Annotated in this window: 57 protein-coding genes, 1 tRNA gene and 1 other RNA gene (1 of these 59 cut by a window edge); 42 read left to right on the top strand and 17 right to left on the bottom strand. The window is 62.3% G+C overall.

The window, feature by feature from the left end:
• Window positions 1-451 precede the first annotated feature (451 nt).
• The gene (locus DEVEQU_RS14495) at window positions 452-2269 is read right to left on the bottom strand and encodes an aminopeptidase P family protein (protein WP_126151319.1); all 1818 of its coding nucleotides are present in this window, start codon (window positions 2267-2269) and stop codon (window positions 452-454) included.
• A 110-nt stretch (window positions 2270-2379) separates the two neighbouring features.
• On the opposite strand from DEVEQU_RS14495, the gene DEVEQU_RS20235 reads away from it, so the two are divergent.
• A complete protein-coding gene (locus tag DEVEQU_RS20235) occupies window positions 2380-2514 on the top strand; it encodes a hypothetical protein (protein ID WP_268907406.1) in 135 nt (44 codons plus the stop codon).
• A gap of 118 nt (window positions 2515-2632) precedes the next feature.
• Window positions 2633-2764 (top strand): hypothetical protein, encoded by a 132-nt coding sequence (locus DEVEQU_RS20240; RefSeq protein ID WP_268907407.1) that lies wholly within the window; start codon window positions 2633-2635, stop codon window positions 2762-2764.
• Window positions 2765-2934: 170 nt separating this feature from the next.
• Here the strand turns inward: DEVEQU_RS20240 and DEVEQU_RS14500 are convergent, their stop codons facing one another.
• Window positions 2935-3804, bottom strand: coding sequence for a 50S ribosomal protein L11 methyltransferase (locus tag DEVEQU_RS14500; RefSeq protein ID WP_164550421.1), 870 nt, complete (start codon window positions 3802-3804; stop codon window positions 2935-2937).
• A gap of 132 nt (window positions 3805-3936) precedes the next feature.
• A complete protein-coding gene (locus DEVEQU_RS14505; RefSeq protein WP_126151321.1) occupies window positions 3937-6270 on the bottom strand; it encodes an ATP-dependent helicase in 2334 nt (777 codons plus the stop codon).
• A gap of 201 nt (window positions 6271-6471) precedes the next feature.
• Here DEVEQU_RS14505 and DEVEQU_RS14510 point away from each other — a divergent pair, with 201 nt between their 5' ends.
• Both DEVEQU_RS14510 and DEVEQU_RS14515 read left to right on the top strand, forming a co-directional pair.
• Window positions 6472-8631 carry an esterase-like activity of phytase family protein gene (locus DEVEQU_RS14510; protein WP_126151322.1) on the top strand — a complete coding sequence of 720 codons (2160 nt, stop codon included), beginning with the start codon at window positions 6472-6474 and terminating at the stop codon, window positions 8629-8631.
• Between the two features lie 141 nt (window positions 8632-8772).
• Window positions 8773-12402, top strand: a complete 3630-nt coding sequence (locus tag DEVEQU_RS14515; protein WP_164550422.1) for an AsmA family protein — start codon at window positions 8773-8775, stop codon at window positions 12400-12402.
• Here DEVEQU_RS14515 and DEVEQU_RS14520 read toward each other — a convergent pair.
• The 3 genes from DEVEQU_RS14520 to ssrA form a co-directional block, all read right to left on the bottom strand.
• Entirely contained in the window at window positions 12399-12617 is a 219-nt protein-coding gene (locus tag DEVEQU_RS14520; RefSeq protein WP_126151324.1) for a ribbon-helix-helix domain-containing protein, read from the bottom strand. The genes DEVEQU_RS14515 and DEVEQU_RS14520 overlap by 4 nt on opposite strands.
• Window positions 12618-12634: 17 nt before the next feature.
• Window positions 12635-13123, bottom strand: coding sequence for an SspB family protein (locus tag DEVEQU_RS14525; RefSeq protein ID WP_126151325.1), 489 nt, complete (start codon window positions 13121-13123; stop codon window positions 12635-12637).
• Window positions 13124-13248: 125 nt separating this feature from the next.
• Window positions 13249-13605: a transfer-messenger RNA gene (gene ssrA / locus DEVEQU_RS14530) on the bottom strand.
• 148 nt (window positions 13606-13753) lie between these two features.
• On the opposite strand from ssrA, the gene DEVEQU_RS14535 reads away from it, so the two are divergent.
• Both DEVEQU_RS14535 and DEVEQU_RS14540 read left to right on the top strand, forming a co-directional pair.
• Window positions 13754-14212, top strand: a complete 459-nt coding sequence (locus DEVEQU_RS14535; protein ID WP_206437857.1) for a thermonuclease family protein — start codon at window positions 13754-13756, stop codon at window positions 14210-14212.
• A 48-nt stretch (window positions 14213-14260) separates the two neighbouring features.
• Window positions 14261-14812, top strand: coding sequence for a YkgJ family cysteine cluster protein (locus tag DEVEQU_RS14540; RefSeq protein ID WP_126151326.1), 552 nt, complete (start codon window positions 14261-14263; stop codon window positions 14810-14812).
• A 2-nt stretch (window positions 14813-14814) separates the two neighbouring features.
• Here the strand turns inward: DEVEQU_RS14540 and DEVEQU_RS14545 are convergent, their stop codons facing one another.
• On the bottom strand, window positions 14815-15054 hold the full coding sequence (locus DEVEQU_RS14545) for a YdeI/OmpD-associated family protein (RefSeq protein WP_126151327.1): 240 nt from the start codon (window positions 15052-15054) through the stop codon (window positions 14815-14817).
• A gap of 154 nt (window positions 15055-15208) precedes the next feature.
• Here DEVEQU_RS14545 and DEVEQU_RS14550 point away from each other — a divergent pair, with 154 nt between their 5' ends.
• The 8 genes from DEVEQU_RS14550 to hflC all read left to right on the top strand — a co-directional run bounded on the left by DEVEQU_RS14550 (window position 15209) and on the right by hflC (window position 21374).
• Window positions 15209-15793, top strand: a complete 585-nt coding sequence (locus DEVEQU_RS14550; protein WP_126151328.1) for a DUF1003 domain-containing protein — start codon at window positions 15209-15211, stop codon at window positions 15791-15793.
• 11 nt (window positions 15794-15804) lie between these two features.
• Window positions 15805-16599 (top strand): thymidylate synthase, encoded by a 795-nt coding sequence (locus tag DEVEQU_RS14555; RefSeq protein ID WP_126151376.1) that lies wholly within the window; start codon window positions 15805-15807, stop codon window positions 16597-16599.
• Window positions 16596-16925 (top strand): nucleoside triphosphate pyrophosphohydrolase family protein, encoded by a 330-nt coding sequence (locus DEVEQU_RS14560; RefSeq protein ID WP_126151329.1) that lies wholly within the window; start codon window positions 16596-16598, stop codon window positions 16923-16925. The genes DEVEQU_RS14555 and DEVEQU_RS14560 overlap by 4 nt, the downstream gene beginning before the upstream one ends.
• 78 nt (window positions 16926-17003) lie before the next feature.
• Window positions 17004-18059 carry a DUF4424 domain-containing protein gene (locus DEVEQU_RS14565; protein ID WP_126151330.1) on the top strand — a complete coding sequence of 352 codons (1056 nt, stop codon included), beginning with the start codon at window positions 17004-17006 and terminating at the stop codon, window positions 18057-18059.
• 35 nt (window positions 18060-18094) lie between these two features.
• Window positions 18095-18574, top strand: coding sequence for a GNAT family N-acetyltransferase (locus DEVEQU_RS14570; protein ID WP_126151331.1), 480 nt, complete (start codon window positions 18095-18097; stop codon window positions 18572-18574).
• Window positions 18571-19095: a dihydrofolate reductase gene (locus DEVEQU_RS14575; RefSeq protein WP_164550423.1), complete on the top strand. Its 525-nt coding sequence runs from the start codon at window positions 18571-18573 to the stop codon at window positions 19093-19095. Before DEVEQU_RS14570 ends, DEVEQU_RS14575 begins: the two co-directional genes overlap by 4 nt.
• A gap of 63 nt (window positions 19096-19158) precedes the next feature.
• On the top strand, window positions 19159-20259 hold the full coding sequence (hflK, locus tag DEVEQU_RS14580; protein WP_126151333.1) for an FtsH protease activity modulator HflK: 1101 nt from the start codon (window positions 19159-19161) through the stop codon (window positions 20257-20259).
• Window positions 20260-20261: 2 nt separating this feature from the next.
• Window positions 20262-21374: a protease modulator HflC gene (gene hflC / locus DEVEQU_RS14585; protein ID WP_126151334.1), complete on the top strand. Its 1113-nt coding sequence runs from the start codon at window positions 20262-20264 to the stop codon at window positions 21372-21374.
• Window positions 21375-21451: 77 nt separating this feature from the next.
• On the opposite strand, the gene serB is transcribed toward hflC, so the two are convergent.
• Window positions 21452-22324, bottom strand: coding sequence for a phosphoserine phosphatase SerB (gene serB, locus DEVEQU_RS14590; RefSeq protein WP_126151335.1), 873 nt, complete (start codon window positions 22322-22324; stop codon window positions 21452-21454).
• A gap of 27 nt (window positions 22325-22351) precedes the next feature.
• Between serB and miaA the strand changes: the two genes are divergently transcribed.
• The gene (miaA, locus tag DEVEQU_RS14595; RefSeq protein WP_126151336.1) at window positions 22352-23233 is read left to right on the top strand and encodes a tRNA (adenosine(37)-N6)-dimethylallyltransferase MiaA; all 882 of its coding nucleotides are present in this window, start codon (window positions 22352-22354) and stop codon (window positions 23231-23233) included.
• Here the strand turns inward: miaA and DEVEQU_RS14600 are convergent.
• Window positions 23230-24654, bottom strand: a complete 1425-nt coding sequence (locus tag DEVEQU_RS14600) for an MATE family efflux transporter (RefSeq protein ID WP_126151337.1) — start codon at window positions 24652-24654, stop codon at window positions 23230-23232. The two genes, miaA and DEVEQU_RS14600, sit on opposite strands and share 4 nt — an antisense overlap.
• A gap of 68 nt (window positions 24655-24722) precedes the next feature.
• On the opposite strand from DEVEQU_RS14600, the gene DEVEQU_RS14605 reads away from it, so the two are divergent.
• The 4 genes from DEVEQU_RS14605 to DEVEQU_RS14620 all read left to right on the top strand — a co-directional run bounded on the left by DEVEQU_RS14605 (window position 24723) and on the right by DEVEQU_RS14620 (window position 26534).
• Window positions 24723-25103 (top strand): DUF423 domain-containing protein, encoded by a 381-nt coding sequence (locus DEVEQU_RS14605; RefSeq protein ID WP_126151338.1) that lies wholly within the window; start codon window positions 24723-24725, stop codon window positions 25101-25103.
• A gap of 70 nt (window positions 25104-25173) precedes the next feature.
• Window positions 25174-25449, top strand: coding sequence for a glycine zipper domain-containing protein (locus DEVEQU_RS14610; RefSeq protein WP_126151339.1), 276 nt, complete (start codon window positions 25174-25176; stop codon window positions 25447-25449).
• Between the two features lie 294 nt (window positions 25450-25743).
• Entirely contained in the window at window positions 25744-25959 is a 216-nt protein-coding gene (locus DEVEQU_RS14615) for a cold-shock protein (RefSeq protein WP_126151340.1), read from the top strand.
• A gap of 113 nt (window positions 25960-26072) precedes the next feature.
• On the top strand, window positions 26073-26534 hold the full coding sequence (locus tag DEVEQU_RS14620; RefSeq protein WP_126151341.1) for an NUDIX hydrolase: 462 nt from the start codon (window positions 26073-26075) through the stop codon (window positions 26532-26534).
• On the opposite strand, the gene DEVEQU_RS14625 is transcribed toward DEVEQU_RS14620, so the two are convergent.
• On the bottom strand, window positions 26531-28030 hold the full coding sequence (locus tag DEVEQU_RS14625; RefSeq protein WP_126151342.1) for an inorganic phosphate transporter: 1500 nt from the start codon (window positions 28028-28030) through the stop codon (window positions 26531-26533). The genes DEVEQU_RS14620 and DEVEQU_RS14625 overlap by 4 nt on opposite strands.
• A gap of 412 nt (window positions 28031-28442) precedes the next feature.
• Here DEVEQU_RS14625 and DEVEQU_RS14630 point away from each other — a divergent pair, with 412 nt between their 5' ends.
• The 3 genes from DEVEQU_RS14630 to DEVEQU_RS14640 all read left to right on the top strand — a co-directional run bounded on the left by DEVEQU_RS14630 (window position 28443) and on the right by DEVEQU_RS14640 (window position 31623).
• Window positions 28443-30212: an acetolactate synthase 3 large subunit gene (locus DEVEQU_RS14630; protein WP_126151343.1), complete on the top strand. Its 1770-nt coding sequence runs from the start codon at window positions 28443-28445 to the stop codon at window positions 30210-30212.
• Between the two features lie 23 nt (window positions 30213-30235).
• On the top strand, window positions 30236-30790 hold the full coding sequence (ilvN, locus tag DEVEQU_RS14635) for an acetolactate synthase small subunit (RefSeq protein ID WP_126151344.1): 555 nt from the start codon (window positions 30236-30238) through the stop codon (window positions 30788-30790).
• 92 nt (window positions 30791-30882) lie between these two features.
• A complete protein-coding gene (locus DEVEQU_RS14640; protein WP_126151345.1) occupies window positions 30883-31623 on the top strand; it encodes a pyridoxine 5'-phosphate synthase in 741 nt (246 codons plus the stop codon).
• Here the strand turns inward: DEVEQU_RS14640 and DEVEQU_RS14645 are convergent.
• Entirely contained in the window at window positions 31620-31976 is a 357-nt protein-coding gene (locus DEVEQU_RS14645; protein WP_126151346.1) for a MerR family transcriptional regulator, read from the bottom strand. The genes DEVEQU_RS14640 and DEVEQU_RS14645 overlap by 4 nt on opposite strands.
• Window positions 31977-32047: 71 nt before the next feature.
• Here DEVEQU_RS14645 and DEVEQU_RS14650 point away from each other — a divergent pair, with 71 nt between their 5' ends.
• From DEVEQU_RS14650 to DEVEQU_RS14660, 3 genes are all read left to right on the top strand, one after another.
• Entirely contained in the window at window positions 32048-32497 is a 450-nt protein-coding gene (locus tag DEVEQU_RS14650; protein ID WP_206437858.1) for a hypothetical protein, read from the top strand.
• A gap of 178 nt (window positions 32498-32675) precedes the next feature.
• Window positions 32676-33266, top strand: coding sequence for an NADPH-dependent FMN reductase (locus tag DEVEQU_RS14655; protein ID WP_126151347.1), 591 nt, complete (start codon window positions 32676-32678; stop codon window positions 33264-33266).
• A 158-nt stretch (window positions 33267-33424) separates the two neighbouring features.
• Window positions 33425-35347 (top strand): potassium transporter Kup, encoded by a 1923-nt coding sequence (locus tag DEVEQU_RS14660; protein ID WP_126151348.1) that lies wholly within the window; start codon window positions 33425-33427, stop codon window positions 35345-35347.
• Between the two features lie 49 nt (window positions 35348-35396).
• On the opposite strand, the gene DEVEQU_RS14665 is transcribed toward DEVEQU_RS14660, so the two are convergent.
• Window positions 35397-36521 carry an NADH:flavin oxidoreductase/NADH oxidase gene (locus DEVEQU_RS14665; protein ID WP_126151349.1) on the bottom strand — a complete coding sequence of 375 codons (1125 nt, stop codon included), beginning with the start codon at window positions 36519-36521 and terminating at the stop codon, window positions 35397-35399.
• Between the two features lie 144 nt (window positions 36522-36665).
• On the opposite strand from DEVEQU_RS14665, the gene DEVEQU_RS14670 reads away from it, so the two are divergent.
• Window positions 36666-37550 (top strand): alpha/beta hydrolase family protein, encoded by an 885-nt coding sequence (locus DEVEQU_RS14670; RefSeq protein ID WP_126151350.1) that lies wholly within the window; start codon window positions 36666-36668, stop codon window positions 37548-37550.
• On the opposite strand, the gene DEVEQU_RS14675 is transcribed toward DEVEQU_RS14670, so the two are convergent.
• Window positions 37547-37750: a hypothetical protein gene (locus DEVEQU_RS14675; RefSeq protein WP_126151351.1), complete on the bottom strand. Its 204-nt coding sequence runs from the start codon at window positions 37748-37750 to the stop codon at window positions 37547-37549. The two genes, DEVEQU_RS14670 and DEVEQU_RS14675, sit on opposite strands and share 4 nt — an antisense overlap.
• 132 nt (window positions 37751-37882) lie before the next feature.
• Here DEVEQU_RS14675 and DEVEQU_RS14680 point away from each other — a divergent pair, with 132 nt between their 5' ends.
• On the top strand, window positions 37883-38968 hold the full coding sequence (locus DEVEQU_RS14680) for an HD-GYP domain-containing protein (protein ID WP_164550424.1): 1086 nt from the start codon (window positions 37883-37885) through the stop codon (window positions 38966-38968).
• A gap of 5 nt (window positions 38969-38973) precedes the next feature.
• Here DEVEQU_RS14680 and pepT read toward each other — a convergent pair whose 3' ends face one another.
• From pepT to DEVEQU_RS14695, 3 genes are all read right to left on the bottom strand, one after another.
• Window positions 38974-40206 carry a peptidase T gene (gene pepT / locus DEVEQU_RS14685; protein WP_126151353.1) on the bottom strand — a complete coding sequence of 411 codons (1233 nt, stop codon included), beginning with the start codon at window positions 40204-40206 and terminating at the stop codon, window positions 38974-38976.
• 128 nt (window positions 40207-40334) lie between these two features.
• The gene (locus DEVEQU_RS14690; RefSeq protein WP_126151354.1) at window positions 40335-41159 is read right to left on the bottom strand and encodes a metallophosphoesterase family protein; all 825 of its coding nucleotides are present in this window, start codon (window positions 41157-41159) and stop codon (window positions 40335-40337) included.
• Complete coding sequence (locus DEVEQU_RS14695) at window positions 41156-42082, bottom strand: diacylglycerol/lipid kinase family protein (protein ID WP_223214240.1); 927 nt, start codon at window positions 42080-42082, stop codon at window positions 41156-41158. The genes DEVEQU_RS14690 and DEVEQU_RS14695 overlap by 4 nt, the downstream gene beginning before the upstream one ends.
• A 210-nt stretch (window positions 42083-42292) precedes the next feature.
• On the opposite strand from DEVEQU_RS14695, the gene DEVEQU_RS14700 reads away from it, so the two are divergent.
• From DEVEQU_RS14700 to DEVEQU_RS14740, 10 genes are all read left to right on the top strand, one after another.
• Window positions 42293-42940 carry a TetR/AcrR family transcriptional regulator gene (locus DEVEQU_RS14700; protein ID WP_126151355.1) on the top strand — a complete coding sequence of 216 codons (648 nt, stop codon included), beginning with the start codon at window positions 42293-42295 and terminating at the stop codon, window positions 42938-42940.
• A gap of 27 nt (window positions 42941-42967) precedes the next feature.
• Window positions 42968-43990 carry a ketol-acid reductoisomerase gene (gene ilvC / locus DEVEQU_RS14705; protein WP_126151356.1) on the top strand — a complete coding sequence of 341 codons (1023 nt, stop codon included), beginning with the start codon at window positions 42968-42970 and terminating at the stop codon, window positions 43988-43990.
• Window positions 43991-44106: 116 nt separating this feature from the next.
• Window positions 44107-44574: a GFA family protein gene (locus DEVEQU_RS14710; RefSeq protein ID WP_126151357.1), complete on the top strand. Its 468-nt coding sequence runs from the start codon at window positions 44107-44109 to the stop codon at window positions 44572-44574.
• Window positions 44574-45071, top strand: a complete 498-nt coding sequence (locus DEVEQU_RS14715; RefSeq protein ID WP_126151358.1) for a heme-degrading domain-containing protein — start codon at window positions 44574-44576, stop codon at window positions 45069-45071. The genes DEVEQU_RS14710 and DEVEQU_RS14715 overlap by 1 nt, the downstream gene beginning before the upstream one ends.
• Window positions 45068-45952 (top strand): PhzF family phenazine biosynthesis protein, encoded by an 885-nt coding sequence (locus DEVEQU_RS14720; RefSeq protein ID WP_126151359.1) that lies wholly within the window; start codon window positions 45068-45070, stop codon window positions 45950-45952. Before DEVEQU_RS14715 ends, DEVEQU_RS14720 begins: the two co-directional genes overlap by 4 nt.
• Before the next feature lie 8 nt (window positions 45953-45960).
• Window positions 45961-46383 carry a hypothetical protein gene (locus tag DEVEQU_RS14725; protein ID WP_126151360.1) on the top strand — a complete coding sequence of 141 codons (423 nt, stop codon included), beginning with the start codon at window positions 45961-45963 and terminating at the stop codon, window positions 46381-46383.
• A 103-nt stretch (window positions 46384-46486) separates the two neighbouring features.
• Entirely contained in the window at window positions 46487-46609 is a 123-nt protein-coding gene (locus DEVEQU_RS20245) for a hypothetical protein (protein ID WP_268907409.1), read from the top strand.
• 115 nt (window positions 46610-46724) lie between these two features.
• Window positions 46725-48287 (top strand): 2-isopropylmalate synthase, encoded by a 1563-nt coding sequence (locus DEVEQU_RS14730; RefSeq protein ID WP_126151361.1) that lies wholly within the window; start codon window positions 46725-46727, stop codon window positions 48285-48287.
• A gap of 55 nt (window positions 48288-48342) precedes the next feature.
• Complete coding sequence (locus tag DEVEQU_RS14735) at window positions 48343-48792, top strand: GNAT family N-acetyltransferase (protein WP_126151362.1); 450 nt, start codon at window positions 48343-48345, stop codon at window positions 48790-48792.
• Between the two features lie 31 nt (window positions 48793-48823).
• Window positions 48824-49771: an endonuclease/exonuclease/phosphatase family protein gene (locus tag DEVEQU_RS14740; protein ID WP_126151363.1), complete on the top strand. Its 948-nt coding sequence runs from the start codon at window positions 48824-48826 to the stop codon at window positions 49769-49771.
• On the opposite strand, the gene DEVEQU_RS14745 is transcribed toward DEVEQU_RS14740, so the two are convergent.
• Window positions 49756-50868 carry a pyridoxal phosphate-dependent aminotransferase gene (locus DEVEQU_RS14745; protein ID WP_126151364.1) on the bottom strand — a complete coding sequence of 371 codons (1113 nt, stop codon included), beginning with the start codon at window positions 50866-50868 and terminating at the stop codon, window positions 49756-49758. The two genes, DEVEQU_RS14740 and DEVEQU_RS14745, sit on opposite strands and share 16 nt — an antisense overlap.
• Window positions 50869-51148: 280 nt before the next feature.
• On the opposite strand from DEVEQU_RS14745, the gene DEVEQU_RS14750 reads away from it, so the two are divergent.
• From DEVEQU_RS14750 to DEVEQU_RS14770, 5 genes are all read left to right on the top strand, one after another.
• Window positions 51149-51349 carry a hypothetical protein gene (locus DEVEQU_RS14750; RefSeq protein WP_126151365.1) on the top strand — a complete coding sequence of 67 codons (201 nt, stop codon included), beginning with the start codon at window positions 51149-51151 and terminating at the stop codon, window positions 51347-51349.
• Window positions 51350-51506: 157 nt separating this feature from the next.
• Window positions 51507-51582: transfer RNA gene (locus DEVEQU_RS14755), tRNA-Lys, on the top strand.
• 259 nt (window positions 51583-51841) lie between these two features.
• Window positions 51842-52786 (top strand): dioxygenase family protein, encoded by a 945-nt coding sequence (locus DEVEQU_RS14760; protein ID WP_206437860.1) that lies wholly within the window; start codon window positions 51842-51844, stop codon window positions 52784-52786.
• 179 nt (window positions 52787-52965) lie between these two features.
• The gene (locus tag DEVEQU_RS14765; RefSeq protein ID WP_126151366.1) at window positions 52966-53661 is read left to right on the top strand and encodes a YjbE family putative metal transport protein; all 696 of its coding nucleotides are present in this window, start codon (window positions 52966-52968) and stop codon (window positions 53659-53661) included.
• A gap of 111 nt (window positions 53662-53772) precedes the next feature.
• On the top strand, window positions 53773-53827 hold the start of the coding sequence (locus DEVEQU_RS14770) for a lipid II:glycine glycyltransferase FemX (RefSeq protein ID WP_126151367.1). The gene runs 1115 nt beyond the window's last position; 55 of the gene's 1170 nt are visible here — the first part of the coding sequence; the start codon lies at window positions 53773-53775; its stop codon lies beyond the right edge, outside the window.

A 53827-nucleotide genomic window follows, 5' to 3' on the forward strand; every position in this document is an offset into this window, starting at 1 on the left:
GTGCTGAACCCTCCAGGACTCCGTTCGTTGATGGGAGTTTGCTGAACCTGCAGCACCCCCACCTAACCTCCCCCTGTAGAAGGGGGAGGGAGAGCAGGAGCCGAAGCCTCGGTGCCTCCCGACCCGATCAAGGTGAACACTTACCCTCAAAGGGGAGGGCTATGGCATACGGACATATTGGCCACGGGCTGTCGTCCCCCACCCAAGCCTTTTCGCTTCAAATCTCTCCACTGGAGAGATTTGCCCTTCCGGACAGGTCAAAGCCCGCAAGGGGGAGGGAGTCCGGCCCGTGCTTTTGGCTAGGTTTTTCCTCAGACGCGATGCGGCTCCTCCCCCTTCTTCAGGGGGAGGTTGGGTGGGGGTGTGCAGAGTGCTCAAACCCATATGCGATAGCCCTCCCCTCAAAGGGGAGGTGGCGATGAAGCCGCATCAACCACGTGAAACGCTCTAATCAGATCGCCGCCGTTGCCTGCTGCAGCCAGGTCTTCACGTCGCCGCTGACGCGGGGGCCGATTTCGGCCCAGACCTGAGCGTGGAACTGGTTGAGCCAGTCCCGCTCGCCTGCGGTTAGCAGCGCCGTGTCGATCAGCCGCGTGTCGATGGGTGCCAGCGTGATGGTCTCGAATTCGAGATAGCCCGGAAAGGCCGGTGCTTCGCGCACCACCACCAGGTTTTCGATGCGGATGCCGTATTCGCCGGCCTTGTAGTAGCCCGGCTCGTTGGAAATGACATTGCCGGCTTCCAGTGGGCTGGTATAGCGCGGCGCAATGCCGATCGGGCCTTCATGCACGCCGAGATAGGCGCCCACACCATGGCCGGTGCCGTGGCTATAGCTGATACCGTCCTGCCAGAGGAACTGGCGCGCCAGGATATCGATCTGCGCTCCGGTGGTGCCCTTGGGGAAGCGCGCCTGGGAAATGGCGATCATGCCCTTGAGCACGCGGGTATAGCGATCCTTCTGCTCGGCTGTTGCCGGGCCGGTGGAGAGGGTGCGGGTAATGTCGGTCGTGCCCGATAGATATTGCGCGCCGCTGTCCACCAGCATGATTTCGCCGGGGTTGAGCCGGCGGTCGGTCTTTTCGGTGACGCGATAGTGGACGATGGCGCCATTGGGACCAGCGCCTGAAATGGTGTCGAAACTGGCATCGACGCAGGTTTCTTCCTCACGACGGAAGGCTTCGAGCGCGGTGACGATGCCGATTTCGGTGAGCTCGCCCTTAGGGGCCTCGGTGTCGAACCAGGCGAGGAATTTTGCCAGCGCCACGCCATCGAGCTTATGGGCTTCGCGCATGCCCGCCAGTTCCGCCTCGTTCTTGCGTGACTTGGGCAGCAGCACCGGGTCGCGCTGTTCGATCAGCCTGGCGCCGGCCTCGGCCAGGGCCTCCGCAATGGCAGAGGGTGCAGTATCGGGATCGATCTGGACGGCCTTGGCCCCGTTGCCGAGTGCAGTCAGGGCGGCAGGAAGATTAGCGACGTCGTCGATCTCGGCCACGCCGGAGAGCGCCTGGCGCAGCTCGGGCGTGATCTTGGCCGCCGCGAGATAAAGCGTCGGCAGGCCGGTGGCCGTGACCACGGCAAAGCTCAGCACGAAGGGCGTGTTGGGCACGTCATGGCCGCGCATATTGAGCAGCCAGCAGATCGACTCGGGCAAAGTGAGCACCGTGGCATCGGCACCAGTGGCACTCAGCCTACCCTGAATATCGGCGATCTTGTCGCTGGCGGTGCGGCCGGCGCGGTTGTGGCCGAGAAACTCGATGGCGCTGACCGGCGGGGCCGGGCGGTCGGTCCAGATCGAATCGATGAGATTGTCCACGGGCACCAGCGTGGCGTGGCCCTTGAGCTTGTCGGCCAGGTCGCGCAATCCGCCCGGCGTGTGCAGCCAGCGGTCATAGGCAACCCTGGCGCCTTTGGGCACGAAGGCGCGGATATCGACATTGGCGCCGTTGACTTCGTGCACGGTGAAAATCGACGTATCGGTCTGCGCCGGAGCCTGCAGGGTATAGCGGTTATCGACGATCAGGTCGGCGCGGTCGCGACCGACGACCGCCAGCCCCGCCGAGCCGGTAAAGCCGCTGATATAGGCCAGGCGCGCCTCGCTTGCCGGTACCGACTCGCCCCGATGCGCATCGGCCCGCGGCACCAGGAACGCGTCGACGCCGGCCTCGGCCATGGCAGTGCGCAGTGCGGCCACGCGAGGCGCGACATGGCTGGGGTCGGCCTTTTCGGTAAAGGTCTGGAACTTGGCGGGGGGGAAGGGGGAGGGCGTCATCGCGATATCCTGGCGCCGGAGTGCGCTCCGGTCATGGCTGGCTTGTGGCATTGGCGCTGGTAAAGGCGCCTTTCCAGCCTACCTTATTCGATAGAGATCAGGAGATGAAAATGGCCAAGCAGAACAATTTCTTCCAGCGCGCACTGAACGCTCTCGTCGAAGGACGCACCCGCCAGGCCGAGCGCTATATCGCCCAGTTCGAGCGCGACCAGTCGCGTGCGCATAACAAGGTGAACGCGCGTTAACCGCGCTCTGCAATCTGGTCATGGCTGGCTTGACGCCATGCCCCTAACGCCGGTTCGGCAAATCGCCTATATGGAGAGTGTCGGAAGGCAATAGACCTTCCGCCGCATGGAGTAGAAAATGACTGAGAGCAAGAACGACTTCCACAAGGCACTTGGGGGTCTCATTGATGCCCGCGGCCGGGAAGCCACTCGCCAGGTCAGCTATCGCATGCAGCACCAGCTGATCGGCGCGGTTACCAAGCGCCCCTAACAGGCTGCTGCACGTAAGTTGCTGACGATCCAAGCCCATCCCCGAAGCCCGCTTCGGGGATTTTGCTTTTTGTGGCTCTGCTTATTCCTCTCCCACTAGCGGACAGGTGGCCCGGCAAAGCCGGGTCGGTGAGGGGGTACCCGCCGCTTTGTAAGCGAGACTATTTCCCTTCAGCGCTTCTGCAGGATCAGCGTCGTCCAGTCCTTGCGCTTGAGGTGGTCGACCAGCGTGAATCCGGCGGCCTGGTAGGCGGCGATGACGCCGTCGGCCTGCGTATTGAGAATGCCCGACAGGATGGCCTTGCCGCTCGCTTGGGTGATTTCGCCCATGCCCGGCGCCAGCTCGGTCAGCGGACCGGCCAGGATATTGGCGACGACGAGGTCATAGGGCGCGCGCGCCTGGATCTCGGCATGGTCGAGGCCGGTGGCCTCGATGGTATCGATCTGTGCACCGACGCCATTGTCCCGGGCGTTTTCTATGGTGGTGGTCACCGCGATGGGGTCGATATCGGTGGCGAGGATTTTCGCGTCTACCCGCTTGGCCAGAGCAATGGCCAAGACGCCGGTGCCGGTGCCGACATCGATCATGCGGCTGGGCGTACGCTTGCGCAAAACCATCTCAATGGCTTCCAGACACCCGGTGGTGGTTTCGTGGTGGCCCGTGCCGAAAGCCTGCGCCGCCTCGATCCGCATCGGGGTCAGCCCTTCGGGCACATCTTCAGTGGAATGGCTGCCATAGACGTAGAAGCCGCCGGCAATAACCGGGGCGAGACCTTCAAGCGATTTTGCGACCCAGTTGATCTCGGGGTCGATGGCCTCGACGGTGAAGCTCACTTCGCCGCCCAGAACCTCGCGGGCGAGGGCATTGAACGCCTCGACATCGGGCGGACTGTCGCACGTGGCTTCGAACACCCACTCGCCGGTTTCTTCATTTTCATGCGCCGAAGCGGTCAGCGCCAGCTCGTCGCGCTCGGCCACGGCGTCGACCAGCGCATAGGCCTGTTCCTTGCTGAGGGAAACGGAAAGCTGGTCAACTGACATGGGGACACCTTGGCTGAATTGCGCTCTCATTGCTGCACCTGAGGTGGGCAAGTCAATGGCCGCTTCAGCCGATGGCCGCTTTCCCGTTCATCTTCCGTTCATAATGCGGTCAGCAAGCGGGCTGGCGCGGCCTCATCCTTTCTTGATGAAGCTCTCCAGCACCTTCTTGGTACCGGCCTTTTCGAAGTCGATGGTCAGCTTGTTGCCTTCGATGCTGATCACTTCGCCATAGCCGAATTTGAGGTGGAACACCCGCTCGCCGCGCGCGAAGCCGCTCGTCTGGCTGCCCAGATCGACGGAGCGGGCAACGAGTTCGCCCTCTATAGTGAGCGGCCCGCCGCCCTTGCGACTGGCCTGATTGGCCCGAGCCCGCTGCCAGCCCGGGGTCTCATAGACGCTCTCGAACGGGTCCGCCTTGTTGAACCGACTGGCCGCCCCGCCGCCATAACCATAGCCGCCATAGGCCGAGCCGCGGTCGGTGACCTCGACGGCATCGGGCGGTAACTCATCGACGAAACGGGAGGGAATGGCCGATTGCCAGAGGCCGTGAATGCGGCGGTTCTGGGCGGCGGAGATGCGCACGCGCTTGCGGCCACGGGTGATCCCGACATAGCCTAGACGCCGTTCTTCCTCGAGCCCGGCGCGTCCGCTTTCGTCCATCGAACGCTGGCTGGGGAAGGTGCCATCTTCCCAGCCGGGCAGAAAAACGGTGTTGAATTCCAACCCCTTGGCCGAGTGCAGGGTCATGATGGTGACCGCATCGGTGGCGTCGGCATTGTCGCGGTCCATCACCAGGGCGATGTGTTCGAGGAAGCCGCCAAGGGTCTCGAACTCTTCCATGGCGCGGCTGAGTTCCTTGAGGTTCTCCTTGCGGCCCTGGCTTTCCGCCGACTTGTCGGCGCTGAGCATGTCGGTATAGCCGCTTTCCTCAAGGATCTGTTCGACCAGTTCATATGGCTGCAGGCTTTCGCTGCGCCGCGCCCAGTCGTCGAACTGGCCCACCAGCGCGCGCAGGGTGGTGCGCTGCTTGGGCTTGAGTTCCTCGGTTTCGACCAGCAGGCGGGTGGCGTCGAGCAGCGGCAGGTTCATGCTGCGCGCCGTTTCCATCAGCATCTTGACGGTGGAATCGCCGAGGCCGCGCTTGGGCACGTTGACGATGCGCTCGAAGGCGAGATCGTCGGCCGGCTGTGCGACAAGGCGCAGATAGGCCAGGGCATCGCGGATTTCCTTGCGCTCATAAAAGCGCGGACCGCCGATGACGCGGTAATTGATCCCCAGGGTGATGAAGCGCTCTTCGAATTCGCGCATCTGGAAGGAGGCGCGCACCAGAATGGCCATGGAATTGAGTGGCTCGCCCTGGCGCTGATATTGCTCGATTTCCTCGCCGACCGTGCGGGCTTCTTCTTCGCTATCATAGACTTGGGTGAAGGAAAGCGGCTCGCCGCCCTCGGCAATGTCGGTGAACAGCGTCTTGCCCAACCGGCCTTCATTATAAGCGATGAGGGTCGAAGCGGCCTTCAGGATATTGGCAGTGGAGCGATAGTTGCGCTCCAGCTTGATTACCTTCGCACCGGGGAAATCGCTCTCGAAGCGCAGGATATTGTCCACCTCGGCGCCGCGCCAGCCATAGATGGACTGATCGTCGTCGCCCACGACGCAGATATTGGCTTCCGGGGCCGGTTTGCCCTGGGCGAGCAGGCGCAGCCAGAGATATTGGGCGGTGTTGCTGTCCTGATATTCGTCCACCAGCATGTATTTGAACTTGCGGTGATATTCGGCGAGCACTTCAGGATTTTCGCGAAACAGCCGAATGCATTCGAGCAAGAGGTCGCCGAAATCGGCAGCGTTGAGCGCCTTGAGGCGCGCCTGGTAATCGTAATAGAGCTTGCCGCCCTTGCCATTGGCATAATAGGCGCTGTCGGACGCTGGGACGTCCTTGGGCAACAGGCCTCGGTTCTTCCAGGCGTCGAGCATGCCCGCAAACTGGCGGGCCGGCCACCGCTTTTCGTCGATATTTTCCGCTTCCAGCAGCTGTTTGATGACGCGGATCTGGTCGTCGGTGTCGAGAATGGTGAATTGCGGCTTGAGATCGACCAGTTCGGCATGCTGGCGCAGGATGCGGGCCGAGATCGAGTGGAAGGTGCCCATCCAGGGCAGGCCATCGAGCGCCGGCACCAGTTCATGAATGCGTTTCTTCATCTCGGCGGCGGCCTTGTTGGTAAAGGTCACTGCGAGAATCTGGCTGCCCCAGGCGATGCGCTGGTTGAGAATATGGGCGATGCGGGTGGTGAGAACGCGGGTCTTGCCGGTGCCGGCGCCGGCCAGAACCAGCAGTGGCCCCTCGGTCGTCAGCACGGCATCGCGCTGCTCGGCATTGAGACCGGCGAGATAGTCCGGCTCGCGCCGGTTCAACTGACTGGTAATCGGGCCCGCGGCGGGGCGCGGCAGGGGAGCGGGGTCGGCCATGCGTGCTTAATTTCCTCGGGTCCGGCGGGCGGAGCTGTCGCACGAGACCTTGACGAATCTTGGTTTGTTCTGGTCGCCAATATAGGGAGCCGGGCGGCCGGTGTATAGAAGCGGGCGCTGTCACAGAGCCGTCACGCCAGTGTCACGCAAGTGTTTTGCCGCCGGCCTATGCGGTCCCCGACACCATTGGGGGATGTTTCCATGACCTTGCGTCTTCGTCTTGCCGCGCTCAGCGCTGCACTGCTTGTTTTCACGGCCGGCGTGCATGCCGCCGAAGTCTTCAACCGCGTCGCCAGCTTTCCGGTGGCGCTCAATGCGCCCGATGCGGCAGCGACCTCGTCCGAAATCATCGCCGCAACCGAAGACGGCATGACGCTTATCTATTCCGACAGCCCCGGCGGCGGCATCGGCTTTATCGACATCACCGAAGCCAGCGCCCCCAAGGCTGCTGGCTATTTGGCGCTCCAAGGAGAGCCGACTTCGGTCACCATCATCGGCGACAAGGCCTATGTCGGGGTGAACACCTCCGAGAGCTACACGGAACCATCAGGCAAGCTGGTGGTGGTGGATATCGCCAGCCAGGCTATCGATGCAGAATATGATCTTGGCGGTCAGCCGGATTCCGTGGCCCGCAACAAGACCGGCTCGCTGGTGGCGATCGCCATCGAAAACGAGCGCGATGAGGACGCCGGTGACGGTGGCCTGCCGCAAATGCCGGCCGGCTTGCTGGTAATTTTCGATGTAGCGGCGCAAAGCCTCAAGACGGTGGACGTCACCGGCCTTGCCGATGTGTTCGGCGAGGATCCGGAGCCAGAATTCGTCGCGTTCAACGACAATGACGAGATCGCCCTGACGCTGCAGGAGAACAATTACATCCTGATCGTCGATGGCAAGACCGCCGCGGTGACGGGCCATTTCTCCGCCGGGGTAACCTCGGTCGTCGATGTCGACACCAAGAAGGACGGCGCGCTGCGGTTTACCGGCAGCCAGGCCGATGTTCCGCGTGAGCCCGACTCGGTGAAATGGCTCGACAATGATCGTCTCGTGATCGCCAATGAGGGCGACTGGAAGGGCGGTTCGCGCGGCTTTTCCATCGTTTCGAAATCGGGCGAGGTCCTGTTCGACAGCGGCAACCAGCTTGACCACTATGCTGCGCGCATCGGCCACTATCCCGAGCACCGCAACAAGAAGGGCGTCGAGCCGGAAGGCCTCGAGGTCGCGACCTTTGGCGACACCCAGTACATTTTCGTCGCCGAAGAGCGGGCCTCGCTGATTGCCGTCTATAAGGATACCGGCGCCGAGCCCGAATTCGTCCAGGCGCTGCCCTCGGGTATTTCGCCTGAGGGCCTGGTGGCCATTCCGTCGCGCAATCTCCTCGCCACCGCCAACGAAGTCGATCTGCGCGAAGATGGCGGCATCGGCAGCCATGTCATGGTCTATGAACTGGCCGAAGGCGAAGCCAGCTATCCGCAGCTGATTTCCGATCTTGACGCGGACGGCCGCCCGATCGGCTGGGCCGCCATTTCCGGCGCCGTGGCCGATGCCGAAAAGCCTGGCATTCTCTACGCGGTCAGCGACAGTGTGTTCTATGCCGAGCCCGCCATCTACACGATCGATGCGACAACTCAGCCGGCGCGTATCACCAACAAGATCGTGATCAGCCGCAATGGCGATGCCGCCCAGAAGCTCGATCTGGAAGGCATTACGCTCGACGGCAAGGGTGGATTTTGGCTGGCTTCGGAAGGCAATTCCGACAAGCTGTTCCCGCATGCGCTGTTTCATGTCGATGCCGATGGCAAGATCGTTGCAGAAGTGCCGTTCCCGGCGGCGCTGCTGGCGGGCCAGACCCGTTTCGGCGCCGAAGGCATTGCCCGCACCGGCGAGGGAGACGATGAAACGCTTTGGGTCGCTGTGCAGCGCGAATGGGGCGACGATCCCAAGGGCCAGGTGAAGCTCCTCGCCTACAAGCCTGCGTCCAAGACCTGGGGTGCAGTGGCCTATCCGCTGGAAACCCCGGCTGAAGGCGCCTGGGTGGGCGTCAGCGAGATCACAGTACATGGCGACTACGCCTATATCGTCGAGCGTGATAACCAGATCGGCGAGCGGGCGCAGCTCAAGGCACTCTATCGCGTCAAGCTGGCAGACATGGTTCCGGCCGAGCTCGGCGGGGAACTGCCGGTGGTCAGCAAGGAGCTGGTGCACGATTTCATTCCGGACCTGGCCGCCAACAATGGTTATGTCCTCGACAAGGTCGAGAGCTTTGCCATCGATGCCGACGGCACGGGCTATGTCATCACCGACAATGACGGCGTCGATGACTCCTCGGGCGAAACCTTCTTCTGGACCATCGCGCTGAACTAAGGCGTTCTGCCCATGAACTGACAGACGGCTGGGCCCGAAAGGCCCAGCCGTTTTCATATGGTCAAATCGCGTGCATTCGTCTTGCGCGACAGCGGCAAGTGCCTACACTCACGGCGGTTTCAAGCGGACAACACGCCCACAGTGCTCAATCGAGTTTATATCGCGGTCGGCCTTCTCGCCATTCTGGTGCTGGCCAGTGCCTTCATCGCCCCTCGCTTCATCCAATGGAGCGACTATCGCGATCGCATGGAGGAACTTGCCAGCACGGTCTTGGGTGAAGACGTGACGATTCGTGGCGATATCGAGTTTTCACTTTTGCCCCAGCCGCGGCTGAGTTTTACCGATGTGGTGGTGGGTGTCGCCGAGGCGCCTTCTGCGACCGTGGCTGGGGTCGAAGCCGAATTTGCGTTGATGGATTTTCTGCGCGACAATTATCACGTCACCTCCCTGGTGCTCTACCAGCCGGTGGTGGAACTCGCCATCGACGAAAACGGACTCTTCGGCAGCGGCATCGATATGTCTGGCGCCGGGGCCGGTGTTGCCCTGGCGCATGCCCGTATCGAGCGCGGCAGCGTCAGGCTGTCGGACCTGCGCTCGGGCGAGCTTTATGCGGCATCGGGCATTGACGGCGATCTGCGGCTCTCGAGCTTTTCCGGGCCGTTCCAGTTTCAGGGCGCCATGGATTCCGGCGGCAGTCGCTACGAGGTGCGGTTCAATTCCGGGACGCTGGATGGTGATGGCAATACCAAGATTTCGGCCTATCTGCGGGACCTGGGTGGCGCTTTTTCCATCGGCGCCGATGGCATGTTCGCCGCCGGCGTGGCGCCTAAATTCGACGGGACACTGACTTATAAGCAGGCGCCGGAGCAGGCCGCTGGGGCGAGCGATATTCGCGGATCGCTGGTGCTCGAAAGCAAGGTGACGGCCTCCACCGATCGCGTGGTGCTGTCTGGTTATACGCTTCATCCCGACGAGAACCGGGCCGGTATGCGGCTGACCGGTTCGGCCAGCGTGCAGCTTGGCGAGCGGCGCAGTTTCGACGCGGTCGTCTCGGGCGGCGTGTTCTCGCTGCCACCGAGGGCGGCCACCGAAGTGCCGGCGCAACTGCCCTATGAGGTGGTGCGGCTTCTGGCGGAACTGCCGGCGCCGCTAATCCCGCCCATGGAAGGCACACTCGATATCGATCTGGCCGAGGTTGGGCTGCGCGGCTTTTCGCTGCGCGATCTCCGGCTCGATGCCACCAGCGACGGCAAGAGCTGGGATATTGCGCAGGCCGTCGCCCGGCTGCCGGGGGATGGCGAGCTGCGCTTTGCCGGCAAGCTTTCCGACGAGGATGGCGCGCCGGGTTTTCGGGGCACTGTCGCTCTGAGCGCAGCGCGCCTCGATGCGCTGGCGCAGCTCTGGCGCCGGCCACGTGAGGATAATCCGCTGTTCAACATGCCCGGTGGGCTGGAAGGAAGGGTCATCCTTGGCAGTGGCGCGCTGGGCCTGAGCAGCGGCGTCATGACGCTTGATGGCCAAAGTCATGGCTTCGAGCTGCGGCTGGGTTTTGGCGAGGAAAAGCGGCTCGATGCGGTGCTCAATCTCGATGATCTCGACATCAGGCACACTGCGGCCTTGCAGGCGCTGGCCCCCGACATCACCGCCGATGGCAGCTTCGCCCTGAGCTTTCCCGAGGGCAGTTTTCTCCTTACCGCGCAGACGCTTGACCTGATGGGGCTGCCGGCGACCGATGTGGTGGCCGAGGGTCAATGGTCGCCGACCGCTATTCGCCTGTCGCGTCTTGGCGCCGGCGATTGGGGTGGCGTGGGATTCAATGGCGCCGTGCGTGTCGCCGGAACGCTGGATGCGCCGCAAGTAACCGGGTCGGGCCAGCTGTCAGTGGCTGACGCTACCGCGACGGGTCTGGCCAAGCTCTATGAGTTGGCGGCGTTGCCGCAGGGGTGGCGGGGGGGGCTAGTGCGCGCCTGGCCGGCCAATCTGCGGGTGGCGCTGGAAGACAGTGAAACCGGCGCCGGTCAGGTGCTGACGCTGAATGGTAGCCTCGATGGCTCAAAATTCGACCTGCGCACCGAGATGACCGAGGGGCTGCTGGCGCTGGCGCGCGCCGACCTTCGGCTGGTCGCGTCGCTGGAGGCGGATGAAGGCGGTGATCTGGTCGAACAGCTGGGGCTGGGGCCGGTAGAACTGTTCACGGGTGAGGGGAGCGGGCTCGCCAGTTTGTTCCTCGAGGGCAATCTGTCCACGGGCCTGGACGGGCGCGTGGCGCTGGGGCAGGGGAGCGATATCCTCAGCTATTCCGGCCATATCGATATTGGCGAAGCAGGGGTATTGAGCGGTGAGGGCACGCTTGATGCGACGCTCGCTGAAGCCGGAGGTCTCGCGACACTCTTGGGCGCGCGTGGCGCCAGCCTGCCCGGCGTCGATGCCAATGCGACGCTGAGCTTCGAGGGCAGTCAGCGCATGACGCTCTCGGACATTACCGGCGTATCCGGCCGCCAGAGCTTTACCGGCCAGTTGAGCATGGCGCCTGTGGGCCAGGTGCCCAGCTTCACCGGCTCGCTGAATATGGAAAGCCTCGACGTGACAGCTCTTGCTGCCAGCATTTTCGGAGCGGAGGGCATGGTTCCCGGGGCGCAGGTGTGGCCCGAAGGGCCATTGGCGCTCAATCCGGGTCTACGGCCAACGCGCGGCGAAATTGCTGTGCGTGCCGATACGCTGTTATCAGGTGCGCAGACGCTGGCGGGTGCCACCAGCTTCGCCTATTCCTGGGACCAGCAGGCGATCGGGCTGGACCGGTTCGAGACCGAGATCGGCGGCGGCACGCTGTCGCTGGTGATCGGGCAATGCTGTGCCGGGGCGCTGTCGGACCGCGCGCTGGCCGGACGATTGAGCCTTGCCGGCGTCGAAATGGGCGCGCTGCTGCCAACGGCACCAGGCCTGTCAGGTCGTGTCGATGCGGGCCTGCAGTTCGAGGGCACTGGCGCCAGCCTGGCCGATGCCATGGCGGCGATGACGGGCGAGGGCAATTTTGCCATCGCCGATTTTGCGGCGCAGGGCCTTACGCCTGGCGTTTATCCGGCTACGGCGGCACTCACCGATGTGCTCAATACCGATGCCGAGGCGCTGCAGACACTGATCGGAATGTCGCTGTCGCAGGGTGATTTCACCGCCCAGGACGCGCGCGGGACCGTTGCCATTGCCGGTGGCGTGGTGCGAGTGGCCAATCTCATTGTGGATGGTGAAGGTGGTCGACTGGCAGGAAGCGTCAATCTCGATCTCAGCCGGCTTGCCATTGATGGCGCCTTCGTGCTGACGCCTCTCGGCTATGTCGATCCGACCGGGTTGATCGAGAACGACAATGCCCGCATCGTGGCCCGGCTTGCAGGAACGCTGATGGCGCCCTTGGCCAGCATCGACCTTACCGAAATGGTCGCCGCCATCCAGGTGCGGGCGAATGAGCTGGAAGTGGACCGACTTGAGGAATTGCGGCTCGCCGATGAAGAGCGCCAGCGCGCAGCGGCCGAAGAACGCAACCGGCTGATTGCCGAGCAGCGTCGACTGGCGGCCGAAGAAGCGGCCCGCAAGGCAGCGGAAGATGCCGCCCGCGCGCCGGCCGTTGAGCCGGAAACCCCAGAAGAAGCGGCTTCAGGCGGTAGCCTTCTGGTCGAGCCAAATCAGCCGCAGGGCCCGCTCAACCTCGGTTTCCAGCCGGGGGTGAGCGTCAATCAGCCTGTTGGCCCACCGGTCAACCAACCGTTCCAGTTCTAGATTTTGTCGCTGGTTCCGTCCCGGTACCAGGCGAGCACCGTCAGGCGTGCGGCCGAGGACAGATTGGGCACGGTGCGCGTTTCGTCGATCAGGCGCACGAGGCCTGCCATGCTTAATTCGCGCGCGGCGCAGATGGCTTCAAGGCCCGCCCAGAATTCGGGCTCGAGCGCCATGGAGGTTCGATGGCCGGCAATGGAGAAAGAGCGCTTTTCCATGGCCCTGCGGCCCTAAATCAGGGCTTCTTGCGGAAGGCGTCGAGACTGACGACCTTTTCGCCCGACGGCTCGGTCGCCGCTTCTCCAGCTTCGGCGGCCTCAGTTGCCGCATCGGCACGAGCCTCAGTGTCCTCGTCTTCGCGGGCAGCCGTGCTCGGGTCGAACTGCAGTCCGAACTGCACGGAAGGGTCGAAGAAACCTTTGATGGCAGCGAAGGGAATGACGAGGATTTCAGGCTGGCCGTCGAAGCTAAGGCCGACCTCGAACGTGCTTTCGGTGACCTTGAGGTCCCAGAACTGGTTCTGGATGACGATGGTCATTTCCTTGTCGTACTGGGTCAGCAATTTCTCGCTCAACCGCACGCCGGGGGCGCGGGTGGCGAAGGAAATGAAGAAATGATGGTCGCCGGGCAGGCCGGTGCGCGAGACTTCGGCCAGCACCTTGCGCACGACGCCGCGCAGGGCTTCCTGGGCGAGTATGTCGTATCGCATGTGATCTTCGGCCATCTTATCCTCGCTTTTGGTCTCGTCGGCTGGGACAGGGCAGTCCTAGAATCCCGAACGGCCCATATCAGCCCTACGTTCCCAAAGATTTCAAGGACAAAGGCGTGGCAAATTTGGGGAAGAGAGGAAGTGCAGGCTTCTGTTGCCAGGTGCCTGCGAACCCCGCCTGTCGCCCGGCTAGGGGCGGAGGACTTAAATTCCCAGTGCTAGCACCGCATTACGCAGCGAGAGCAACCGGAGCCTTATTGTTGTCATTAGCAACTATAAGTTTCGGACCGATAACGGTGGTACCTCACCGAGCAAAAGCACACTCTTTACGCCCTCGTCGATCCTATTTCGTCCCCATTGGCTACCCCGCGAGGGGTAGATGGTGGAGACGCCGGGTACCGCCCCCGGGTCCGATGGGTTTATTACAATGACCGTTTATCGCCATAGCCCTTACGGGCACCCCCTATATAGGTGACCCGAACGCCGGATGCAAACTCCTCGAAGCGATTCAGGAGTGGTTAAGGGCTAGTCCTCATCCTCCCCGCCACGGAGGGCAGGATGCGCGACCGTCGATTCCTTTATTCCAATCCCGGGCACCAACCCCTGCGTGGTCGCAGGCGACGCGGATTTTCCGGACTTGTTCCGATGGTGCTGGTGGCCGGCCTGGCGGGCGCCGTTGGCGGCTTGATGCTTGAACGGACCGGTGTCGGGGATTGGCTCATGGCACCAGCGGCGCCGCGGGTCACCGTTGAGCAGGCGGCACGACATTTCGCTCTGTGCTCCGGGGCGTCCCGCAACACCTGTGTGGTGGATGGCGATACGTTCTGGCTCGACGGCACAAAGATCCGCATCGCTGATATCAACACCCCGGAAACCGGCGCGCCGCAATGCGCGGCCGAGGCTGCGCTGGGTCGCAGGGCAACGGAGCGTTTGAGGGAATTGCTGAGTGAGGGGACCTTCTCGCTGGTCGGCATTGATCGCGACGAAGATCAGTATGGCCGCAAACTACGCATCGTCGAACGCAACGGCCGCTCGGTTGGGGCGGTGCTGGTGGCCGAGGGGTTGGCGCATGAATGGCGTGGACGGCGCGAAAGCTGGTGTTGAACCGGTGTTATGGCTTATCTCGGTCGGTGAGCTGTAAGGAGGCGCCGCGTGTCGCTGCCCGTCATCGAAGGTAGAAGCTGCGAGGGATGCACGGCTTGCTGTGAATTCCCGCCTATTCGCACCGAAAAGCTGCAGAAGCCGGCCAATACGCTGTGCCCGCACTGCGCAGAAGGACAAGGCTGCACGGTCTATGACGTGCGCCCGGATGTGTGCCGTGGCTTTTATTGCGGCTGGTTCTTCCTGCCGGAACTGACGCCGGATTGGCATCCGGCCGAAAGCGGTGTCGTCATCCGGTCCGAGCATTTCGAAGAGAATACCATCACCTTGCTGATCCTGCGCCTCTCGGGCTTTCTTGTGTCGGAGAATTTTGCCGGCATGATTGGGGCCTGGGTGGAGCAGGGCGTCGGGGTGGAGTTCGAGCGGGTCGGTCCGCCCGGCCATTTGCCGGCGAAGATGCGTATGAACGAACTGCTGGAAGACGCTGTGGCTGCGCGTGACCTCAGGGCCATGCAGACCATGTTCGCCTGGGCGCTGGCACATATCGACAAGACGCACACATGGGAGCCGGACGATACGGTGCTGCGCAGCGCGCTCGCCTGAACCTAGCCGTTCCACTTCATGCGCATGTAGACGCCACCGGCTTCCAGCTCCTCCAGCATCTGCTCCAGATGTTTGAGCTTGGTCTCCTCGCGCTTCACCTTGTTGATCCACAGCAAGTAGTCATTGCGCTGGTAGGCCGGCCGCGCCTGGTACTTTTCCATGAGACCGCGTTCTTCGAGGGCCTGCCGCACAAAGTCGGGCATGTCTTGTCGTGGCCGCAGCGGGCGCAGAACCGGGCTCATGATCGTTGCTCCTATCGGTTGGTCCCAGTGACTATCACGAAATGTGCTGTCGCCTCCTGTCAGTGCTCCATGCGGTATTCATGTACCGCTTTAGGGTGGGCCGGTTTTGCGATAGCGTCGTGACCAGGTCTCTCCATCCATTTCCGAGATAGTCATGGCGCCCGACCCGACAAGCAAGCTGATCCATGCCGCCACGCATTTTCTGGGCAAGCCGCCCGATGCCTTGACCAACCAGGAGCGGGTTGTTCTTGAGCGGGCCATCAGCAAGCGTGCCCTCTCCCGCGATCCCACCTTGGCTTTCGACGATGGGCTGACCTTCGGGCAAAGGCTGGCGGACGGGGTGGCTGCCTTTGGCGGGTCCTGGGCCTTTATCATCGGCTTTGGCGTCTGCCTGCTGCTCTGGACCGGGGCCAATCTGCTGCTGCGCGGTGCGGCCTTCGACCCTTATCCCTTCATCTTCCTCAATCTGATGCTGTCCATGCTCGCCGCCATTCAGGCGCCCGTGATCATGATGAGCCAGAACCGGCAGGCGGCCAAGGATCGCGAGGTCTCCGCGCATGACTACGAGGTCAACCTCAAGGCCGAGATCGAGATCATGGCGCTGCATGATAAGGTTGATCGGTTGCGCGAAGAGGATTTGCGCAACTTGATCCTGCGGCAGCAGGACCAGATCGAGCGCCTGACGCGGCTGGTGGAGAAGCACGTGGCGGGAGGCGAAGACAAAGGCGAATCGGCTTAGTCTTGCCCGCCATGCAGCCCTATCTGAAACTCCTCTCCGATATTCTCGAAACCGGCACCGACAAGTCGGACCGCACCGGTACCGGCACGCGCTCGCTCTTCGGCTACCAGATGCGCTTCGATCTTTCGAAGGGCTTTCCGCTGCTGACGACCAAGAAGCTGCATCTCAAGTCCATCATTTATGAGCTGCTGTGGTTCATACGTGGCGAGACCAATGTGCGCTGGTTGCAGGAGCGCGGCGTCAAGATCTGGGACGAATGGGCGGACGACAATGGCGATCTCGGTCCGGTCTATGGCAGTCAATGGCGCAGCTGGCCGGCGCCGGACGGGCGCAAGATCGACCAGATCGCCAACCTGATCCAGTCCATCAAGACCAAGCCCGATAGCCGGCGACACATCGTTTCGGCCTGGAACCCAGCGGAAGTGGACGAGATGGCGCTGCCACCCTGCCACTGCCTGTTCCAGTTCTATGTCGCCAATGGCAGGCTCAGCTGCCAGCTCTATCAGCGTTCGGCCGACACGTTTCTGGGCGTACCCTTCAACATCGCGTCCTATGCGCTGCTGACCCATATGGTGGCGCAGGTCTGCGATCTCGAGGTCGGTGATTTCGTCCACACCTTCGGCGACGTGCATCTCTACGCCAACCACTTTGAGCAGGCCCAGTTGCAACTCACCCGCGAACCGCGCCCACTGCCGCGCCTGGTCATGAACCCCGAGCGCAAGGCGCTGGAAGACTTCGTCTTCGAGGATTTCGCCTTCGAGGGATACGATCCGCATCCCCATATCAAGGCCGAAGTCTCGGTATGAGCCGGTCGCTGGGCGAGCTCTCCGACAAGGTGTCGGAAGTGGCGGCGGTGCTGACCAGCCGAAATGGCATTGCGGCCGATAGCGATTGGCTGATGCTCAAGCTGCAGGAGGAGCTGGGGGAACTGACCGCAGAGCACTTGCGCCTCAGCGGCCGAAAGAAGCGCGAGGGGCTAGATGAGAACGCCATCATTGCGGCCCGCAACGATGAGGCAGCCGACTTGCTGGCTATTCTGCTGCTCTACGCTCGCCACCACGACATCGATCTTGAAGCTGCGGTCGAGCGGAAATGGCTCAAGCATCTTCGCCCGGTCACCAAAACCGGCTAACCTGATCATTGCCTGAAATGCAGGGATGGGCTGTTCTCGTCCCGTGATCCAATACGAAGTCCTGAGGGAGACGGGATTATGCGCAAGTTTGCACTTGCCCTGATGGTGAGCTGCCTGGCCCTGCCGGCACTGGCCAACGACACGACGGCCCAACTTGGCGCTGGCGGCCTGGTCTTCGTAGGCAATGACGCGATCCAGATGGCCTCGGAAGACCTTTACGTGTCGCCGAGCGAGGTTCGTGTCACCTACGAATTCAACAACGTCACCGATGAGGACCAGACGGTGCTGGTCGCCTTTCCGATGCCCGATATCGAGGGCAGCGGCGATTTCATGGTCGATGTGCCGATCCAGACGGCCGGTGGCGAGGGCCGCCCGGCCATCGATGACCCCAACAATCTTTTCGGCTTCGCCACGACCTTCAATGGCGAGCCGGTGGATGCCGAACTGCACCAATATGCCTTCGCGCATAATATCGACTATTCCGATCTGCTGCGCGGCATGGGCGTGCCGCTGGAGCCGTTCGGTGAAGCGACCTATGAGGCGTTGAAGAGGCTCGATGAGGCCGATGCGCTCAAACTCGTCCATTTGGGCATGGTCTACCGCTCCGAATATGATGCCGGTAACGGCATGGAGTGGGAATATGTGCCGCTTTGGACGCTGCGCTCGACTTATAGCTGGGAAGCGACCTTTGCGCCCGGTATCTCCGATGTCGTTCACTCCTACCAGCCGAGCGTCGGCGGCACGGTGGCCACGACCTTCATGCCGACAAAGGGCGACGAGTATTCCCGCCAGCGCTATGACGAATATGTCGCCAAATTCTGTGTGGACGACAATCTGGTCAGCACGTTGCGCAAGAAGGAAATCACCCGCGACGGCTGGACGTCCTACCCCTTTGTCGAAAACTGGATTTCCTACATCTGGTCGACGGGCAACAACTGGTCCGGCCCCATCGGCAAGTTCACCCTGACCGTCGACAAGGGCAGCCCCGACAACCTGGTGTCGTTCTGCGGGGAGGGCGTCAAGAAGATCGGTCCCACCACCTTCCAGATGACCCAGACGGACTGGTACCCGCCCTATGACCAAGAGCTGGAAATCCTGCTTTTGATCCCGGTGGACTGGTTCGACGGGGAATAGGTCCCCGCTATTACTTATGACGGAGGCGCAAGGGCATGAGCCTTGCCATACGTGCTGCCCAGCCCGGCGATGCCGGGCTGATCCTCGATTTTATCAAGGCGCTGGCCGAATACGAAAAGCTCTCCCACGAGGTGGTGGCCAGCGCCGACGATCTCGAGCGCGACCTGTTCGGCGTTGAACCCAAGGTGTTTTGTGAAATTGCCGAATGGGCGGGCAAGCCGGTCGGATTCGCGCTCTGGTTCTATACCTATTCGACCTTCCAGGGCCGGCACGGCATCTGGCTCGAAGATCTCTATGTCGATCCTTCAATGCGCGGCAAGGGCATCGGCAAGGCGTTGCTGGTGAATCTGGCTCAGCGTTGTGTGCAGGAGAATCTCGGACGGTTCGAGTGGTGGGTGCTCGACTGGAACGAGCCCTCCATCACCTTCTACAAGAGTCAGGGTGGCGTCATGCAGGATGAATGGACCAAGGTGCGCATCGACGGCGCCGCGCTGGCGAAATTGGGTGCCGCATGAACGTCCGCATCGCCCTCATCGCTGCCGTGGCGGAAAATCAGGTGATCGGCGCCGATCAGTCGATTCCCTGGCGCATCCCCTCCGATTTCGCCTGGTTCAAGGCTCAGACCATGGGCAAACCGATGGTCATGGGGCGCAAGCAGTTCGAGACATTTCCCCGGCCCTTGCCAGGACGGCCGCACATCGTGGTCACGCGTCAGAGGGACTATGCTCCGGACGGTGTATCAGTCGTGCATTCGCTGGAAGAGGGGTTGGCGCTAGGGCGCGAGCTGGCTGCGACGGCTGGCGTGGACGAGGTCATGGTGATCGGGGGCGGCGACATATACGCGCAGGCCATGGCACATGCCGACCGGCTCTATATCTCGCACATTGCGGCCGCGCCTGAGGGTGATGTGTGTTTTCCGCCGATAGACGGGCATGTTTGGACAATCGTGGGCGAACCCGACGTGGTGGCCAGTCCTGCGGACTCAGCTGCCTACACGATCAAGATCTATGAGCGTGTTCGCGCCGCCGCGCATTGATCGGCGGCGCTGCTTGCCTATATATGGCAACAATGATTTTTCGAAGACACCGAAAGGAATGCGATGCCTTGGGAGAATAATGGAGGCGGAGGTGGCCGCAATACGGGCGGTCCCTGGGGCCAGGCGCCTGGCGGTGGCGGCGGTCCACGCCGGCCGAGTGGTGGCGGCAACACTCCCAATCTCGAAGACATCCTCAATCGTGGACGTGACCAGTTCAAGGGCGGCGTCCCGGGCGGACGCTGGGCCATTGTCGGCGGCATCATAGCGCTGCTGGCCTTTTGGGGCGTCAATTCCGTCTATACGATCAACCCGCAGGAAGTGGGCGTCGAGCTGCGCTTCGGCAAGCCCAAGCCCGAACTGTCGGGTCCGGGCCTGCACTTCATGCTGTGGCCGGTCGAAACCGTCGAACGTGCCACCACGACCGTCAACCAGACCCAGATCGGTGCGGCCAATGCCAGCGGCGCCCGTGCGGCCAATGTGTCAGACGGGTTGATGCTGTCGGGCGACCAGAACATCGTCAATGTGCAGTTCTCGGTCTTCTGGGCCATCAGCGATCCGGTTGCCTATCTCTTCAATGTGCGTGACCAGGAATCCATGGTCCGCTACGCTGCCGAAAGCGCCATGCGCGAAGTCGTCGGCCGTCGCCCGGCGCAGGACATCTACTCGGACGACCGCTCCGGTATCTCCTCCGAAGTGCTGCGCATCGTGCAGGCCACGCTGCAAAGCTATGGTCTAGGCGTCACAGTCAGCCAGGTGCTGATCGAAAATGCCGGGCCGCCGTCCGAAGTGATCGATGCCTTCAACGAAGTGCAGCGCGCCCGTCAGGACGAAACCCGTCTGCAGGAAGAAGCCCGCTCCTACGCCAACACCCTTCTGGGTGATGCGCGCGGTCGTGCTGCGGCCCTGCGCGAAGAAGCCGCCGCCTACACCAACCGCGTGGTGCAGGAAGCAACCGGTGAGGCCCAGCGCTTCAACGCCATCTACGCAGAATATGTGAATGCGCCGGAGGTGACGCGTAAGCGCCTCTTCCTCGAGACCATGGAAGAAGTGCTCGGCAAGTCCGAGAAGGTTCTCATCGAGAATGGCGCGGATGGTTCGGGTGTCGTCCCTTACCTGCCGCTGCCGGAACTGCGCTCGCGCGCTAACACCTCGACGGGGAACTGAGCATGACGAACCGCCTCTTCATTATCGGCGCCGTCATCGTCGCCGCGATCTATGTTTTCTTCTCCTCCATCTACATCGTGGACGAGCGCGAACAGGCTATCGTCATGCGCTTCGGCCAGATTACCGATGTGCGCACCGAGCCGGGCATCTACTTCAAGATCCCGACCGACGTGGTGGACAGCGTCCAGATCATCGACGATCGTCTGCTGCGTTATGATATTGCCAATATGCGTGTTCAGGTGTCGGGCAACGCCTTCTATCAGGTCGATGCCTTCCTGACCTACCGCATTGCCAATGCTCGCCTGTTCCGCGAACGTGCGACGGGCCAATTGTCGGTGGCGGAAGCCCGTATCGGCGCCAGCCTCGATGCAGCGCTGCGTCAGGTCTATGGTCTGCGCGAATTCACCGACGCTCTGTCGGATCAACGCGCGCAGATGATGCAGGAAACCCGCGACCTCATCCGTACGGACCTGGCAGAACTCGGCCTCGATATTGTCGACGTCCGCATCCTGCGCACTGACCTCGACTCCGACGTCTCGGCCACGACCTTCGAGCGTATGCGTGCCGAGCGTCTTGCCGAAGCCGCGCTGCTTCGCGCTCGCGGTCAGGAGCAGGCACAAAGCCTGCGGGCTATCGCTGATCGTCAGTCGGTTGAAATCGTCGCCGCCGCGACCCGCGATGCAGAGATTATCCGTGGTCAGGGCGATGCCGATCGGAACCGGATCTTTGCTGCCGCCTATGGCCAGGACGCGGAATTCTTCGAGTTCTACCGTTCGATGGAATCCTACCGCACGGCTCTCGCTGGCACCGGCACCACCATGGTCCTCTCTCCCGACAGTGCCTTCTTCCGCTACTTCGGTTCGGATGGCCAGCTGCCGGCAGCGAGCACGACTTTCGCACCACCGCTGCCGCAGGAAGACATTGCGCCGAGCCTGCCGACTACGTCCGACGAGCCTGCTCTGGATGGTCTCGGTATCGAGGAAACCGTCGCCCCCAGCATGACGCTGGAAGATGGTTCCCAACTGGCTCCGACCGTTGGAACGGAAGCTCCGGCGCCGATCGAGCCCGTGGCGCCCGCGCCGGCGGAGCCGGTCGCGCCCGCTGCGGGCCAGTAAGCCAGGCCGCAGTCCCCAAAAGAATGGGCCGGTGGGTATTCCCACCGGCCCATTTGCATTTAAGCTGGATCTCCTGATCAGCGTACGATGTCTTCGTCCGCATAGCCTTGCAGATAGAGCAGGGCGGTGAGGTCGCCATGGTCGATGCGGATGCCGGCGGCTTCGGCGACGGCCGGCTTGGCATGCAGGGCGACGCCGAAACCTGCAATGCCGATCATGTCGAGATCGTTGGCGCCATCGCCCACCGCGATGGTCTGCGATAGGTCGAGGTCATGCTCGGCGGCCAGAGCAATCAGGCGCTCCCGCTTGGTGCTCTTGTCGACAATGGGCTTGGTGACAGTGCCGGTCAGCCGGTCGCCGTCGAATTCGAGCACATTGGCAATGGCCTCATCGAAGCCAATACGCTTGCCGAAATAGTCGGCAAAAAAGGTAAAGCCGCCCGAGACCAGCGAGGTATAGGCGCCGTAGGCCTTCATGGTCTGTACCAAGGCGCGGCCGCCGGGCGCCAAGGTGATGGCTTCGCGGCGCACTTCCTCGATCACCTTGCGCTCCAGCCCCTTGAGCAGGGCGACGCGGGTATCCAGCGCCTGTTCGAAATCCAGCTCGCCGCGCATGGCGCGCTCGGTGATCTCGGCAACCTGCGGCTTGATGTCGAGCGCGGCGGCGAGTTCATCGATGCATTCCTGCTCGATCATGGTGGAATCCATGTCGGCGATCAGCAGTTTCTTGCGGCGGCCCTGGGTCGGCACGATATTGGCGTCCACGGCGCGCTGCCCCAGCACGTCGCGCGCGGTGGCGAGGGCGTCTGGCGCGGTCGGCTCGAGAATTTCACAAGCGATGCCGTGATTGAGCCAGTTGAGTTCTCCGCCGGTTTGCTGCACCACAGCAGCGGCCAGCGCGGGGTCCAGTTCCGGGTCTGCAGGATTGGCAGTGAGCAAGAGTACCGGCATGGCGGTGGTGACTTTCGGGAGTGTTGGATGAAGGCCCAAAGGCGTGCGGTCCTGATAGCGGGTCCGACTGCCAGCGGCAAGTCGGCCATGGCGCTGGCGCGTGCGCAGCGGGGGGGCGGCATCATCGTCAATGCCGACGCCATGCAGGTCTATTCCGGGCTCAGGATCATCACGGCACGGCCCTCGGCCGAGGACGAGCGGCTGGTCGAACACCGGCTCTATGGGATGGTATCGCCCGCCACGCGCTTTTCAACCGGCCAGTGGCTCAGCGCGGTGGCCGAGGTGATCGCCGACGCCGACCCGGCGCGCGAGTTGATTTTTGTCGGCGGTACCGGTCTCTATTTCGATGCGCTGACCCGCGGCTTTGCCGAGGTGCCTGTCATTCCCGATGCCGTCACCGCTGCGGTGCAGGCCGAGATAGAGGGGCTGGATGCGACGGCCCGCATGCAGCGGCTTATCGCGGAAGATCCCCAAACTGCCGCTCGTCTCAAGGTGGCCGATCCGCAACGCGTGATCCGGGCGCTGGCGGTCAAGCGCGCGACCGGGCAACCACTATCCCATTTTCAACAGGCGCATATGCCGGCTCTGCTTGATGGCTGGGCGGTGGAGCGGCTGGTGCTGGCGCCCGATCGCGAGGTGCTGCGAGCGCGCATAACCCGTCGCTTCGAAACCATGTTTGCCCAAGGGGCGGTTGAGGAAGTCGAGAACCTGCGGGCGCAAAATCTCGATCCAAGCCTGCCTGCCCTCAAGGCCATTGGCGTGCCCGAGATTTCAGACTGGCTCGACGGGCGGACGGGGCGCGAAGAGGCAATTGCCCTCTCGATCATCGCCACCCACCAATATGCCAAACGGCAGCGGACCTGGTTCCGCAACCGCATGAGCGACTGGCCCCGACTCGACCCGCTCTAAGCGCTGGTCGGCTTCAGTGCGTCGAGCAGGCCGAGCCGCTCACGCATGGCAAAGCGCGTCACCAGCACCACGGCTACGAAGCTGAGGCCAACGGCGAGCCCGGTCCACACGCCGACACCGCGCCAGCCGGCAAAGTCGCTGAGCAGATAGCCGACCGGCAGGCCGATGCCCCAATAGCCCAGAATGGCGAAGAGCATCGGGATCTTGGTGTCGCTCAACCCGCGCAACGCATGTGCAGCCGCCACCTGCGCGCCATCGGCGAGCTGGAACAAGCCGGCGACGGCCAGGAACGAGGCTGCGAGCGCAAGGGCATTGGCGTTTTCCGGATTGTTGGGATCGAGGAAGATGGTCACCAGCGCCGGGCCCATGGTCAGGAACAGCACGCAGGACAGAACCATAAAGCCGGTGCCCAGCATGAACGAGGTCCAGCCCGCCAGCTTGATGCCTTCCGCATCGCGGCGGCCATAGGCGATGCCGACGCGAACCGTGGCCGCGATTCCCAGCCCCAGTGGCACCATGAAAGCCATGGACGCGCATTGCAGCGCCACGGCGTGCGCCGCAAGTTCGTCAGTGCCCAGGCGCCCGATGAGCAGGGCCGCGGCGGTGAACATGCCGACCTCGGCCACCACGGTCAGGGCAATGGGCAGGCCGATGCGGAAGATTGCACGGAAGTGGCCCCAGTCGGCGCGCCAGAACCGGATCAGGATATGAAAGCGCCCAAAGCGCCGATGCCGCACCACATAGGTCAGCATGGCCAGGAACATGATGATGTTGGTGGTCAGCGTGGCGATGGCGGCGCCGCGCAATTCCAGGCGCGGCATGCCGAAATGCCCGAAGATCAGGGTATAGGCGACGGCGGCGTTCACCACCACGCCGAGTACGGTAATCACCAGCACCACGCGGGTAGCGTCAAAGGCCGAGAGCAGCGAGCGCAGGGCAATGATCCCCAAAGCCGGGAACAGCGACCAGGCAACGATCTGCAGGAATTGTTCGGCCATGGCCGTGGTCGCGGGGTCCTGTCCGAGGCGCTCGTAGATCGGGCGGACCTGCAGCACCAGCGGCAGCAGCAGCGTCGACATGACGATGGTGACCCAGAACCCCTGGCGGACGATGCGGCGGATCGCCTTGATGTCGCGTGCGCCCCGCGCCTGCGCCACCAGTGGCGCGACGGCGCCGACAATGCTAACGCCGAACAGTAGAATGGGCATGAAAAAGGATGTGGCGAGCGTGCCGGCGGCCAGATAGTCCGGCCCCAGCCAACCGAGCAGGATCACGTCGGTTGTGTGCAGCGCATTCTGCGCCAGCTGCGCAATCACCAGTGGCCAGGCCAACGCAAAGGTTGCCCGCAATTCCCGCAACCAGCCATTGGCAGGCGCGGGTTCAGGTAGCGTCACGCCCGGTGACGCGACTATCTCGCTCATTGTCGTTTCCCAATCTCGCGCCCATGCTCTATGCCAAAGCAGCGATTTGGGGAAGCCGGATGCCGCAAGTGGATAAGTTGGGAACGCTACGGCGCGTGCTGCTGGGCATTGCCGGGCTGTTGGGCGCCATTGGCGTCGCCGCCGCGGCGCGTGCGTCGCATAGCAGTGACAGTCGCAATATCGCCGCCATTGCCACGATCTTCCTCGCCCATGCCCCGGTGCTGGTTGCGCTTGGTCTTGCGGCGCGCGGCCGGGTCATGGTTTGGTCTGGGATAGCCCTGGCTTTCGGGACTATCTTGTTCGGGCTCGATCTGGCGCTGCGCGAGCAACTGGGGCAGGGCGCCTTCCCAGGCGCTGCGCCGCTCGGGGGCGGATTGATGATCCTCGCCTGGCTCGGCCTCGTCGTGGCGGCGGTGCTGTGGCGGCCGAATACAGATTTCACTAAATAAGTATTAAATCTGACCGGAACCTTTAGCAGGCCGGCGCATTTATGCTGCGACGATGTCGTTGGAGGTATTCATGCACAAGATCCTGATCATTGCCGCTACCGCGCTTTCCCTGGCGGCCTGCACCACCACCCAGCAGGGTGCGACGGTCGGCGCCATCGGCGGCGCCATTGTTGGTGCGAGCGCGACGGGCGGAAATATTGTCGGAACCGCTGTCGGTGCTGGCATCGGCGGTGTGGTCGGCGCAGCCGCCGGCAATGTTCTGGGCAAGGTTGAAGGCAGCAATGATCGCTGCGTCTATCAGCGTCCGAACGGCACCCGCTATATCGACACCTGCCCGCGCGGTTAAAACGTCCCCCAAAGCCACAGCGCCCCCTGTGGCTTTCGCGCCCTCCCGGGCGCCCAGGCACCCGGCCGGTCATCCTGCCGGGTGTCTTGCTGTCTGCAGTCTGGCCTTGAAAATAATCGCCGAAAACTATAGTTTATTGCAACGTGCCACTTGTCTTGCGCTATCTGAACGACCGGCCTGTCCGGAAACTTGGCTACCTCCTGATCTCGTGAATCGTAAGTCCAAATTCCTCGCACGGGGACTGGATAAACCCTTCCGCCGCATCAGCGGCATAACAGACCAAGAGGTCCATACATGGCTGCCATTACCGGTACCGTGAAATTCTTCAACACCACCAAGGGCTACGGCTTCATCTCTCCTGACAATGGTGAGAAGGACGCATTCGTTCACATCTCCGCCGTTCAGCGTTCGGGCCTGCAGGGCCTGTTTGAAGGCGACAAGGTGAGCTTCGAGCTGCAGACCGGCCGTGATGGCAAGGTTTCGGCCACCGACCTGACCCTGCTGAGCTAATCGCCGGCCCGTGTTTGGAAATGGGCCCTTCGGGGCCCTTTCTTTTTTTGGGCGGTAGACACCTGCCCCATGTCGTGCGAGAGAGCCGGACAATCCCTTAGACGGAGCCGGCCATGGTGCGCGATTTCCTCAAAAATTGGAGCCCCCGGGTCGAGACTCCCGCCAGCCTGCGCCAGGCCGGTGCCATGCCCTATGCCATTGTCGACGGGCGCATGGCCTTCCTGCTGATCACTTCGCGCCGCAGCGGCAAGTGGATTTTCCCAAAGGGAGCCATTGAGCCCAATATGACGCCGTGGGAAAGCGCCGCACTCGAGGCGATGGAAGAGGCCGGGGTAACCGGTGATATCGCGCCCACCGCAGTCGGCAGCTATCGCGCCGGCATGGGTACGGACAGTGCGACGCTGGTCGATGTCGATCTCTATCCGCTCCGCGTTATCCAGCAGCATGATGTCTGGCGTGAGCAGGACCAGCGTTTGCGCCATTGGGCGACGCTGGCGGAGGCCCGCCGTCTTCTGGCCGACAAGTCGCTGGCGCGCCTGGCGGCACGCCTGCATGAGCAGATTGTCGGGAACTAGCCGACGATCAGGTCGAGCCCCAGGAACAAAAGGCCAGAAAGCAAGGCCGAAGCGGGCACGGTCACGACCCAGGCAGCCGCAATGCTGTAGACGTGGTGGCGCCGCACCAAGAGGCGCCCCTCGGTCTTGCGCGCATTGGCCAGAGCTTCCTCCGGAGTTGCATTGAGCTGGGTGGCATCGACGAAGCGCGCATTCACCGGAACGGCAGTGCCTTCCATGTCCCGGCGCGAGATATATTCGCGCAGGAAGCCGACGCCGAAAACGGCACCAACGGCGATATGCGTCGAAGAGACCGGCATGCCCAGTGCCGATGCGACCAGCACCGTGATGGCGGCTGAGAGCGCAGCGCAAAAAGCGCGGATTTCATTGAGCTTGGTGATCTGCTCGCCGACGGTGCGGATCAGGCGCGGCCCGAATAGGGCCAGGCCCAGCGAGATGCCGATGGCGCCAATGGCAAGCACCCAGAAGGGCAGGACGATATTGGCGACTTCTCCATGGCCGGTTTCAAGTGCCGTCACGATGGCCGCGAAGGGGCCGATGGCGTTGGCGACGTCATTTGCACCATGGGCGAAGGAGAGCAGGGCGGCCGAGACAACCAATGGCAGGCGGAACAGTGTCGCCACGTGCTTCTTGCGGTTCTCCATGTTCATGGACTGCTTGCGCACCCAGGGCATGGAAATGATCCAGCCCAGGGCGGCAAAGACTACGCCGAGGATTGCCGTGGTCCAGACATCGGGGGACCAGACGCGGCTCAGCCCCTTGGTGGCCAGATACATAGCGAAAACGCCGGTCATGACGGCGACGAAGATCGGCACCCAGATGCGGGCGGCGGAAATCTTGTCGATGCGATTGGTGATGGTCGACATGATCACCGCCAGCATGCCGGCTGCGGCAATGCCGCCCAAGACCGGCGAAATGACCCAGCTCGAGGCGATGGCGCCGATCGTGGGCCAGTTGACGACGCCGAAGCCGGCTGCGGCGATACCCGAGCCGACCACGCCGCCGACTACTGCGTGGGTGGTGGACACCGGTGCCCCGATATAGGTGGCGAGATTGACCCAGAGCGCGGAGGCCAGAAGCGCTGCCATCATCACCATAACGAAGGTCGAGGTATCGAATTCGGCCGAGGTTAACAGGTCCCGTGCGACGGTATTGACCACGTCGCCACCGGCGAGCAGGGCGCCTGCGGCTTCGAAAATGGCGGCAATGAAGAGCGCGCCCACCATGGACACCGCGCGAGAACCGACTGCAGGGCCCATATTGTTGGCCACGTCATTGGCGCCGACATTCAGCGCCATATAGCCGGCAATGATGGCACCGATGACGACCACATAGGTCGTTGGGCCTTGAACCACCGAGAAGCTGGCCCAGACGGCTGCAACCAGCAGGAACACCAGCGCTATGCCCGGTGCGGCCAGGGCGCGGCCAAGGTCGTGCGTTGCCGTCTCCAGGCCAGTGACCCGCTGCAAGTCCTTGTCGAGGGCGCTTTTGCTCATGTCATCGAACCGTCATAATCTGTGCCAGTGCCCCATAGCATTGTCTGACGCTCTGGCCACCTGTTTTGCAACCATCAGGCCGGCGGTCCACGCATTTTAAAGGCGGCAAGGCAGGAGCAGTGACGGTGCGGGGCCGCGTGGCGGATACCGGAACGCATCGACACTTGACTTGCGCTGCTGCTTGCTCCTATCAATGCGCCGTCAGATTTTTTGGAGCGGTCCAGTGCGGGCACTCATTCTCGTAGTACGCAGGCGCATCGGCAACGTGGGGTAAATCCCCGCGCGATAGCTGGTGCGCCGAACATGAGGTCCCAAACGGGGCCTTTTTTATTGCCTTTTTTCCGCCGCGCGGGAGAGGCGGCAGGTGACGGACAAGACCCCGGGAGGGGCAAGGATTTAGGAAGGGCTGACAATGGCCGAGAAAATGACCGGCGCTGAAATGGTGATCCAGGCGCTGACCGATCAGGGGGTCGAGCATATCTTCGGCTATCCCGGTGGTGCGGCTTTGCCGATCTATGACGCGATGTTCCAGCAGGATTTCGTCAAGCACATCCTGGTGCGCCACGAGCAGGGCGCGACCCATATGGCCGAAGGCTATGCGCGCTCCACCGGCAAGCCGGGCGTGGTCCTCGTCACCTCTGGTCCCGGCGCGACCAATGCGGTCACCGGCCTTACCGATGCCTTGATGGATTCCATCCCGCTGGTCTGCATCACCGCCCAGGTTCCCACGACGCTGATCGGCACCGACGGCTTCCAGGAATGCGATACTGTCGGCATTACCCGCTCCTGCACCAAGCACAATTATCTCGTGAAGAACGTCGCCGACCTGCCGCGCGTCCTGCATGAGGCCTTCCACATTGCCACGACCGGCCGTCCTGGCCCCGTGGTCATCGACATTCCCAAAGACGTGCAGTTCGCCGTTGGCGACTATTACAAGCCCGAACCCGGCACGCTGCGTCACAAGTCCTACCGTCCCAAGGTGGACGGCGATGCCGCCGCGATTGAAGCGGCGGTCGATCTCATGCTCAAGGCCGAGCGCCCGATTTTCTATACGGGTGGCGGCGTCATCAATGCCGGTCCCGAAGCCTCGGAAAACCTGCGCGAGCTGGCCGAGCTCACCGGCTTCCCGGTGACTTCGACGCTGATGGGCCTCGGTGCCTTCCCGGCCTCCAATCCGCAATGGATGGGCATGCTGGGCATGCACGGCACCTATGAAGCCAATATGGCGATGCATGACTGCGACGTCATGATCAATATCGGCGCACGCTTTGATGACCGCATCACCGGCCGCGTCGATGCCTTCTCGCCCAATAGCCGCAAGATCCACGTCGATATCGACCCGTCCTCCATCAACAAGATCATTCGCGTCGACGTGCCGATTGTGGGCGATTGCAATCGCGTGCTCGAAGAGATGATCCGCATCTGGCGGTCCAAGACCAACCAGCCGCGCTCGGAAGCGCTGGCGCCCTGGTGGAGCCAGATCGAAAAGTGGCGTTCGGTCAATTCGCTCGGGTTCAAGAATTCCGACACCACCATCAAGCCGCAATGGGCCATTCAGCGCCTGTTCGAAGCGACGAAGAAGCAGGCCAAGGAGGTGTACATCACCACCGAGGTCGGCCAGCACCAGATGTGGGCGGCCCAGCATTTCCATTTCGACCAGCCCAATCGCTGGATGACCTCGGGTGGTCTGGGAACCATGGGTTATGGCCTGCCGGCTGCGGTCGGCGTGCAGGTGGCCCATCCCGATGCGCTGGTGATCGACATCGCCGGCGAAGCCTCGGTGCAGATGACGATGCAGGAAATCTCGACCGCGGTGCAGTATCGCCTGCCGATCAAGATATTCATCCTCAACAATGAGCGCATGGGCATGGTTCGCCAGTGGCAGGACCTGCTGCATGGTTCGCGCTATGCGCATTCCTATTCGGAATCGCTGCCCGATTTCGTCAAGCTGGCCGAGGCCTATGGCGCCAAGGGCATCAAGTGCGATACGCCGGCCCAGCTCGATGCCGCCATTGCCGAGATGATCGATTATGACGGTCCGGTGCTGTTCGACGTGCTGGTCGAAAAGGACGAGAACTGCCTGCCCATGATCCCCTCGGGAAAGCCGCATAACGAGATCATCCTGCCCGATACGGCCGATATCGGCGACATCATCGACGAGAAGGGACGCGCGCTGGTCTAGGCCGGTTGCGGAGGAATATTGAAATGAACGCACATCTGCAGCCCACCGGTTCGGCCTATTTCCTGACCCAGGAAACCCAGCAGGCCGAGCGCCATACCCTCTCCGTCCTCGTCGACAACGAGCCAGGCATTCTCGCCCGCGTCGTCGGCCTGTTTTCGGCCCGCGGCTACAATATCGAGAGCCTGACCGTCAGCGAGACCGAACACGACCGGCGACTTAGTCGCATCACTGTGGTGGTGGTGGCGACGCCGAAGGTCCTCGTCCAGATCAAGACCCAGCTCGAACGACTGGTGCCGGTGCACCGCGTGCACGATCTGACCGCTGAAGGCGCCTATCTCGAGCGTGAGCTGGCGCTGATCAAGGTCCGTGGTTCGGGCGAGCACCGCGCCGAGACCCTGCGTCTCGCCGATGCCTTCCGCGCCCATATCGTCGACGCGACGGTCGAGAGCTTTGTCTTTGAAGTCACCGGCAAGCCGGAAAAGATCGACAGCTTCATCGCGCTGATGTCCCCTTTGGGCCTCGTCGAAGTGGTTCGCACCGGCCTCGCCGCCATCGCGCGCGGCGCCGAGGGGATGTAATCGACAAGAGCTGATAGGCTCATCAAAAGGTTCGATTGGGCGGATCGCCCAGTCTGGTGTATGGCAGGGCGCGAAGACTTCGAGGCCCTGCCATGACTCTGCTTTCCGTCAATCTCAATGCCGTCGCCCAGTTGCGGAACCGGCGGAATCTGCCGTGGCCGAGCGTCACCGGCATTGCCAGGGTGGTGCTCGATGCGGGTGCCAGCGGCATCACCATTCATCCCCGCCCCGATGAGCGCCACATCCGGCGCACCGATGTGTTCGAGCTTTCGGCGCTGTTGCGGGCTGACTATCCCCAGGCCGAATTCAATATCGAGGGTTATCCCAGCGAGGACTTTCTCGACCTGATCGAGATGGTCAATCCCGAGCAGGTGACGCTTGTGCCCGACGATCCGGCACAGGCAACGTCGGACCATGGCTGGGATTTTCTCGGCAAGGGCAATTTCCTGACCTCGGTGGTGCAGCGCCTCAAGCGCGAGGACAGGCGCATCTCGCTGTTCTGCGATCCGGATGCCGGTCCGGCGGGCGTTGCGGCCGCCAAGGCCACCGGCGCCGACCGCATCGAATTGTTCACTGGCCCCTATGGTGCCTGCTACGAGGACCCCACGCGCGCCGAAGCTGAGTTGGCCGCGCTGGCCGGGACCTGTCAGGCCGCGCTCGATATCGGGCTTGGCGTCAATGCCGGCCATGACCTGACGCTGGAGAATTTGCCTGCCTTCCAGACAGCGGTGCCGGGCGTCGCCGAGGCCTCCATCGGCCACGGCATCACCGCCGACGCCCTGATGATGGGCTTTGCCGAGGCAACCCGCCGCTATATTGCCGTGCTGGCCTAGTTTTCGACGCCGAGCGGGCAGGCCAGATCGAGTCGGGTGGCGAGGTCGTCTCTGAGGCTTTGCAGCTCAGCGATGCGGCTATCGATCGAGGAGATCTTGTGGCGCAAGAGGTCGGCGAGCCGCGCTGCGCCAGGCAGGTTTTCCCCGGCCGCCGGGAGCTCGGTTTCGATCTCCGCCAGTGAAAAGCCCAGCCGCTGCGCGGTGCGGACATAGTTCAGCAACATCAGCGTCTCGTCCGGATAGTGGCGATAGCCATTCGGGCGGCGCAAGGAGGCAATGAGCCCACGCTTCTCGTAGAAGCGCAGCGTGTCGCGGCTTAGCCCGGAGCGTTCCGCCAGTTCGCCGATCTGCATGATTTTCCTCTTGACCCTGGAGTGTACTCAAGGGTTTAGCGGTTCTGCGTCCTGCAGAAAAGGAGTCAATCATGCTGGATGCAAAAGCCTATCTTCGTATCATGCGCGCCAGTGCCGCCTATGACCTCATTGTCAGCTTGCCTTTTGCGACGCCATGGACGCTGCCATTGGTGCACACCGTGCTGGTCTGGCTTGGTGGTGCGCTGGGCCTGCCGGGACAGTTGCCGCCAATCGATCCGATGTCGATGCTGCTCGGCAACCTCATGGGGTCGGTGGTGGTGGTTTGGTCCGTTGCGCGGCTGCGATTGGGGCTGGCCGTTCTTGGCCGTTATGATGCCGTGGCGCGCTTCCTGTTTGCCGCCTGGCAAATCAATGCGTTGCTGAATGGGCTGAGCCTGGCGATCCTGCCGCTGCTGATCATCGAGATTGCCTTCGGCATCGTGCAGCTGCTGCCGATCTCAGAAGAGAAAAGATTGTCGTTGCTGGACGAACAGTCCGTAAATGTCGGCGCTCACAGCTAGCATTTCGATGGGACGGATACGGCGAAAATGCCGAAATCTCAATGATCCCGAACACTTACATTGGTGTGCCTATGGTACGCCAATGTTGCCGGATGACATGGTAGTGCCCACTTGAGGAAATCTCCGGTGGGCACATATATCGCCTCAGTTACGATTTGTTACCAAGGAGGGCAATCAAATGTCCAAGCTCAAGATCGGCGTCATCATCTCGTCCACCCGTCCCACGCGCTTCGGTGAAATTCCGGCGCAGTGGATTCTCGAGAAGGCCAATGAGCGCCCCGAGATCGACGCTGAAATCGTTGACCTGCGCGATTTCAATCTGCCTTTCTTCGACGAAGTCGCCTCGAACGCTTGGGCTCCCTCGCAGAACCCGGAAGCTGTTCGCTGGCAGAAGAAGATCGGCGAATTCGACGGCTTCATTTTCGTCGTTGCCGAATACAACCGTGCCATCACCGGCGCGCTTAAGAATGCCATCGACCAGGCTTATGTCGAGTGGAATAAGAAGGCGTTCGGCGCCGTTGGCTATGGTTCGGTGGGTGGTGCCCGCGCGGTGGAAAACCTGCGCACCATCGGTGTCGAGCTGCAGATGGTCTCCACCCGCTCGGCCGTTCATCTGGCCGGCGGCGACTTCTTCTCCGTTCACCCCGGCTTCGGCGGCACCAAGACCCTGAACGACCTGGAAGCTTCGATCGGCCCGTCCGCCAAGGATATGCTGGATCAGCTGATCTGGTGGGGGAATGCTGCCAAGGCCGCTCGCGCCGCCGAATAAACTTTTCGAAGACCTCCGTCTTCGTTTGCCTGGCAGGGGCAGCTTCGCAAGAGGCAGCCCCTGCTGGCGTTTGAACCATTCGGTCTTGTATTGGTTGTGTATGACCGGCGGCGGGTGTATAGCGGCGCCCGCCCGAAACAGCGAGAGCCCCAAAGCTCATGACGCATGCGAACTCGTCCGGCCCTGAGGCCGGTGTCGTCGCGACCGAACAGGATGGCCACCACAAGAGTGGTTTGCCGGTCCTGACTTTGGGAGCCATCGGTGTCGTTTACGGCGATATCGGTACCAGCCCGATCTATGCCTTCCGGCAGGCCACTCATGTCCGGCCGGGTGCCGCCTCCAGCGAGGTGGAGATATTGGGCCTCTTGTCGCTCATTGTCTGGGCTTTGGCTCTGACGGTGGCATTCAAATATGTGTTTTTCGTCACCCGCGCCGACAATAATGGCGAGGGCGGTACGCTGAGCCTGATGGCGCTGGCGCGCAAGACCTTCGAAAAGCCGCCGGTGTGGATCACGGCATTGGGCGTGTTCGGCGCTGCGTTGTTTTACGGCGATGCATTGCTGACACCGGCCATTTCGGTGCTGTCGGCTGTCGAAGGCATGGATCTTGTCGCTCCTGGCATGGGCCGCTGGGTGGTGCCGATCACTTTGGTGATCATCATCGGCATTTTTGCTGTACAGCGCTTCGGTACCGCCAAGGTTGCGATTGTTTTCGGACCGATCACCGCGGTCTGGTTCCTGACTCTTGGCGTGTCCGGTTTTGTCCATATCGTGGCTTATCCCGGCGTGCTGCAGGCGCTGAATCCGCTTCTGGGCCTGCAATTCCTCTTTACCCATATCGGCATTGCCTTTGTGGTTATGGGGGCAATCTTCCTCGCCGTTACCGGGGCCGAGGCGCTTTATGTCGATCTCGGCCACTTCGGGCGCAAACCCATCGTGCTGGCTTGGTTCGGTCTGGTGTTCCCCTGCCTGCTTCTCAACTATTTCGGCCAGGGCGCCTTCGTGCTGTCGGTGGGCATCGAGAATGTCGAAAGCCCCTTCTTCCAGATGCAGCCGGAATGGGCGCTGTTGCCCTTTGTGATCCTGGCCACCATGGCGACCATCATCGCCAGCCAGGCCGTCATCACCGGCACGTATAGCCTCACCCAGCAGGCCATCGCGCTCAACATGCTGCCGCGCATGGTGGTCCAGCACACCTCGGCTACCCAGAGCGGCCAGATCTATATGCCGCAGATCAACTCCATGTTGATGATCGGCGTGTTGGTGCTGGTGGCAACTTTCGGCAGTTCGGCCGCGCTGTCCAATGCTTATGGTATCGCAGTGTCGGGGGTGATGATCGTCACGCTGGCGCTGCTGGTCGTGGTGATGTGGCGCAATTGGAAATGGCATCCGGCGGTGGTGATCGGCTTCGGCATCATGTTCGCCATCATCGACGGCTCGTTCTTTGCCGCCAATGCCGCCAAGCTGCTTCAGGGCGGCTGGGTCCCTGCGGCGGTGGCGCTGATCGTTGCTCTGATGATGTGGAGCTGGATGGCCGGGCGTCGCCGCCTGTCGGACAAGACCCGCCGCGACGAGGTGCCGCTCGAATTCCTGGTCAACAATCTCGCCAAGAAAAAGCCGACCACGGTGCCAGGCACAGCGATCTTCCTGACCTCCGATGTCGAGGGGGCGCCAACCGCGTTGTTGCACTCGCTCAAGCATTACAAGGTGCTGCACGAGAAAAACGTCATCTTGACCGTCCGGACGTCGACGTCGCCGCGCGTTCCCGATGACGAGAAGGTCACCATCGACGCCTATAACGAGTTGTTCTATCGCGTCGTCGTTACCTTCGGATTTATGGAGAGCCCGAACCTGCCCAAGGCCCTGGTGCTGGCGCGCAAGCTGGGCTGGAAGTTCGACATCATGTCGACCTCCTTCTTCCTGTCACGTCGCTCTTTGAAGCTTGGGCAGAAGAGCGGCTTTTTCCGCTTCTGGCAGGACCGCCTGTTTATCCGCCTGGCACGCAATGCCAGCGACGCCACCGAGTATTTCCACATCCCGACCGGCCGCGTGGTCGAAATCGGCACTCAGGTGGTGCTGTAATAAAAAGGGGCCCTTGGGCCCCTTTTGTCTGTCGGAAGGTTGTCGACGCTCAGATTTGTGCCTTGCCAAAGAAGCGGTCGCGGCTGTCGACGCGCTGAGTCTGGATGGGCCAGAGATCGTAATTCCCGCCCAGGGCGAGATTGGCGTTGACCGCCCAGTTCGGGTCCTTCATGGCGCCGCGCGCCAGAGCGATAATATCGGCCTCGCCGCGCTCGAGAATGGCTTCGGCCGCCAGCACGTCATCCAGCAGTCCGACGGCCGCCGTGGCGATGCCTGCGCCGTTCCGCACCGCCGCAGAGAAGGGCACCTGATAGGCCGGAGCGGGCTTGATGCGGCCCTGGGCCAGTCCGCCGCTCGAGCAGTCAATGGCGTCGACGCCAATCGCCTTGAGTTCGCGAGCCAGCACGATGCTGTCCTCCACGGTCCAGCCGCCCTCGGCATTGTCGCTGACCGAGAGACGCGCCATCAGCGGCTTGCCGCTGGGCCAGACGGCGCGCACCGCCTCAGCGACCTCCAGCGTCAGGCGCATGCGATTTTCAAGGCTGCCGCCATAATTGTCGGTACGCGCGTTGGCGAGCGGGGAGAGAAACTGATTGAGCAGATAGCCATGGGCGGCGTGAACTTCCACCGTGTCGAAGCCAGCCTGATCGGCGCGCCGGGCCGCAGCGGCGAAGCCCGCGATGACACGGTCGATGCCGGCGCGGTCGAGCGCCAAGGGGACCTGAAAATCGGGATCGTTGGGGTCATGAGAAATGGCGCTGGGGCCCACCGGTTGCCAGTGCTCGTAACCCAGCTTGCGCCGCTGTTCTTCGGTGGCGAGCTGCTCCGGACCATTCCAGGATACAGAGGTCGATGCCTTGCGTCCGGCATGGGCAAGCTGGATGCCGGCAGCTGCGCCCTGACTGTGGAGGAAGTCCACAATGCGGGCGAGGGGGGCGATGTGCTCGTCTTTGTAGATGCCCAGATCACCATAGGTGATGCGAGCCTCGGGCAGCACGCCGCTGGCTTCGAGCATGACGAGGCCGAAGCCGCCCATGCCGAACCGCCCCAGATGCACGAAATGCCAGTCGGTGGCGAAGCCATCGACGGATGAATATTGGCACATGGGTGCCACCATGGTGCGGTTGCGCAGGGTAAGGTCACGCAAGGTCAGCGGGGAGAACAGTTTCGACACGGGATTGTCCTTGGGAGGCAGGAACGGGTTGGCCTCCTAAATGGGGCATTTACGCTTCATCGGCAAGTGCCGATGGAGTTTCCGCTGTTGCTCGTCTTGTATGGCAGTTGCTAGTGTTGCCCTGTCAGTTCGGACGGAGCCAGCATGTCGATCACCGCAAGCCGTTTTCGCGACCTCCTGGCTTTCGAGGATCGTGACGCCGTTTTGGTGTCGCGGCGCGAAGAGCTGGCGGGTGACTATGTCATCGAGCATCTGCGCCTCAAAATCGGTACCGACGAAGTGCGTGGCATTCTCACCCGCCCGCTGGATGGAGCAGGGCGGCTGCCGGCCATTCTTTATGGTCACTCCCATGGTGGCGGCTATGCCGTGGGGGCCCGAGAGCTGCTGGACGGCCGGGAATATTTGCTGGACCCGCTGGGCCCGGTCTTTGCACGAGCAGGCTATGTGACGCTGTGCATCGATATGCCGGTGTTCGGCGAGCGCGCCACGGAGAGCGAGAGCTTCGCCGCCAAGGCCCTGCTATGGCAGGGCAAATCCTTGTTTGGGCACATGCTTTCCGACCATGCGGCAGCGCTCGGCTACCTCGCTGGGCGCCAAGATGTCGATGCCAGCCGCATCGGTGCGTTTGGGCTCTCCATGGGCTGTGTCCTGAGCTATTGGTTGGCAGCGCTGGACGACCGTATCGCCGCAGTGGCGCATCTCTGCTGCTTTGCCGATTTCCGCACCATGATCGCGCTGGGCGCGCATGACGGACACGGTATCTATCTCACCGTTCCCGGCCTGTTGAAGGAGGCCGATGGCGGTAGCATCGCTGCGCTTGTCGCACCGCGTCCGCAACTCATCTGCGTTGGCGAAGAGGATGCCCTTAGCCCCATGCTGGCAGTCGAGCAGGCCCTGGTTGAACTGAGCCCTGCCTACCGACAGCATGAGGAACGCCTCGAGGTCTTGAGCGAGCCGGGGATTGGTCACTGGGAAACGCCGCTCATGCGCGAGCATGTAATGGGCTTTTTCGCCAAGTGGCTGGCCTAGCCGCGCATGCCCAGCATCATCTGGGCCTGCGCCCAGAGCTGGGCTGCGAGGCCGGGATTGAACCAGAGAAAGGCGGCCGCGCCGACAATGGCTGCGACCAGCGCCAGGCCGAAGAGCTTTTTCAGGACCGAGAAGACCAGCCACAGGACGATGATGGCGACGACGGCAAGGCCGATCAGAGAATTGGGATCATTGGGCATGAGCGTCGTTTGGTCTCGGATGATGCAATAATCCGCAGATTTTAGCGAATGACCTTGGCGAAGTTGGGAATTTATTCGCGATTTTCTTCTAGACAGGAAGCAATTGCGATTGCGCATGTGGAAGCATCGAAAATGTCGTCGGCTGCGGAGATGTTTTTTGTCGGGACCGCGCCCACTAAGGCGCGCTACGCCCAACTTCTCGATGCCACCGATATGCAGTGGTTCGAGTTCGGACAGGACCGGCCGATGCAACTGGCCGATGCCGTCGCCGTGGTCGTAGACCTGCCGCTCGCTACTGTGCCGGAGGCGAGAAAGGTGCGCGCGGCTCTTTCCGGGCTCAAGCCGGGCGTGCCGATGCTTTTCGTTGTCGATAAAGGTCAGCGCGCCGAAGTAGTGCATGCCGGCGCGATCGGCGCCAGCGCCATTGCCAACCGGCCGCTGGCCAAGCCCGATTTGACGAAGTTCCTCGATCAGGCGCGTAAGCGCCAGTCGCTGCAGCGTAGTGCCTCGGCGCAGAGCTGGCCAGCACAGCAAAGCGAGTCGGCGGTCTCGATCCGCAGCGCGGCCGCCTCGCTCGATGGCCTGTTCAAGGCAGTGACGGCGGGGGATGCGCCTGATCATGTAAAGGTCTATGCCGCGTGTGACGAGGTTGCGACGGCGATCAGTCATGACGGGCTGGCACCATGGCTCGATACCGTGCGCTCGCACCATCAAGGCACGATGCAGCACTGCATCATCGTCGCCGGGGTGCTCACCCGCTTCGCTCAGGCCGCCGGCATGAGCGAAGCCGATGTGCGGATGATGACCCGCGTGGGATTGCTGCACGATGTCGGCAAGGCCGTGATCCCGACGGCGTTGCTCGACAAGCCGGGCAAGCTGACGGACGAGGAATTTGCCGTCATCAAGACCCACCCCTATCAGGGCTTCAAGTTCCTGGCCAAGCATGGGGATGTGCCGCAGGACACGCTGGCCGCAGTGGTGGGTCACCACGAATATCTCGACGGCAGTGGCTACCCCTACGCGCTGACCGCAAGAGCGATCGACGCGCAGGTGCGCATTACTACGGTGTGCGACATCTATGGTGCACTGGTGGAGCGCCGTGCCTACAAGGCCGAGATGCAGCCTGCCGCTGCGATCGCAATCCTAGAGGGCATGGTAGAAGCCGGCAAGCTCGAAGGCGCATTGGTGCGCCATCTTGCCCGCGCGGTGCTTGGCTGATCGCCTCAGGCGCGCTCTTCCCAGACTTTTGCCAGTTCGACGACGGTTTTCACCGCCTTTTCCATATCCTGGCGGCTGATCCATTCCAGCGGAGAGTGGAAAGCATGGCCACCCGCAAAGATATTGGGGCAGGGCAGGCCCATGAAGGAGAGGCGCGAGCCATCGGTGCCGCCGCGGATCGAGCCGCGCACTGGCTCCATGCCGGCCCGGCGGATGGCTTCCACGGCGTTGTCGACGATCTCGGGATGTTGGTCGAGCACCACTTTCATGTTGCGATATTGCTCCTTGCGGGTCGCCGTGAAGGAGGAGCCGGGAAAGGTTTCGAGCACCGACCGGGCGATGTCCTCGACCATCTTGTGCTTCTCGACCAACCCGGCTTCGGTGAAGTCGCGCACGATCAACTGGATGGTGGCGCTGTCCATGGAGCCGGAAATATCGACCGGGTGTACGAAGCCATCGCGACCCTCCGTGCCTTCCGGTGACACATCGCGGGGCAGGCGGGCGACGATGGTCGCGGCAATCTTGATGGCATTTTCCATACGATCCTTGGCAAAGCCAGGATGCATGGCGACGCCGGTGATCTCGAGCGTCAGGGCGTCGGCGGAAAACGTCTCGTCCTCGATGGTGCCGGCGGTTTCGCCGTCGAGCGTGTAGGCGAAGCGCGCGCCAAGCTTTTCGAGATCGACCTTGTCGACGCCCCGGCCGATTTCCTCATCGGTGGTGAACAGCAGGCGGATCGTGCCATGCTTGATCGACTGGTCCTTGAGCAGGATTTCGGCGGCGGTGACGATTTCGGCGATGCCGGCCTTGTCGTCGGCACCCAGCAGCGTTGTGCCGTCGGTGGTGACGACCTCGTTGCCGATCTGGTTGTCGAGTTCGGGATGCTCGGCGACGCGAATAACGCGGCCGGAATTGCCCAGCGCGATGTCCCCGCCGGTATAGTTGCTGATGATCTTGGGGCGCACATCGGTGCCGGTGAAATCGGGCGCGGTGTCCATGTGCGAGCAGAAGCAGATCACTGGCACATCGGGCTTGTCGGTATTGGCCGGCACGGTGGCATAGACATAGCCATGCTCGTCCAGATGTGCGTCGCTGATCCCGATTGCGAGCAGTTCCTCAACCAGCAGGCGACCGAGGTTCTTCTGCTTTTCGGTCGAAGGCTGGCTCATCGAATTGGGGTCAGCCTGCGTATCGATGGCGACATAGCGCAGGAAGCGGTCGAGAACGGTATCGGTCATGAGAGGCAATCCGGAATAGGCATTTGGGTTGGGCAGAGGCTTAGGACGTTTTCGCCTTCCGGGAAAGCGCAGGAGGTGGCATTGCGCCGCAATACCACCCAGATTGGCCCAGTGATTTCAGGCCCAGGCTAAACCGGTTCTGTTGCCCGATCGCGCGTCGTCCAGGCGCCATCGCGCCATTCGCGTACGGTCACCGTGATCTGATCGCCAATATCGATCAGGTTATAAGCATTGCCTTCCCCGCGCAGCCGCGTGGAGATGGCGGAAGCGGCCTGGGCGATGAGAATGGGGGCGCGGACGGACTTGCTGAGGCCCATAGGTTCGCCTTCGCGCGCTTTCTCGTTGGATTCGTGTTTGCGCACATACGACAGGTGGAAGTGCCCGGAGAGCACCAGGCGCACGCCAAGCCCGGCAAAGGTTTCGAGAGCGTCGTCGGCCCGCTTCACCCGCTTGGTTTTCTGCAACATCGGTTCGGTCGGGAACAGCAGGGGATGGTGAGCCACGATCACCCGCACCGCATTGGGGGAGGCCTGGGCGAAACGTTCGGCCAGGTCATCGAGCTGACCACGGGAGATGGAGCCATGGCCCCAGTTCCATTCCAGCCGCGCCCGGCGCGATGTGCGCATGCCGACCAGGGCCACCCCGCCCATTTCGAGGAAAGGCTCCAGATCGGGGGAGATATAGCGCTTATAAAGGCCGTAAGGGTTGAGGAAGCGCCGCAAAATGTTGATGGCCGGCACGTCGTGATTGCCGGGCACCGCGAAAACGGGGGCCGACAAAGTGTCGAGAAATTCGCGAGCCTGCTCGAATTCCTCCTTGGTCCCGATCTGGGTAAAGTCGCCGCTGGCCACGATCAGGTCCGGTCGCTGCGCGTTGATGTCGTTCGAAAATCCGGCCGCCAGTTCGGGATCGTGGTGGCCGAAATGCAGGTCGGAAATATGCAGAATCTTCATGCGGCCTCCACGGCTTCGAGTGTTTCAGCCGGCACCACGACCGACAATGCCTTTGGCTTGATGGAGAAACGCAAAGGCGTTTGCAGCGTCTCGACCTCGCCGTCAAACATGACCTTGACCAGGTCCCGGCGTGTGTCGATGGTCACCGACTTGACGCTCTCCATGCTCAGCGCTTCGTCGTCGTGCCATCGTCCCAGCAGCATGCCGGTGACCAGCCGGAAAAAATCGCGGGCGTTCAGATGGCGCAGCACATAAAGGGTGAGTGTACCCCGGTCGAGGCTCTGGCGGGAAAAGAACCGCCCCATGCCCTCGTCATAGGCATTGCATGCAACGGCCATGGCCTGCACCCGGTCGATCCGCATTTCACCATTGTCCGGCTCGATGGCGACGGCCATGCGGCGCTGGCGAGCCAGGCGCCGAAAGAAGTAGCGCATGAAGCCGATCTTGGTCGCGAAGGTTTCTCGACCCCTTATATGTTCCCTGCCTGCGGCGAGACCCGGTAATAGACCGATCACCACCTTCTGCATGAAAATGCGGCCATTGACCTCGGCCACATCGATTTTCTGCACCGTGCCAGAGGCCAGGGCCGCCACCGCGCCGCTGAGGTCGAGGGGGAGGTGCAGATCCTTGGCGACGGCGTTGAACGTGCCGAGCGGCAAGATGGCGAGGTCCTTTTCGCTGTCGACCAAAACCCCGGCAATTGCAGTAATGGTCCCATCCCCACCAGCCGCGACAACGACGTCGGCAGGTCCTTCAGCTGCTTCGTGAATGCGATCCATCAGGGGGCGGCTGTCATTGTCGTCGATAACGGCCTCGAGGCCGTGACTGGCAAACAGCTCTGCGAGCATGCCTGCGGTGACACCCATCGCCCTGGCGGTCCCGGAGTTGGGGTTCAGAATGACATGATAGAGTCTGTCGGACATTGCGGCGCCTTCCATCGTGTGCAGGGCAAACGTGTTCGGAGCCAAGGCGTTGCCTCGCGAGAAAGGGTTTTGCGCGAAGAGCTGCGCAAATGATGCACCCACAGATTCCATGGGTGATGCGCGAAAGGGGCTTGCCTGGAACCGTACCGTACGGTACGCCTCTGCTCAACGACGGGGTTGAGCCTGTCGTGGACTATTGGAGTTTACGCCGTGGCCCTGGCGATCAAGGTCAGCGAAGAGACATTCACCCCCCGGCAGCAGGCTGTGCTGACCGCGGCGCTGGATCTGCTCGTGGAAAATGGCGATGGGTTGACCATGACCGCGGTCGCGCGCCGCGCCTCCTGCTCCAAGGAAACACTCTACAAGTGGTTCGGCGACCGCGATGGCTTGCTGACGGCGACGGTGCAGTGGCAGGCAGCCAAGGTGCGCATGCCCTATGTTGATCGCAGCCACCTCAACACCAAGGCGCTGCGCGCCAGCCTTGAGCAATTCGCACGCGACTTGTTGACCACGCTGATCGGCGAAGTGTCGATCACGCTCAACCGCACCGCCATTACCCATGCCGCTCAGGAAAAGGACAGCCTGGGCAATATCGTGCTCGAAAACGGCCCCATGGCCGTTCGCCGCCGCCTCAAGCCGATCCTGGAAGCGGCGCGGGACGCACGCCTTTTGCGCTTTTCCTCCAGCGAGGAAGCTTATCGCACCTTTTTCGGCCTGGTCGTCCGTGACGTGCAGATCCGTCTGCTGCTCGGCGACAATGGCCTCACCCAATCCAATGTCGAATCCAACATCGAAGCCGATGTGAAGATCGCTACGGACCAGTTTTTGGCGCTTTACGGCGCCAAGGCAAACACATAACAAGCCGCTTTCCGAGGGAGACTCCCAATGCGCGTCTATTACGATCGTGATGCCGATCTCAACATCATCAAGTCCAAGAAAGTGGCCATCATCGGCTACGGTTCGCAGGGCCACGCCCATGTGCTGAACCTGCGCGACAGCGGCGTGACCAATGTCGCCGTTGGCCTGCGTCCGGGTTCGCCGTCGGCCAAGAAGGCCGAGGGTGAAGGCCTCAAGGTCATGAGCGTTGCCGAGGCTTCCGCCTGGGCCGATGTCATCATGCTGCTGACCCCCGATGAGCTGCAGGCCGATATCTACAAGAAGGACATCGAGCCCAATATCCGTGACGGCGCTGCCCTGGCTTTTGCCCATGGCCTCAACGTTCACTTCAACCTGATCGAACCCAAGTCCACCGTCGACGTGATCATGATCGCGCCGAAGGGCCCGGGCCACACCGTGCGCGGCGAGTATGCCCGTGGCGGCGGCGTGCCCTGCCTGATCGCCGTGCATCACGACGCATCGGGCAATGCCCATGACATCGCGCTGGCCTATGCTTCGGGCGTTGGCGGCGGCCGTTCGGGCATCATCGAAACCAATTTCCGCGAAGAATGCGAAACCGACCTGTTCGGCGAGCAGGTCGTGCTCTGCGGTGGCCTGGTCGAGCTGATCCGCGCCGGCTTCGAGACGCTTGTGGAAGCCGGCTACGCTCCGGAAATGGCCTATTTCGAGTGCCTGCACGAAGTGAAGCTGATCGTCGACCTGATCTATCAGGGCGGCATCGCCAACATGAACTACTCGATCTCGAACACGGCCGAGTGGGGCGAATATGTCACCGGTCCGCGCATCATCACCTCGGAAACCAAGGCCGAGATGAAGCGCGTTCTGCACGACATTCAGTCGGGTAAGTTCACCTCCGAATGGATGCAGGAAATCAAGTCCGGCGGCGGCGCCCGCTTCAAGGCGACCCGTCGCCTGGCCGACGAGCATCCGATCGAGGATGTCGGCAACAAGCTGCGCGACATGATGCCGTGGATCAAGGCCGGCGCCCTGGTCGACAAAGCCAAGAACTAAAAGCACAAGAGCGGGGGCGAAAGCCCCCGTTTTTCTTTGGCCAGGGCGACGCTGTCGCGTCCCGCTTCAAATCACGCCGCAAACGCATTACAGCTTCTCCCTCGGGGGAGTGAACCATGACATTGCCAGTGTTTCCGGTCGAAGGCGGCTGCCAATGCGGCGCAGCGCGATACCGTCTCAAGGCGTCGCCGCTCAGCGTCTACAATTGTCACTGCAAGGACTGCCAGCGCTTTTCCGGCGCGGCCTGGTCGATGTCGATGATCGTCCGCGATGAGGATTTCGAGCTGCTTTCGGGCGATATCGCGCGCTATGAGCGCCGCGCCGACAGCGGCAATGTCATCAGCATGAACTTTTGCGCTCATTGCCATGGCTGGATGTGGAACGACCCGCCGCTGCCCGGCATAAAGGTCGGCCGCGCCGGCACGCTCGACAACATGGATTGGGCGCGGCCGGTGGGCAATATCTGGACCGACAGCAAGGCCGCCTGGGTCGAAATCGATGCGGCCCTTGCCAATTTCCCCAAAGGCATTGTCGACCGCACGCCGCTGTTTGATGCCTGGACCCGTTCCCAGCAGGATTTCTGATGCAGAACCAAGACGATATCGCCCGCGTCAAGCGGCAGGAGCAGGCGCTGGTATTGCCCGCATTCGATGAAGATGTGGCCTTTGCGCTCGGCTCATCCATCCGCGCCCGAGCATTGGCGGAGGGGCTGTCGCTGGTTGTCGACATTCGCAGCTGGGACCGTCAGCTGTTCTTCTCGGCCACCGCCGGCACCAGCGCGGACAATGCCGAATGGGTGCGCCGCAAAATCAATTCGGTACGCCGTTTCCACCGTGCCTCCTATCGGCTGGTGCTGGAGCGTGGCGAAGTGCCGTTTTCGCCGCAATCGGGCGCCGATCCCGCCGACTATGTCATCGCCGGTGGCGGCTTTCCCATTCGTGTGCCGGGCGCTGGCATCATCGGCGCACTCACCATTTCCGGCCTGCCTGGCCGGCAGGACCATGCTGTGGTCGTCGACGCGCTCTGCGATCATCTCGGTTTTGATCGCGCCGAATACGCCTTGCCGGAGGTCAGCGCATGAAACTTCCTTACCTCATCCTCGACGTCTTCACCCGCACGCCGCTCCAAGGCAATGGCCTTGCCGTCGTTCCCAAGGCGGATGGTCTGCTGGACGGCGAAATGCAGGCGATTGCCCGCGAGTTCAACCTCAGCGAGACGGTGTTTCTGTGCAAGCCGCAGAACGAGCGCAACACCGCCTCGGTTCGCATTTTCACGCCTCACGAAGAGCTACCCTTTGCGGGTCATCCAACGGTGGGCGCCGCCGTCGTGCTGGGGCTGCAAGGGAAAGCGTCGGCACTGCGCATCGAGGAAAAGGTTGGGCTGGTGACAGCGCTGTTCGAGCGGGTCGATCGGCGCACCGGCGACGCTCGCTTTGCGCTGCCCCGCCTGCCCGAGCGGATAGCCGATCTGCCCGATCACGCCGGAATCGCCAAGGCCCTGGGTCTTTCCCGCGACGACATCGGTTGTGGCACGTTCCAGCCGTCCGTCTTCTCGGCGGGGCTCACCTTTCACTTGGTGCCGGTGCGCGATGCCGAGGCGCTGCGGCGCATCAAACTCGATCGGTCGGAATGGAACACGGTGTTCCATCATGACCATCACTCGGCCTATGTGTTCACGCTCACTCCCGATGAAGCCGGCGTCGATCTCGCCGCGCGCATGTTCGGCATGGGGCTGGGAGAGGACCCCGGAACGGGTTCTGCCGCGGCAGCGCTGATCGGGCTCCTGGCCGAACACGAGCAGGGCGATGGCCAGTTCGACCGCATGCTGCGCCAAGGCGTCGAGATGGGGCGGCCCTGCCAGATCAGCCTGCAATTCCGCAAGCAGAATGGGCAGATTAACCACGGTGCGATTGGTGGACAGGCTGTCGTTCTGGCCGAGGGCGTTCTGGATTTGGGGCAATAGGGGACAACATGGAATTCGCCAATATTTTGCTATGGTTGCACATCGTCGGCTTTGTCGCCGGGGGCGCGACAGCCGTAACCATGCCGCTGCTTGAACGGCAGCTGGCGCAGGCAGCGGTCGATCGCCGGGGCGAGCTGTTTGCTCTTGGCAACAAGATGATCCAACTCGGCAAGGTGGCCATGGGCCTATTGCTGATCAGTGGGCCGCTGATGTGGTGGCTGAAATGGGGATTGGTGGTTCCCAATCACTGGTTCTTCGCCAAGATGGGGCTGATAGTCGTGATGCTGGTCTGCATCGTCATGAGCGGATTGGCGTTCAAGAAAATGCAGGCTGGAGACATGAGTGTGGCGGGTCGTTCCGCAGTGCTGGGCCTGATCACCCTGGTTGCCGGGGCAGGGGTGTTGCTCACGGCGGTGCTGGCATTCAACTGATACCGACGCGCGCGGGCGAACGCATTTTGACGGTTTGGTCTTGCATCCGCGCACGGAGTGACGCATTCTCTAAACAATAGACAGCCTATTCGAGCGTAGTCCTATGCAGCGCCGTCGCGCCAAAGCCATTGCCATCGCACAACAGCAGGTCGTGATGACCAAGCTGGCGATTGCTGCTGGCCTCTTGCTGCTTCCCGCGCTCCTCCTCCTTCTTATCAGCCCCTGATCACCGGCAGCTCGATGTAACGAGCGGGTCGTCAGGGGATTGCGCCACAACCGAACAGTATCAATTGTCCGGTCCAGCGAGCCATTGCCTCGGGGCCGATAGGAAAGAGCCTGAAATGTCTGCATCTGCGTCCAATTCCAATAAAGAACGCGTCTTCATTTTCGACACCACCCTGCGCGATGGCGAGCAGTCGCCCGGCGCCACCATGACGCTGGAAGAAAAGCTGCAGGTTGCAGACGCGCTGGACGAAATGGGCGTCGATATTATCGAAGCCGGTTTCCCGATCGCTTCGGTGGGTGACTTCGAGGCGGTGGTCGCCGTCGCCAAGCATGTCAAGCGCGCTCGCGTTGCCGGTCTGGCCCGCGCCATCAGCGCCGATATCGACCGCGCCGGCGAAGCTGTCCGTCATGCCCAGCAGGGCCGCATCCACACCTTTGTCTCCACCTCGCCGATCCATCTGGCCCACCAGATGAAGAAGACCGAAGACGAAGTCATCGAGATCATCGCCCGCACGGTAGCTCAGGCGCGCAATTTGATCGACGATGTCGAATGGTCGGCCATGGACGCCACCCGAACCCCCATCGAGTTCCTGAAGCGCTGCGTCGAGACGGCGATCAAGGCCGGCGCCACTACCATCAACCTGCCCGATACAGTCGGCTATGCGGTGCCCGAAGAGCATTTCCGCATGTTCAAGACCATCATCGAAAGCGTGCCGGGCGCCGACAAGGCGATCTTCTCGGTGCACTGCCACGATGACCTGGGCATGGCTGTCGCCAATTCGCTGGCCGGTGTGGCTGGCGGTGCGCGGCAGATCGAATGCACGATCAATGGCTTGGGCGAACGCGCCGGCAATGCGGCGCTGGAAGAGGTGGTCATGGCGCTGCGCACGCGCGGTGATGCCATGCCCTTCTACACCGATGTCGAGACGACGCACCTGTCCCGCGCCAGCAAGATCGTCTCTGCTGCCTCGAATTTCCCGGTGCAGTACAACAAGGCGATCGTTGGCAAGAATGCCTTCGCGCATGAAAGCGGAATCCACCAGGACGGCATGCTGAAGAATGCCGAGACCTACGAAATCATGACCCCGGCCAGCGTCGGCATCAAGGAAACCACCCTGGTCATGGGCAAGCATTCCGGCCGCGCCGCCTTCAAGGACAAGCTGAAGGAACTGGGCTACGAGCTGGGCGACAATGCCTTCCAGGAAGCTTTCGTACGCTTCAAGGATCTGGCCGACCGCAAGAAGCATGTCTATGACGCCGATATCATTGCGCTGGTCGATGACGAGGTCGGCTCGGTTGGTGATCGCATCCGTCTGGTGGATATGGAAGTGGTCTCCAAGACCGGTGGCGTGCACAAGTGCAATCTGGTGGTAACAATCGATGGTGAGGAAACTGCGGTGTCCTATGAGGGCACCGGTTCGGTCGACGCCATTTTCAACGCCATCAAGGAGGCCTCCGGCCAGGACCCGCATCTGGTGCTCTATGCCGTGGATGGCGTCACCGGCGGCACCGACGCGCAGGCTTCGGCCCATGTGCGTCTCGAAATGAATGGTCGCATCGCGTCCGGCAATGCCGCCGAGCCCGATACGCTGGTGGCCTCCGCTCGCGCCTATCTCAATGCGCTCAACCGCGTGATGATCGAGCGTGGCGCAGCGGCCCAAGGCGCCCTGGCCGGCTAAGCGCACAAAAGTGCCCCGTGCCCCGACCCGCGCGGCCGGGGGCGGGGAGGCATGGATGACCTACGAGCTAATTGCCGTTACCGATCCCAGCGACTGGGCTGATTTTCATCACATCCGCCGCGTTGAGCTGTTCGAAGCCAAAGGGCGGTTCGGCGTCTACGATGACAAGCACCCGGACGATACGGCCGCCTTCGCCCATCCCTTTCTGCTCAAGCAGGATGGGCGGGCGCTCGGCACGACGCGTCTGGATGTGTTCGGAGATGGGCGGGCCGCCATCAGACTGGTGGCCATAACTGCTGCCGAGCAGCGCAAAGGCCATGGCCGGGTACTAGAGGCCATGGTGTCATCCGAAGCCGAACGCCTGGGCGTCCACGCGCTCCTCGTCAACGCCGCCGACGAGGCGGTGGGCTTTTATGAGAAAACCGGCTGGACCCGCTTCGACTGGGACCCGGCCGAGCTGGTCGGGATAGCCGCGACTTGCGTGCAAATGCGGAAGCTGCTCTAGAAATCCGGGTCGAGGCGCCGGAGACTGGTTCATGCTGAGCAAGGCTGAGTTTCGCGGTGTGCTGCTGGCAATAGCCGGTTTCGTGTCGTTGCTGTTGCTCATCATCTCCTGGTCGCCTGTCCTTCCCGGCGAATTGCTGCTGCAAAGCCTGCGCTTTCATATTCTCGCCGCCGGTATCGTCGTGCTGGTGGCGCTGGTCGCCTTTGGCGCGCGCTGGCATGGTCTTCTCTATGGCCTGGTGCTGGTGGTGGGAGCCGCCCATGCCGGCTACGTCGTCTGGCAGCTCTATGCCTGGCGCACGCCGATGGCCGGGCAGCCGGTGGCGCAGTTCCAGCTTATGAGTTCCAACACCCTCACCGGCAATCGCAGCGCCGAGCAATTGGTGCAGGCGGTGCTGGCCGATCCGCCTGATATCGTGGTGTTCGAGGAAACCCCGGGGATCGAGCAATATCTCGATCGGCTCGGCACAGCGTTCCCCCATCGCTTCGGCTGCGACCGCTCGGCGAGTTGCGATATTTCGCTGTTCTCGCGCCTGCCCATTGTCGATGGCGGCGTGCTGCTCCTGCCGCCGTTCAATCGTGAACGGCTGGTCTGGGCGCGGGTCGAGGTTGATGGCCAGCCGGTGACCATTGTCGGCGCTCACCTGTCAAAGCCCTATTTCGATGAGGCTTCCTGGGAGGAGCTCTTCAATATTGGCCGCTTCATCATGGGCCTCGAGGGGCCGGTGGTGCTTGCAGGTGATTTCAATGCGGCGGCGTGGTCGGAGCCGCTGGCCATGCTGGTCGATCGCCTGCAGCTATCGCCCGGCCCGTCCATGCCCGCCACATGGCCGGTGCGCGCCGGCATGCTCGGCGTTCCCATCGACAACATGTTCACGCGGGGTCAGGCACGTATCCTCGACATCGCATCCGGGGCCGATAGTCACGGCTCCAACCATCGGCCGCTGATTGCAACGATCGGGCTCTACACAGCGCCCTGAGCGTCCTGAAGGGCCTGCGGCAGTGCCTCGGCCAGCATCTGCATTTCCGCTTCCGGCCCGACGCTGATGCGGATGCAGCGGTCATGTGGCGCCACCATGGGCTTGCGCACGAACACGCCCCTATTGGCCAGCGCCTTGAGCACGGCCATGGCGAAGGCGCCATTACGCCCGCAGTCCACGGCAACGAAATTGGTGGCAGAGGGCAGGGGAGTCAGGCCCGAGGCGATGGCGATTTCGCCGATTCTGTCTCGCGCAGCCGCTACCTTCAGTTGCACCTGGCGCAGATAATCGTCGTCGGCCAAGGCGGCGAGTGCCGCGACCTGGGCCTGACGATTGACACCAAAATGATTGCGCACGCGGTCGAAGGCGCGAATGATCCGCCTGTCGCCGAAGGCATAGCCGCAGCGTATCCCGGCGAGCCCATAGGCCTTCGAAAAGGTGCGCAGTCGCAGCACATTGGCCTTCTGGGTGTTGATTTCAGGCAGGCCATCCGCCGGCGCCAGTTCGCCATAGGCCTCGTCCAGCAGAATCAGGCAGTCCTCGGGCACCGCGGCGATGAAGGCCTCGATCTCAGCCACAGGCCAGTACGAGCCCATCGGGTTATCGGGGTTGGCGACATAGACCATTTTCGCGCCGACCCGGCCTGCCGCCTCTGCCAGCGCCATGAGATCCTCATGTTCACCGCGATAGGGCACCAGCTCCAATACCCCGCCATGGCCGACAATGTGATAGTTGAGCGTGGGATAGGCGCCGAGCGAAGTGACGACCTTGTCCCCCGGCGCAATGAACATGCGCACAATGAGGCCCATCAGCCCGTCGATGCCCTCGCCGATGGTCACCTCGTCGCTGCTGATGCCGAGCCGGTCTGCCAATGCGGTCCGCAGCACGTGATTCTCCGGGTCGGGATAGCGCCAGATCTGCGGGGCGGCATCGGCCATGGCAGCGAGCACGCGCGGGCTGGGACCAAATCCGGATTCGTTGGCACCGATTCTGGCCCGGACCGGTATGCCTGTCTGGCGCTCTATGGCCTCTGGACCGACGAAGGGCACGGTTTCGGGCAGGGCGTCGACGATGTCGGTAAAGCGCGGAAGGGGCACGGGCGGGCAGTCCTGTTGTCGATTCCTGATCATCTTAACGTCTCGGACGCCGATGGATATGCCGAGAGAGGGGCGACAGAGAAAGTTCTCAACAGCCACAACTGTGTCCAAGGCAGCGCAAAGGGCCGGGCAACGGGTGTTTTTGGCTGCCGCATTTCGGTCGCGGGATTTAGGTCGAATGCAATCTTTCTCAGCAGGAATTCGGGAACTATGCGGGTTCAGGTTGGCCCTGCGTCACCCGACGCTTGATTCCCCAGAGCGACTTTCCGAGGAGATGTCGATGCTTCCCACTTATGTGCTTGCCCGAGATCACCTGCAGCGGGCGGCAACAATCCTGCAGGGCGAAGACCAGCGGTCACAGCAATTGCGCCACATCATCGAGCGCACCATCAGCCTTATGGAAGAACTCCGTCCGACCCCGGCGCGGCCGGTCGATACCAATGTGCTCGATCTCGAGACATTTCGTCAGCTTCGCCGCTGATTTCATGGGCCTGGCTGACCCAAGCCAGGCCATGCCATTCTGGCGCCTGCGAAATCGGCGCTGAAAGAATATGTCGGCAAAGTGAGATTGGGTACTTTACAGCCCAGAATCCCTTTGTTAGATAGGCGCCACTTTGGTGACGGACTTCACAGAAGCCGGGTGCATAGCTCAGATGGTAGAGCAGCTGACTCTTAATCAGCGGGTCCAAGGTTCGAGCCCTTGTGCACCCACCAAAGCCTTCCAATTGCATAGATAATACGCAGCCTCCCGACGCAGAGCGGGGTGGTTGCCGGTGCGCAGAAGCGCATATCAAAAATTTTCCGGACGTGTTGGAACCATAGTCGCAACGCGCCGTTGTGTATGTATCGAGACGCAGTTGAAAAACAGCGAAACGATAAAAGAGCCCCGAAGGCGAAAGCCTCCGGGGCTTTTTCGTGGCGCGTATCGCGCTCGAAGATTGCGGAAGTTTCACGCGGCGGAAAAACACCCGTCATGTTCGATGGCCTATCGCTGTTGGCATCGAAAGCCCGCGACAAGGACAGCTTGATGCCGCACGACCATCTACACCATGCTCATGACCTCGGATTTGCCCATGACATCAGGACGATGCTGGGGCGCCGCCGGTTTCTTGCCCTCGTTGCGGGCGTCGGGGCCGTCGCCGTTGCCGGTGGTCCGGCCGCTGCCCTCGAATGCGTGGTTTTGCCGTGGGAAACGGCCGGTCCTTATCCAGCGGATGGCAGCAATGCCAAAGCGGGGCAGGTGGTAAACGCCCTGACGCAAGAGGGCGTGATCCGAGAAGACCTTCGGCCTTCCTTTGGTGCGCTCACCAAGACCGCCGATGGGGTGCGGCTGGACCTTGAGCTGACACTGGTCAATGCCGATGGCTGCACGCCCTTGTCGGGCCACGCCATCTATATCTGGCACTGCGATGCCACCGGCAATTATTCGCTCTATGATATTACCGATGCCAACTTCCTGCGCGGCGTGGGTATTGCCGACGCCGAGGGACGGGTGCGCTTCACTACCATTTTCCCCGGTTGCTATGACGGACGCTGGCCTCATATCCATTTCGAAGTCTTCGAGAGCGTCGAAAAGGCGATCAGCGGAGAGGCGTCCTTATTGACCGCCCAGATCGCGATGCCGGAAAGCGATTGCGCCAATGTTTATGCCGCCGATGAGCGCTATGCCAATGGCACGACCAATCTGGGCCGCATTACCCTGGCCTCGGACAATGTCTTCGGCGACAATTCCGCCGATGAGATCCTGCAGCAGACTGCCGAACTGGCCGGCGCCCCCAATAGTGGCTATCTCGGCAAAGTCACCATTCCGATCGACCTCAATGCGGACCGCAGCAGCGTGCAGCCAATGGGTGGCCCGGGCATGCCTCCGGAAGGATTCGTCCCCAACGGCGCCCCGCCGCCGCGCCCGGGGAGCTGAGGTTTGATCAGGGCGCCGCGCCTCCCGGGCAGCCAATCTGTCGCCACCCTGTCGCCGAAGGCGGGGAGGGCGCAGATTCCGGCTCATTTTGCTCACTTTTGGGGCGCGACCCCTTGTCGCCGTGGCATTTGAGGCGTAGCTGCTCTCCCGCCTCGTAGCTGCATTTTCCAGGACCCACCATGTTCGGCATCGATCCGAGTTTCTTCAGTTCGCTGTTGCAGGTCATTCTGATCGATCTGGTGCTGGCGGGGGACAATGCCGTGGTGATCGGTCTCGCCGCGGCGGGCCTGGCGCCCGATCTGCGCCGCAAGGCCATTCTCATCGGCATCCTCGCGGCCACGGTGCTGCGCATCTGTTTTGCGCTGATCACCACCCAGCTGCTTTCGCTCGGCGGTGGCCTGCTCATCGCCGGCGGCGTCTTGCTGCTTTGGGTCTGCTGGAAGATGTATCGCGAGCTGACCATCCCCGCCGAGGATGAGCACGAGGCCACCGAAGCTCTCGCCAATGCCGATCTCAATGCCGATGGCTCGGTGGCCGGCAAGGCCCCGCGCAAGACGCTGCGTCAGGCCGTTATCCAGATCATCATCGCCGACGTCTCGATGTCGCTGGACAATGTGCTGGCTGTTGCCGGCGCCGCGCAGCACCATTTCGAAGCGCTGATCTTCGGCCTGGCGCTGTCCGTGGTAATGATGGGCGTTGCCGCTACCTTCATCGCCCGCCTCTTGCATCGCTTCCGCTGGATCGCCTGGATCGGCCTCCTGATCATCCTGTTCGTGGCCGTTCGTATGACGCTCGAAGGGCTGGGCGGCTTCATCACCATTCCCGAAATTCCGTTCCTGTACACCCCGCACGCGGCTGTCGCGGCTGCCCATTAGCCTTTGGTAACCAAGGCCGCAGGTTTGTGGCATTTGCGGCCGGGCAATAGGGATTTGCTCATCTTGGCGGTCTAGCGTTCCGAGCATTCGCTATGCTGGAAACTAGACCCCATGTCGGCAATCGCTGGATTGGTTCACCAACCCACTCTCGCCCCGCCGGGACAGG

The organism is Devosia equisanguinis, assembly GCF_900631955.1.
GTDB lineage: Bacteria > Pseudomonadota > Alphaproteobacteria > Rhizobiales > Devosiaceae > Devosia > Devosia equisanguinis.

Excerpts from the sequence above, each read along its gene's own strand:
- DEVEQU_RS14560 (WP_126151329.1), top strand. The coding sequence starts at position 16,596 with ATGAGCCGGTCGCTGGGCGAGCTCTCCGACAAGGTGTCGGAAGTGGCG.
- DEVEQU_RS14760 (WP_206437860.1), top strand. The coding sequence starts at position 51,842 with ATGTTCGATGGCCTATCGCTGTTGGCATCGAAAGCCCGCGACAAGGAC.
- DEVEQU_RS14525 (WP_126151325.1), bottom strand. The coding sequence starts at position 13,123 with ATGGCCGAAGATCACATGCGATACGACATACTCGCCCAGGAAGCCCTG.
- DEVEQU_RS14545 (WP_126151327.1), bottom strand. The coding sequence starts at position 15,054 with ATGAGCCCGGTTCTGCGCCCGCTGCGGCCACGACAAGACATGCCCGAC.
- DEVEQU_RS14535 (WP_206437857.1), top strand. The coding sequence starts at position 13,754 with ATGGTGCTGGTGGCCGGCCTGGCGGGCGCCGTTGGCGGCTTGATGCTT.
- DEVEQU_RS14630 (WP_126151343.1), top strand. The coding sequence starts at position 28,443 with ATGGCCGAGAAAATGACCGGCGCTGAAATGGTGATCCAGGCGCTGACC.
- pepT (WP_126151353.1), bottom strand. The coding sequence starts at position 40,206 with ATGACCGATACCGTTCTCGACCGCTTCCTGCGCTATGTCGCCATCGAT.
- miaA (WP_126151336.1), top strand. The coding sequence starts at position 22,352 with ATGAAGGCCCAAAGGCGTGCGGTCCTGATAGCGGGTCCGACTGCCAGC.
- DEVEQU_RS14675 (WP_126151351.1), bottom strand. The coding sequence starts at position 37,750 with ATGCCCAATGATCCCAATTCTCTGATCGGCCTTGCCGTCGTCGCCATC.
- DEVEQU_RS14645 (WP_126151346.1), bottom strand. The coding sequence starts at position 31,976 with ATGCAGATCGGCGAACTGGCGGAACGCTCCGGGCTAAGCCGCGACACG.
- DEVEQU_RS14730 (WP_126151361.1), top strand. The coding sequence starts at position 46,725 with ATGTCTGCATCTGCGTCCAATTCCAATAAAGAACGCGTCTTCATTTTC.
- DEVEQU_RS14600 (WP_126151337.1), bottom strand. The coding sequence starts at position 24,654 with ATGAGCGAGATAGTCGCGTCACCGGGCGTGACGCTACCTGAACCCGCG.
- DEVEQU_RS14555 (WP_126151376.1), top strand. The coding sequence starts at position 15,805 with ATGCAGCCCTATCTGAAACTCCTCTCCGATATTCTCGAAACCGGCACC.
- DEVEQU_RS14565 (WP_126151330.1), top strand. The coding sequence starts at position 17,004 with ATGCGCAAGTTTGCACTTGCCCTGATGGTGAGCTGCCTGGCCCTGCCG.
- ilvN (WP_126151344.1), top strand. The coding sequence starts at position 30,236 with ATGAACGCACATCTGCAGCCCACCGGTTCGGCCTATTTCCTGACCCAG.
- DEVEQU_RS14735 (WP_126151362.1), top strand. The coding sequence starts at position 48,343 with ATGACCTACGAGCTAATTGCCGTTACCGATCCCAGCGACTGGGCTGAT.
- DEVEQU_RS14740 (WP_126151363.1), top strand. The coding sequence starts at position 48,824 with ATGCTGAGCAAGGCTGAGTTTCGCGGTGTGCTGCTGGCAATAGCCGGT.
- DEVEQU_RS14710 (WP_126151357.1), top strand. The coding sequence starts at position 44,107 with ATGACATTGCCAGTGTTTCCGGTCGAAGGCGGCTGCCAATGCGGCGCA.
- DEVEQU_RS14500 (WP_164550421.1), bottom strand. The coding sequence starts at position 3,804 with ATGTCAGTTGACCAGCTTTCCGTTTCCCTCAGCAAGGAACAGGCCTAT.
- hflC (WP_126151334.1), top strand. The coding sequence starts at position 20,262 with ATGACGAACCGCCTCTTCATTATCGGCGCCGTCATCGTCGCCGCGATC.
- DEVEQU_RS14570 (WP_126151331.1), top strand. The coding sequence starts at position 18,095 with ATGAGCCTTGCCATACGTGCTGCCCAGCCCGGCGATGCCGGGCTGATC.
- DEVEQU_RS14505 (WP_126151321.1), bottom strand. The coding sequence starts at position 6,270 with ATGGCCGACCCCGCTCCCCTGCCGCGCCCCGCCGCGGGCCCGATTACC.
- DEVEQU_RS14550 (WP_126151328.1), top strand. The coding sequence starts at position 15,209 with ATGGCGCCCGACCCGACAAGCAAGCTGATCCATGCCGCCACGCATTTT.
- DEVEQU_RS14510 (WP_126151322.1), top strand. The coding sequence starts at position 6,472 with ATGACCTTGCGTCTTCGTCTTGCCGCGCTCAGCGCTGCACTGCTTGTT.
- DEVEQU_RS14715 (WP_126151358.1), top strand. The coding sequence starts at position 44,574 with ATGCAGAACCAAGACGATATCGCCCGCGTCAAGCGGCAGGAGCAGGCG.
- DEVEQU_RS20245 (WP_268907409.1), top strand. The coding sequence starts at position 46,487 with ATGCAGCGCCGTCGCGCCAAAGCCATTGCCATCGCACAACAGCAGGTC.
- DEVEQU_RS14655 (WP_126151347.1), top strand. The coding sequence starts at position 32,676 with ATGTCCAAGCTCAAGATCGGCGTCATCATCTCGTCCACCCGTCCCACG.
- DEVEQU_RS20240 (WP_268907407.1), top strand. The coding sequence starts at position 2,633 with ATGACTGAGAGCAAGAACGACTTCCACAAGGCACTTGGGGGTCTCATT.
- DEVEQU_RS14610 (WP_126151339.1), top strand. The coding sequence starts at position 25,174 with ATGCACAAGATCCTGATCATTGCCGCTACCGCGCTTTCCCTGGCGGCC.
- DEVEQU_RS14720 (WP_126151359.1), top strand. The coding sequence starts at position 45,068 with ATGAAACTTCCTTACCTCATCCTCGACGTCTTCACCCGCACGCCGCTC.
- serB (WP_126151335.1), bottom strand. The coding sequence starts at position 22,324 with ATGCCGGTACTCTTGCTCACTGCCAATCCTGCAGACCCGGAACTGGAC.
- DEVEQU_RS14670 (WP_126151350.1), top strand. The coding sequence starts at position 36,666 with ATGTCGATCACCGCAAGCCGTTTTCGCGACCTCCTGGCTTTCGAGGAT.
- DEVEQU_RS14660 (WP_126151348.1), top strand. The coding sequence starts at position 33,425 with ATGACGCATGCGAACTCGTCCGGCCCTGAGGCCGGTGTCGTCGCGACC.
- DEVEQU_RS14520 (WP_126151324.1), bottom strand. The coding sequence starts at position 12,617 with ATGGAAAAGCGCTCTTTCTCCATTGCCGGCCATCGAACCTCCATGGCG.
- ilvC (WP_126151356.1), top strand. The coding sequence starts at position 42,968 with ATGCGCGTCTATTACGATCGTGATGCCGATCTCAACATCATCAAGTCC.
- DEVEQU_RS14620 (WP_126151341.1), top strand. The coding sequence starts at position 26,073 with ATGGTGCGCGATTTCCTCAAAAATTGGAGCCCCCGGGTCGAGACTCCC.
- DEVEQU_RS14750 (WP_126151365.1), top strand. The coding sequence starts at position 51,149 with ATGCTTCCCACTTATGTGCTTGCCCGAGATCACCTGCAGCGGGCGGCA.
- DEVEQU_RS14650 (WP_206437858.1), top strand. The coding sequence starts at position 32,048 with ATGCTGGATGCAAAAGCCTATCTTCGTATCATGCGCGCCAGTGCCGCC.
- DEVEQU_RS14765 (WP_126151366.1), top strand. The coding sequence starts at position 52,966 with ATGTTCGGCATCGATCCGAGTTTCTTCAGTTCGCTGTTGCAGGTCATT.
- hflK (WP_126151333.1), top strand. The coding sequence starts at position 19,159 with ATGCCTTGGGAGAATAATGGAGGCGGAGGTGGCCGCAATACGGGCGGT.
- DEVEQU_RS14725 (WP_126151360.1), top strand. The coding sequence starts at position 45,961 with ATGGAATTCGCCAATATTTTGCTATGGTTGCACATCGTCGGCTTTGTC.
- DEVEQU_RS14680 (WP_164550424.1), top strand. The coding sequence starts at position 37,883 with ATGTCGTCGGCTGCGGAGATGTTTTTTGTCGGGACCGCGCCCACTAAG.
- DEVEQU_RS14495 (WP_126151319.1), bottom strand. The coding sequence starts at position 2,269 with ATGACGCCCTCCCCCTTCCCCCCCGCCAAGTTCCAGACCTTTACCGAA.
- DEVEQU_RS20235 (WP_268907406.1), top strand. The coding sequence starts at position 2,380 with ATGGCCAAGCAGAACAATTTCTTCCAGCGCGCACTGAACGCTCTCGTC.
- DEVEQU_RS14615 (WP_126151340.1), top strand. The coding sequence starts at position 25,744 with ATGGCTGCCATTACCGGTACCGTGAAATTCTTCAACACCACCAAGGGC.
- DEVEQU_RS14575 (WP_164550423.1), top strand. The coding sequence starts at position 18,571 with ATGAACGTCCGCATCGCCCTCATCGCTGCCGTGGCGGAAAATCAGGTG.
- DEVEQU_RS14690 (WP_126151354.1), bottom strand. The coding sequence starts at position 41,159 with ATGAAGATTCTGCATATTTCCGACCTGCATTTCGGCCACCACGATCCC.
- DEVEQU_RS14640 (WP_126151345.1), top strand. The coding sequence starts at position 30,883 with ATGACTCTGCTTTCCGTCAATCTCAATGCCGTCGCCCAGTTGCGGAAC.
- DEVEQU_RS14695 (WP_223214240.1), bottom strand. The coding sequence starts at position 42,082 with ATGTCCGACAGACTCTATCATGTCATTCTGAACCCCAACTCCGGGACC.
- DEVEQU_RS14625 (WP_126151342.1), bottom strand. The coding sequence starts at position 28,030 with ATGAGCAAAAGCGCCCTCGACAAGGACTTGCAGCGGGTCACTGGCCTG.